General features: G+C 57.7%; 46 protein-coding genes, 1 tRNA gene and 6 pseudogenes (2 of these 53 running past the window's edge). 23 read left to right on the plus strand and 30 right to left on the minus strand.

The features are described 5' to 3' along the window. The 7 genes from ACYZUD_RS09860 to ACYZUD_RS09890 form a co-directional block, all read right to left on the minus strand. On the minus strand, positions 1-650 hold the 5' portion of the coding sequence (locus tag ACYZUD_RS09860) for an ABC transporter permease (RefSeq protein ID WP_462023829.1). The gene continues 157 nt to the left of window position 1, outside the view; 650 of the gene's 807 nt are visible here — the first part of the coding sequence; the start codon lies at positions 648-650; its stop codon lies off the left edge, out of view. A gap of 51 nt (positions 651-701) precedes the next feature. Then, the gene (locus ACYZUD_RS09865) at positions 702-2,108 is read right to left on the minus strand and encodes an ABC transporter substrate-binding protein (protein WP_462023830.1); all 1,407 of its coding nucleotides are present in this window, start codon (positions 2,106-2,108) and stop codon (positions 702-704) included. A 234-nt stretch (positions 2,109-2,342) separates the two neighbouring features. Then, entirely contained in the window at positions 2,343-2,588 is a 246-nt protein-coding gene (locus tag ACYZUD_RS09870; RefSeq protein WP_007946457.1) for a 4Fe-4S dicluster domain-containing protein, read from the minus strand. 25 nt (positions 2,589-2,613) lie between these two features. After that, positions 2,614-4,344 (minus strand): fumarate reductase/succinate dehydrogenase flavoprotein subunit, encoded by a 1,731-nt coding sequence (locus tag ACYZUD_RS09875; protein ID WP_462023831.1) that lies wholly within the window; start codon positions 4,342-4,344, stop codon positions 2,614-2,616. After that, positions 4,341-5,093, minus strand: a complete 753-nt coding sequence (locus ACYZUD_RS09880; protein ID WP_462023832.1) for a GntR family transcriptional regulator — start codon at positions 5,091-5,093, stop codon at positions 4,341-4,343. Before ACYZUD_RS09880 ends, ACYZUD_RS09875 begins: the two co-directional genes overlap by 4 nt. Positions 5,094-5,276: 183 nt before the next feature. Next, positions 5,277-6,245 (minus strand): Gfo/Idh/MocA family protein, encoded by a 969-nt coding sequence (locus tag ACYZUD_RS09885; RefSeq protein WP_462023833.1) that lies wholly within the window; start codon positions 6,243-6,245, stop codon positions 5,277-5,279. 15 nt (positions 6,246-6,260) lie between these two features. Further along, positions 6,261-7,148, minus strand: a complete 888-nt coding sequence (locus ACYZUD_RS09890) for a Dyp-type peroxidase (RefSeq protein ID WP_462023834.1) — start codon at positions 7,146-7,148, stop codon at positions 6,261-6,263. 186 nt (positions 7,149-7,334) lie between these two features. Here ACYZUD_RS09890 and ACYZUD_RS09895 point away from each other — a divergent pair, with 186 nt between their 5' ends. Continuing rightward, the gene (locus ACYZUD_RS09895; RefSeq protein ID WP_462023835.1) at positions 7,335-8,960 is read left to right on the plus strand and encodes an NADP-dependent glyceraldehyde-3-phosphate dehydrogenase; all 1,626 of its coding nucleotides are present in this window, start codon (positions 7,335-7,337) and stop codon (positions 8,958-8,960) included. 68 nt (positions 8,961-9,028) lie between these two features. After that, complete coding sequence (locus ACYZUD_RS09900) at positions 9,029-10,048, plus strand: FUSC family protein (RefSeq protein ID WP_462025016.1); 1,020 nt, start codon at positions 9,029-9,031, stop codon at positions 10,046-10,048. Positions 10,049-10,055: 7 nt separating this feature from the next. On the opposite strand, the gene ACYZUD_RS09905 is transcribed toward ACYZUD_RS09900, so the two are convergent. Next, a complete protein-coding gene (locus tag ACYZUD_RS09905) occupies positions 10,056-10,949 on the minus strand; it encodes a DMT family transporter (RefSeq protein ID WP_462023836.1) in 894 nt (297 codons plus the stop codon). 135 nt (positions 10,950-11,084) lie between these two features. On the opposite strand from ACYZUD_RS09905, the gene ACYZUD_RS09910 reads away from it, so the two are divergent. Further along, entirely contained in the window at positions 11,085-11,522 is a 438-nt protein-coding gene (locus tag ACYZUD_RS09910) for an Lrp/AsnC family transcriptional regulator (RefSeq protein WP_008155029.1), read from the plus strand. 66 nt (positions 11,523-11,588) lie between these two features. Here ACYZUD_RS09910 and ACYZUD_RS09915 read toward each other — a convergent pair whose 3' ends face one another. After that, the gene (locus ACYZUD_RS09915) at positions 11,589-12,260 is read right to left on the minus strand and encodes a Bax inhibitor-1/YccA family protein (RefSeq protein WP_045057637.1); all 672 of its coding nucleotides are present in this window, start codon (positions 12,258-12,260) and stop codon (positions 11,589-11,591) included. A 123-nt stretch (positions 12,261-12,383) separates the two neighbouring features. On the opposite strand from ACYZUD_RS09915, the gene ACYZUD_RS09920 reads away from it, so the two are divergent. After that, positions 12,384-12,471: transfer RNA gene (locus ACYZUD_RS09920), tRNA-Ser, on the plus strand. Positions 12,472-12,821: 350 nt separating this feature from the next. Here ACYZUD_RS09920 and ACYZUD_RS09925 read toward each other — a convergent pair. Genes ACYZUD_RS09925 through ACYZUD_RS09935 form a run of 3 tightly spaced genes read right to left on the minus strand, consistent with a single transcriptional unit; the run spans position 12,822 to position 18,558 of the window. Next, positions 12,822-14,216: an efflux transporter outer membrane subunit gene (locus ACYZUD_RS09925; protein ID WP_462023837.1), complete on the minus strand. Its 1,395-nt coding sequence runs from the start codon at positions 14,214-14,216 to the stop codon at positions 12,822-12,824. Continuing rightward, a complete protein-coding gene (locus ACYZUD_RS09930; protein ID WP_462023838.1) occupies positions 14,213-17,359 on the minus strand; it encodes an efflux RND transporter permease subunit in 3,147 nt (1,048 codons plus the stop codon). Before ACYZUD_RS09930 ends, ACYZUD_RS09925 begins: the two co-directional genes overlap by 4 nt. A 2-nt stretch (positions 17,360-17,361) precedes the next feature. Continuing rightward, positions 17,362-18,558 carry an efflux RND transporter periplasmic adaptor subunit gene (locus ACYZUD_RS09935; RefSeq protein WP_462023839.1) on the minus strand — a complete coding sequence of 399 codons (1,197 nt, stop codon included), beginning with the start codon at positions 18,556-18,558 and terminating at the stop codon, positions 17,362-17,364. Between the two features lie 113 nt (positions 18,559-18,671). On the opposite strand from ACYZUD_RS09935, the gene baeS reads away from it, so the two are divergent. Next, complete coding sequence (gene baeS, locus ACYZUD_RS09940) at positions 18,672-20,090, plus strand: sensor histidine kinase efflux regulator BaeS (RefSeq protein ID WP_462023840.1); 1,419 nt, start codon at positions 18,672-18,674, stop codon at positions 20,088-20,090. 2 nt (positions 20,091-20,092) lie between these two features. Next, on the plus strand, positions 20,093-20,776 hold the full coding sequence (locus ACYZUD_RS09945) for a response regulator (RefSeq protein WP_462023841.1): 684 nt from the start codon (positions 20,093-20,095) through the stop codon (positions 20,774-20,776). Between the two features lie 83 nt (positions 20,777-20,859). Here ACYZUD_RS09945 and ACYZUD_RS09950 read toward each other — a convergent pair whose 3' ends face one another. From ACYZUD_RS09950 to ACYZUD_RS09965, 4 genes are all read right to left on the minus strand, one after another. After that, a complete protein-coding gene (locus ACYZUD_RS09950) occupies positions 20,860-22,986 on the minus strand; it encodes a TonB-dependent siderophore receptor (protein WP_462023842.1) in 2,127 nt (708 codons plus the stop codon). Between the two features lie 90 nt (positions 22,987-23,076). After that, positions 23,077-23,523, minus strand: a complete 447-nt coding sequence (locus ACYZUD_RS09955) for a hypothetical protein (protein ID WP_462023843.1) — start codon at positions 23,521-23,523, stop codon at positions 23,077-23,079. A 119-nt stretch (positions 23,524-23,642) separates the two neighbouring features. Next, positions 23,643-24,908, minus strand: a complete 1,266-nt coding sequence (locus ACYZUD_RS09960) for a HAMP domain-containing sensor histidine kinase (RefSeq protein ID WP_462023844.1) — start codon at positions 24,906-24,908, stop codon at positions 23,643-23,645. Then, entirely contained in the window at positions 24,905-25,588 is a 684-nt protein-coding gene (locus tag ACYZUD_RS09965) for a response regulator (protein WP_462023845.1), read from the minus strand. Before ACYZUD_RS09965 ends, ACYZUD_RS09960 begins: the two co-directional genes overlap by 4 nt. A gap of 225 nt (positions 25,589-25,813) precedes the next feature. Between ACYZUD_RS09965 and bamA the strand changes: the two genes are divergently transcribed. Then, positions 25,814-28,180 (plus strand): outer membrane protein assembly factor BamA, encoded by a 2,367-nt coding sequence (gene bamA / locus ACYZUD_RS09970; RefSeq protein WP_462023846.1) that lies wholly within the window; start codon positions 25,814-25,816, stop codon positions 28,178-28,180. Positions 28,181-28,201: 21 nt separating this feature from the next. Beyond that, positions 28,202-28,402 (plus strand): annotated as a pseudogene (locus tag ACYZUD_RS09975) (anion permease); the annotation flags it as partial. 21 nt (positions 28,403-28,423) lie between these two features. Here ACYZUD_RS09975 and ACYZUD_RS09980 read toward each other — a convergent pair. The 5 genes and pseudogenes from ACYZUD_RS09980 to ACYZUD_RS10000 form a co-directional block, all read right to left on the minus strand. Continuing rightward, positions 28,424-28,843, minus strand: a pseudogene (locus tag ACYZUD_RS09980) (anion permease); the annotation flags it as partial. Beyond that, positions 28,824-29,661: pseudogene (locus ACYZUD_RS09985) on the minus strand (transposase); the annotation flags it as partial. The pseudogenes ACYZUD_RS09985 and ACYZUD_RS09980, both read right to left, overlap by 20 nt. A gap of 451 nt (positions 29,662-30,112) precedes the next feature. Beyond that, positions 30,113-31,660 (minus strand): sensor domain-containing diguanylate cyclase, encoded by a 1,548-nt coding sequence (locus ACYZUD_RS09990; RefSeq protein ID WP_462023847.1) that lies wholly within the window; start codon positions 31,658-31,660, stop codon positions 30,113-30,115. Between the two features lie 68 nt (positions 31,661-31,728). Then, positions 31,729-31,911 carry a UTRA domain-containing protein gene (locus tag ACYZUD_RS09995; protein WP_462023848.1) on the minus strand — a complete coding sequence of 61 codons (183 nt, stop codon included), beginning with the start codon at positions 31,909-31,911 and terminating at the stop codon, positions 31,729-31,731. After that, positions 31,904-32,392 (minus strand): GntR family transcriptional regulator, encoded by a 489-nt coding sequence (locus tag ACYZUD_RS10000; protein ID WP_462023849.1) that lies wholly within the window; start codon positions 32,390-32,392, stop codon positions 31,904-31,906. The genes ACYZUD_RS09995 and ACYZUD_RS10000 overlap by 8 nt, the downstream gene beginning before the upstream one ends. A gap of 96 nt (positions 32,393-32,488) precedes the next feature. On the opposite strand from ACYZUD_RS10000, the gene ACYZUD_RS10005 reads away from it, so the two are divergent. After that, a complete protein-coding gene (locus tag ACYZUD_RS10005; protein WP_462023850.1) occupies positions 32,489-32,830 on the plus strand; it encodes an OprD family outer membrane porin in 342 nt (113 codons plus the stop codon). Positions 32,831-32,872: 42 nt separating this feature from the next. On the opposite strand, the gene ACYZUD_RS10010 is transcribed toward ACYZUD_RS10005, so the two are convergent. Together ACYZUD_RS10010 and ACYZUD_RS10015 are read right to left on the minus strand one after the other, a co-directional pair. Then, entirely contained in the window at positions 32,873-34,030 is a 1,158-nt protein-coding gene (locus ACYZUD_RS10010; RefSeq protein WP_454866889.1) for an alpha/beta hydrolase family protein, read from the minus strand. Between the two features lie 264 nt (positions 34,031-34,294). Further along, a pseudogene (locus tag ACYZUD_RS10015) lies at positions 34,295-35,216 on the minus strand (LysR family transcriptional regulator). A gap of 271 nt (positions 35,217-35,487) precedes the next feature. Here ACYZUD_RS10015 and ACYZUD_RS10020 point away from each other — a divergent pair. The 13 genes from ACYZUD_RS10020 (at position 35,488) to ACYZUD_RS10080 (ending at position 50,601) form a co-directional block, all read left to right on the plus strand. After that, complete coding sequence (locus ACYZUD_RS10020; RefSeq protein WP_454866887.1) at positions 35,488-36,429, plus strand: VOC family protein; 942 nt, start codon at positions 35,488-35,490, stop codon at positions 36,427-36,429. Next, positions 36,430-36,819 carry a Rieske (2Fe-2S) protein gene (locus tag ACYZUD_RS10025; RefSeq protein ID WP_462023851.1) on the plus strand — a complete coding sequence of 130 codons (390 nt, stop codon included), beginning with the start codon at positions 36,430-36,432 and terminating at the stop codon, positions 36,817-36,819. It begins immediately after the preceding gene. Positions 36,820-36,928: 109 nt separating this feature from the next. Continuing rightward, entirely contained in the window at positions 36,929-38,050 is a 1,122-nt protein-coding gene (locus tag ACYZUD_RS10030) for an FAD-dependent oxidoreductase (protein WP_462025017.1), read from the plus strand. An 83-nt stretch (positions 38,051-38,133) separates the two neighbouring features. Then, entirely contained in the window at positions 38,134-39,816 is a 1,683-nt protein-coding gene (locus ACYZUD_RS10035) for a DUF1302 domain-containing protein (protein ID WP_462023852.1), read from the plus strand. A gap of 14 nt (positions 39,817-39,830) precedes the next feature. Continuing rightward, positions 39,831-41,198 (plus strand): DUF1329 domain-containing protein, encoded by a 1,368-nt coding sequence (locus ACYZUD_RS10040; protein ID WP_462023853.1) that lies wholly within the window; start codon positions 39,831-39,833, stop codon positions 41,196-41,198. Positions 41,199-41,255: 57 nt separating this feature from the next. Beyond that, the gene (locus tag ACYZUD_RS10045; protein ID WP_462023854.1) at positions 41,256-42,314 is read left to right on the plus strand and encodes a WD40/YVTN/BNR-like repeat-containing protein; all 1,059 of its coding nucleotides are present in this window, start codon (positions 41,256-41,258) and stop codon (positions 42,312-42,314) included. A 3-nt stretch (positions 42,315-42,317) separates the two neighbouring features. Continuing rightward, positions 42,318-44,789, plus strand: coding sequence for an efflux RND transporter permease subunit (locus ACYZUD_RS10050; RefSeq protein WP_462023855.1), 2,472 nt, complete (start codon positions 42,318-42,320; stop codon positions 44,787-44,789). Positions 44,790-44,902: 113 nt separating this feature from the next. Beyond that, entirely contained in the window at positions 44,903-45,676 is a 774-nt protein-coding gene (locus tag ACYZUD_RS10055; protein WP_462023856.1) for an SDR family NAD(P)-dependent oxidoreductase, read from the plus strand. Positions 45,677-45,686: 10 nt separating this feature from the next. Continuing rightward, on the plus strand, positions 45,687-46,259 hold the full coding sequence (locus ACYZUD_RS10060) for a cupin domain-containing protein (RefSeq protein ID WP_462023857.1): 573 nt from the start codon (positions 45,687-45,689) through the stop codon (positions 46,257-46,259). Next, positions 46,256-47,248, plus strand: coding sequence for a fumarylacetoacetate hydrolase family protein (locus ACYZUD_RS10065; RefSeq protein WP_462023858.1), 993 nt, complete (start codon positions 46,256-46,258; stop codon positions 47,246-47,248). The genes ACYZUD_RS10060 and ACYZUD_RS10065 overlap by 4 nt, the downstream gene beginning before the upstream one ends. Beyond that, positions 47,239-48,237: an NAD-dependent epimerase/dehydratase family protein gene (locus tag ACYZUD_RS10070; protein ID WP_462023859.1), complete on the plus strand. Its 999-nt coding sequence runs from the start codon at positions 47,239-47,241 to the stop codon at positions 48,235-48,237. The genes ACYZUD_RS10065 and ACYZUD_RS10070 overlap by 10 nt, the downstream gene beginning before the upstream one ends. Beyond that, on the plus strand, positions 48,224-49,006 hold the full coding sequence (locus ACYZUD_RS10075; protein ID WP_462023860.1) for a cyclase family protein: 783 nt from the start codon (positions 48,224-48,226) through the stop codon (positions 49,004-49,006). Before ACYZUD_RS10070 ends, ACYZUD_RS10075 begins: the two co-directional genes overlap by 14 nt. A 263-nt stretch (positions 49,007-49,269) precedes the next feature. Next, a complete protein-coding gene (locus ACYZUD_RS10080) occupies positions 49,270-50,601 on the plus strand; it encodes an IS4 family transposase (protein ID WP_462020303.1) in 1,332 nt (443 codons plus the stop codon). Positions 50,602-50,643: 42 nt separating this feature from the next. Here the strand turns inward: ACYZUD_RS10080 and ACYZUD_RS10085 are convergent, their stop codons facing one another. Both ACYZUD_RS10085 and ACYZUD_RS10090 read right to left on the minus strand, forming a co-directional pair. Further along, positions 50,644-51,009: a histone-like nucleoid-structuring protein, MvaT/MvaU family gene (locus ACYZUD_RS10085; protein ID WP_462023861.1), complete on the minus strand. Its 366-nt coding sequence runs from the start codon at positions 51,007-51,009 to the stop codon at positions 50,644-50,646. 356 nt (positions 51,010-51,365) lie between these two features. Further along, a pseudogene (locus tag ACYZUD_RS10090) lies at positions 51,366-51,593 on the minus strand (hypothetical protein); the annotation flags it as partial. A 335-nt stretch (positions 51,594-51,928) separates the two neighbouring features. On the opposite strand from ACYZUD_RS10090, the pseudogene ACYZUD_RS10095 reads away from it, so the two are divergent. Then, positions 51,929-52,159, plus strand: a pseudogene (locus tag ACYZUD_RS10095) (MFS transporter); the annotation flags it as partial. 107 nt (positions 52,160-52,266) lie between these two features. Here ACYZUD_RS10095 and ACYZUD_RS10100 read toward each other — a convergent pair. The 5 genes from ACYZUD_RS10100 to ACYZUD_RS10120 all read right to left on the minus strand — a co-directional run. Continuing rightward, on the minus strand, positions 52,267-52,641 hold the full coding sequence (locus tag ACYZUD_RS10100; RefSeq protein ID WP_462023862.1) for a hypothetical protein: 375 nt from the start codon (positions 52,639-52,641) through the stop codon (positions 52,267-52,269). Positions 52,642-52,756: 115 nt separating this feature from the next. Beyond that, a complete protein-coding gene (locus ACYZUD_RS10105) occupies positions 52,757-53,437 on the minus strand; it encodes an MFS transporter (RefSeq protein ID WP_462023863.1) in 681 nt (226 codons plus the stop codon). Between the two features lie 236 nt (positions 53,438-53,673). Then, entirely contained in the window at positions 53,674-54,855 is a 1,182-nt protein-coding gene (locus tag ACYZUD_RS10110) for an MFS transporter (protein ID WP_462023864.1), read from the minus strand. A gap of 892 nt (positions 54,856-55,747) precedes the next feature. Continuing rightward, the gene (locus tag ACYZUD_RS10115) at positions 55,748-56,692 is read right to left on the minus strand and encodes a LysR family transcriptional regulator (protein ID WP_462023865.1); all 945 of its coding nucleotides are present in this window, start codon (positions 56,690-56,692) and stop codon (positions 55,748-55,750) included. Between the two features lie 25 nt (positions 56,693-56,717). Further along, positions 56,718-57,671 carry the final stretch of an FUSC family protein gene (locus ACYZUD_RS10120; RefSeq protein ID WP_462023866.1) on the minus strand. It continues 1,065 nt past the right edge of the window, so 954 of the gene's 2,019 nt are visible here — the last part of the coding sequence; the start codon falls outside the window, past its right edge; its stop codon occupies positions 56,718-56,720.

The following is a 57,671-nucleotide window of genomic DNA, read 5'->3' on the forward strand; positions in this document are numbered from 1 at the left end:
ATGCCGTACTGGCCGGAGATCATTTCCGCGGTCACCAGGCAAAACCACGAGGTGCCCATGCCGATGGCGAGGCCGGTAATGATGCTCGGTGCGGCGCCCGGCAGGATCACCTCCAGCAGAATCGCCCGGCGCCCTGCCCCGAGGCTTTTCGCCGAGGCAATCAGGCGTGGATCGACGCCTTCGACACCGTGCACGGTGTTGAGCAGGATCGGAAACAGCGCACCGGTGAAGGTGATGAAGACCATCGACAGTTCTGACGACGGAAACATCAGGATCGCCAGCGGAATCCACGCCACTGCGGGGATCGGGCGCAGGACTTCCAGGGGTGGCAGCAGCAAGTCTTCAGCCCATTTCGAGCGACCGATCGCCAGGCCCAACGCGATGCCGATGATCAGCGCCGCAAGGTAACCGGCGAACACCCGGCTGAGGCTGCTGCTCAGGTGCTGGGCGAGTTTGCCGGAGTCGCCGAGGCCGAGGGCTGCTTCGATAACCGCCAGTGGCGTCGGGACGTTGGCGAAGGTGACAAGGCCGAGGTTCCAGTGGTGGCTGGCGGCGAGTTGCCAGAATAAAAGGCAGAGCAGCAGTGAGGCTGCTCTTGGAATCCAGCGAACATATGATCGGTACACAATTCTTCCTCTCAACCGAGTCATTGTGGGAGCGAGCCTGCTCGCTCCCACAGGGAATTTGCGGTGTTCTGGGGTTTAGCGGGCGGCGACGGCCTGGGTCGTGGCATCGGTGAAGTCGAGGACTTTGCCGCCCTGGGCCGTGGCAAACTGCTGGGCCTTGCCTTTGAGCAGGAACGCGCTGAGGCGTCCCTGGGCGTCACTGGCAAACCACGCCTGATCGGCCAGCAACTTGATCCCGCTGTCACTCGCCTGGGCATACACCGCACGGATGTTTTTACCTTCCTGCTTCAGGCTGGCCAACGCGGTGAACGCGGCCTCCGCCGAAGCGTATTGACGGACTTTCGGTTCGCCACGCACCCAGATCTCGGCCACATGACTGAAGTCGGTAATCGCCTTGCCGCTCAGCGCATCCACCGCCTTGAGTGGCGTCTGCCCGTAGTTGGCCAGTTGCGCGGTGTAGTCCAGGTTCGAGGCCTTGAAGGCGGCGCGGATGTACTGGTCGTCGATGAAGGTATTCAGGTCGAGACCGCGGTCAGCCTTCTTCAACAGCTTGAGAGTCTCGATAGCAGTGCTAACCGCCTGACGGTATTCAGGCTTCCAGCTCAGGTCACGGGTCTGCACGCCGAGCGGACCGTGGAACAGGTAATTGACCTCGGCATCGACCCCGGTGACCTTGGCGATCAATTCGCTGTATTTCTCAGGCTCGGCTGCCAGCAACTGATTGGCTTGGATGCTTGCACGCAGGTATGCGACGACAATTTCCGGGTACTTTTTCGCGTAGCTCTGATCGACCAACGCACCATGGAAGGTCGGTGCATTCGCTTGGGAACCGTCATAGATCTTGCGCGCGAAACCACGGCTCGGGAACAGTTCGGCGAACGGGACGAAGTCGGCGTGGGCATCGATCTTCCCGGCCTGCAATGCCGAGCCTGCGACTTCCGGCGGCTGGGCGATGATGTTTACGTCTTTCAACGGATCCCAGCCTTGAGCGGCTACGGCGCGCAGCAACATGCCATGGGCGGTGGACGCGAACGGCACGGAAATGGTTTTGCCCTTGAGCTCGGCCAGCGACTGCACGCTCGATGCGCTCGGCACCACGATGCCGTTGCCGCTGCCCTTGATGCTGCCCGAGAGCACGCTGATGAACAGGCTGTGCTTGCCCGCGGTTTCGAACGCCACGCCGTTGAACGAACCGGGGAAATCGGCCATGGCGCCGAAGTCGAGTTTGCCGGCGACCATCTCGTTGGTCAGGGGCGCGCCGCTGGTGAAGTTCTTCCACTCGACCTCGTATTTGGCGTCCTTGTATTGGCCGTCGTGGGGCAAGTATTTGTCCAGCAGACCCAACTCGCGAATCAACAGACCGCCAGCGGCGCAGTTGATCGTGGTGTCCTGGGTGCCGATGGCAATGCGGATGGTTTCGGCGGAAGCCGACAAGGTGAATGAAGCCAGTACCAGACCGGCAAACGCTGCACGCAATAACATGGGTGTGTCCCCTCGAATCATTTATTAGGATGTTCGTCTCCGCCACGATCAGGGCGTGGTGGGAAACGAGGGGTGTTTTGAAGCAAGCGTCCGGGGGTGGCCGGATGGCGTTTAGTTCGTCACTTCGATTCACTGTGGGAGCGAGCCTGCTCGCGAAGGCGTCCGGTCAGTGAATAAAGATGCCAGTCATGCCGACCTCTTCGCGAGCAGGCTGGCTCCCACATGGATTGCATTTCAGCGCAACAAATACGGAATCTCGACTTTCACCGCCCCGGTCGGGCAGTCCTTTTCACACGGCATGCAGTACCAGCATTCGTCGAAGGCCATGTAGGCCTTTTGTGTGGCCGGGTTGATCGCCAGCAGATCCATCGGGCACACGTCGACGCACACGGTGCAGCCTTTGTGGGCGATGCAAAGGTCCTCATCGACCGTGACGGGCGCGTTGGAGCGGAAGAAGATTTCCTGGGGTTGATAGGCCATTTCGCGGTCTCTCTTTTTATGATGCTCAAGCAGCAAAGGCACCGACCCGCAGCCGGTCGTAAGCCTGCATTTCATCGGCGTCCAGCGGGATGATGTAAGGCTCGACGGCTTTCTTGAAACTGGTCATCAGCCCGTCTTCACCCTTCTTCAGGTGGCAATGGCAAAACCAGTCGCTGTCATTGCGCTGCGGGTGATCGACCCGATAGTGGTAAAGCCCCCAGCGACTTTCGGCGCGGAACAGCGAAGCGCGGGCGGCCATTTCGGCGCAGTCGCGGATCATGCTGACTTCCATGGCGCGCATCAGTTCGTGGGCATTGTGGGCCTTGATCTGATCGAGATCGCGCTGGATATCGCTGAAGCGTTGCAGGCCGATCTGCATCTTCTTGGTCACTTTCGGCGGTTGCAGGTAATCGTTGACGAAGCGCCGCAGCTTGTACTCGACCTGGGCCGGTGGCAGACCGTGTTCGCGGTCCAGTGGCGCGTAGACCCTTTGTTTTTCCGTCTCTATCTGCTTGGCATCGACCGGTGAAAACTCGCGCCCGGCGACAAAATCCGCCGCGTTGGTGCCGGCAAACCAGCCATACGTGAACGCGCCCAGCATGTAGTTATGCGGGACCGCCGCCATGTCGCCGGCCGAGTACAAACCCTTGACCGACGTCTCGGCCTTCTCATTGACCCACACGCCGGAGGCCGAGTGACCGCTGCAAAAACCGATTTCCGAGATGTGCATCTCGACCATCTGCGTGCGGTAGTCGGTGCCGCGATTGGCGTGGAACTGGCCGCGACTCGGGCGCTCGTTGCTGTGCAGGATCTCTTCGATGTTCTGGATGGTTTCCTCGGCCAGGTGATCAAGCTTGAGGAACACCGGACCGTTGCCGCTTTCGAGTTCCTGGTGGAACTCCCACATCATCTGGCCGCTCCAGTAGTCGCACTCGATGAAGCGTTCGCCCTTGTTGTTTGCGGTGTAGCCGCCTAGCGGGCCGGTCACGTAGGCGCAGGCCGGACCGTTGTAATCCTTGATCAGCGGGTTGATCTGGAAGCATTCAAGGTTCGAAAGTTCGGCGCCGGCGTGATAGGCCATGGCGTAACCGTCGCCGGCATTGGTCGGGTTTTCGTAGGTGCCCATCAGGTAACCCGAGGACGGCAAACCCAGGCGCCCGGCCGCGCCGCAGCACAGGATCACGGCTTTGGCCTTGATCACATGGAAGTCGGCGGTGCGGCAATCGAAGCCCATCACGCCGTTGACCGCGCCCTCCTCATCCGTCAGCAAGCGCGTGCACACCAGACGATTGGTGATGCTCACCCGCGCCCGTTTCAACTGGCGGTACAGGACTTTTTTGATGTCATGCCCTTCCGGCATCGGCAGCACATAGGCGCCCATGTGGTGGACCTTTTTCACCGCGTAGTCGCCGGTCTCGTCCTTCTCGAACTTCACGCCCCAGCGGTCCAGTTGTGAGAGGGTTTCGAAGCTGTGGGTCGCATAGGCATACACCGCGGCCTGGTTGACGATGCCGTCGTTGGCGATGGTGATTTCCTTGGTGTACTGCTCCGGTGTCGAGTGACCGGGAATGATCGCGTTGTTCAGCCCGTCCATGCCCATGCTGATGGCGCCGCTGCGTTTGACGTTGGCCTTGTCGATCAGCAACACGCGCAAATCGCGGTTGCGTTCCTTGGCCTTGATCGCCGCCATCGGACCGGCAGTGCCGCCGCCGATCACGACGATGTCGTATTCCTGTTCGAGGGTACTTCTAGTCATGCCTGCGCCCCTTTTTGCCGGTCGATCCGCAAGCGGTACTGGAAAGCATCGCCGCGGTAATAAAGGTGTTCGAAGTCCAGGGGCTGGCCGCTGGCGTCGTGGGTCAGGCGCTCGATGCGCATAATCGGCGAGCCGGCCTCGACGTTCAGCGCCTGGGTCAGGTCGCTGTCGGCCAGCACCGCGTCAATGGCCAGGTCGGCGTGACCGAGCGCCAGACCGCAGTCGTTTTCGAGGATCAGGAAGATGTCGCGAGTGACCAGATCGGCCTTCTCCAGCCGTTCGCCGATGGCCTTGGGCAGATACGTGATTTCCAGCGAGATCGGCTCGCGATTGATCAGCCGCACTCGCTTGATCTGCGCCACGATTTCGCCTTCAGCCACCTGCAAACGCTCGGCGACGAGTTTGTCGGCAGGAATGAATTTGAAACTGCGCAGACGGTTGATCACCTCATAGCCGCGACCGGTCATGGACTCGGCCAGGCCTTGCAGGGTGCTGACGTTCTGGAAGGTTTTCGGTTTGGCCACGAAGGTGCCCTTGCCGTGGATCTTGAAGATCAGCCCTTCTTTCTGCAGATCGCCCAACGCCTGGCGCACGGTGATGCGACTGACTTTGAACAGTGCACCCAACTCGCTTTCGGATGGCATCTGGCTGTCTTGCGGGTATTCACCATCAAGGATGCGAGCGCGCAGCACATCCCGCAGCTGGGTGTGCAGCGGGACGCTGCTCAGGGATAGAACGTTATCGGTCATGGAAGATCACTTGTTATAACGAGTTATGACGTGATCTTAGAGAGGCTGTGCGGGAGTGAGAAATACTGTTTGAGAATAAGGTTAGATGAGGGAGAAGAGCAGGATCAAAAGATCGCAGCCTTCGGCAGCTCCTACAGGTGTACGCGAGTCCATGTAGGAGCTGCCGAAGGCTGCGATCTTTTTTCAGACACGCTTGAGAATCTGGTCCATCACCCAATCGGTTTTCAACGCCTGCTCGGCCACCGCCGGATGCTGCGCCTCACCACGAATGTGGGCGTTCATGCCCAGCACGTGGTGCCACTGGATGTGTTGATGATTGTCGATGTTCAGGCTGAGAGATTCTGCCGCTTCAAGCTGCACGGGATGCTCATCGAACACCGAGAACGTGATCCGGCCTTGGCTGCCAATCAGCTCGACCCGATCTTCGCGACGGTCTGCCACAAAGTTCCAGCAGCCCATGCCCATCGCCCCGGAAGCGAACCGCCAACTGGCGCTGACGGCGTCTTCAGCGGCATACAAACCGGCCTGTCGTGCCGTAAACCCGGCGACTTCAACGATGTCGCCGAGCAGGTACTGAAACAGGTCGAAGCCATGGCTGGCCAGGTCGGCGAAATAACCGCCGCCGGCTACCGCAGGATCGGTGCGCCAGTTATCCGTACCGCCAAGATCGGCCGGAGACGGCGCTTTGGTCAACGTCCAGGTCAGGTGCCGGACCTCGCCGATCCGCCCCTCTTCCAGCCATTGCCGCACTTGCTGGAAACGCGGCAACGAACGTCGGTAGTAGGAAACGAACAGATGCTGCCCGGCATCGGCAAAGACCTTTTGCATCTCGCGGCTTTGCCCGGCATTCAGCGACATGGGTTTTTCGACGCAGCAATGCTTGCCCGCAGCAGCCACCAACAAAGCGTAAGCGTGATGGCTGTCGGGTGGCGTGGCGATGTACACCGCGTCCACCTCGGGATCGTTGATCAATGATTCGGCGTCGGTATAGACCCGGGCGATGCCGTGACGCGCGGCATAATCGGTCACCGCCTCCAGACGCCGTCCCATCACCGCCACCAGCGCCGAACCCGGCGCCTTGTAGAAGGCTGGCCCGCTCTTGCGTTCGGTGACATCCCCGCAACCAATCATGCCCCAGCGCACCACGTTCATAGTCACTCCTTGTCGTTAGCCGACGCGCAGTGCGCGCAGGTCCAGATGACCGTCCTTGAGCGGCGGGCACCAGTAGTAGCCGCCGGTGATCGGCCGGCTGATGCGATACAAACCGTCAGTGATGCCATCTTCCAGACCGCTCATGCGGCGCAGTTGGGCTTCGAAGGCGTCGAGGGAAAAACCGAACGCCAGGAACATCAGGCCGGCGCGGTCGCCTTCGATCCACGGCATCGAACGGCGCACCACGAACGCCTCGGGGGCGAAGCTTTCCTGGGCGGTGCGTTTGACGTGAGCGGAGATCGGCGCGTCATCGAGCTCTTCGTTGTCGCTCAAGCGACGGCCCATGATGTTGTCCTTCTCATGGGACGGCATCGCGTGGAAACCCTTCAGGTCATGCTGCCACTGCTGGATCGCGGCGAAACTGCCACCGACCATGCCATCAGCACCCTCACCCACCAGCGCGGCGGCCACAGCAGCTTCGTCGTGCGGGTTTTCCGTGCCGTCTTCGTAACCGGTCAGGTCGTGGCCATTCATGTGGCGGAAGGTTTCGTTCATCTGCACCAGACGCAGCGCCGGTGCCAGGGCGGCTTCGATGGCATGGCTGCGATTGAGCAGCTCGCCACGGTCGTCGCCGTGCAACCAGCACCAAACGGCGTGCTGGGTCGACGGGTTGTCGACACCGACACCGGTCAACGCAGGAAAGACGCGCAGGCCTTCGACCTGACCGTGAAGCGCATTCACCAGAGAGACACCAAAACCGACCACTGCCGATTTCCCGTCCACCAGCCCCTTCAGGTTATCGAGCGCAGCCGGCAGCGCAGCAGCGGATTCGAGTGCGAAGAACATATGACGGGCTTGAGGTGGAACTGGGGTGGCGAGAATGCCCGGCTGGTAATAACTCATATGAACTCCTTAAGAAAGAGCACGAAGTTTACCCGCAGCATCGTCCGTTGTGTGTTCTCAGGTCAAAAGATCGCGGGTTCCTGCCAAGGGGCACTTAAAAAGTCGAGGCAATAAGGCGTATAACCTTTGAAGTGAATCTGAACGGCAAGCCGCCAGCGCATGGCTTACATCACATGGAGTAGCGACATGACCACAGCACATATCCTTGGCAACCTGTTTCCTGACTCCACCGACATCCCGGAAAAATACCGTCTCGACGGCCAGACCGAGCAGCGTGAATACCTGGTCGACGGCGAACTGAAAACCTGGACCGGCCCCCTCGCCCAGGTCCGCAGCCCGGTCTATCTGACCGGCGAGAATGGCGACGAACAAGTCATCCTCGGCAGCACGCCACTGCTCGACGCCGACACCGCATTGACGGCCCTCGACGCCGCCGTCCGCGCCTATGACCGGGGTCAGGGCCTGTGGCCGACCATGCGCGTGGCCGAGCGCATCCAGCACGTCGAAGCCTTCCTGCGGCGCATGCGCGAACAGCGTGAAGCGGTGGTGAAATTGCTGATGTGGGAAATCGGCAAGAACCTCAAGGACTCGGAAAAGGAATTCGACCGCACCTGCGATTACATCGTCGACACCATCAACGCCCTCAAGGAACTCGACCGCCGCTCCAGCCGCTTCGAACTGGAACAGGACACCCTCGGCCAGATCCGCCGCGTACCGCTCGGCGTGGCGTTGTGCATGGGGCCTTATAACTATCCGCTGAACGAAACCTTCACCACGCTGATCCCGGCGCTGATCATGGGCAACACCGTGGTGTTCAAACCGGCCAAACTGGGTGTGCTGCTGATTCGTCCGCTGCTGGAAGCGTTCCGCGACAGCTTCCCGGCCGGGGTGATCAACGTGATCTACGGCAGCGGCCGCGAAACCGTCAGTGCGCTGATGGCCAGCGGCAAGATCGATATCTTTGCGTTTATCGGCACCAACAAGGCCGCCAGCGACCTGAAAAAACTCCACCCCAGACCTCACCGCTTGCGTGCAGCATTGGGTCTGGACGCGAAAAACCCGGGCATCGTGCTGCCCGAGGTGGATCTGGATAACGCCGTCAGCGAAGCACTCACCGGCTCGCTGTCGTTCAATGGCCAGCGCTGCACGGCGCTGAAAATCCTCTTCGTCCACGAAGACGTGGTCGAGTCGTTCATTGAAAAATTCAACGCCAAACTCGCCACTCTCAAACCCGGCATGCCCTGGGACAGTGGCGTGGCCCTGACGCCGCTGCCGGAAGCGAGCAAGGTCGAGTATCTGCATGCGCTGGTGGCGGATGCCGTCGGCAAAGGCGCCACCGTGGTCAATCCCAACGGTGGCGAGGCCCGCGCGTCGTTCTTCTACCCGGCGGTGCTGTACCCGGTGAACCCGCAGATGCGCGTCTATCAGGAAGAACAATTCGGGCCCGTGGTGCCGATCGTGCCGTACCGTCATCTGGACACCGTGATCGATTACGTCCTGGAATCGGACTTCGGCCAGCAGTTGAGCATCTTCGGCACCAACCCGGTGGCGGTCGGCCGACTGGTGGACACCTTCGCCAACCAGGTCGGGCGCATCAACCTCAACGCCCAGTGCCAGCGCGGCCCGGACACCTTCCCGTTCAACGGCCGCAAGAACTCCGCCGAAGGCACTCTGTCGGTTCATGATGCGCTGCGGGTGTTTTCGATTCGCACGCTGGTGGCAACCAAATTCCAGGAGAACAACAAGGAACTGATCAGCGAGATCATCAGCGGACGCAGTTCAAGTTTCCTGACCACTGATTACATTTTCTGAGGAGAGCGAGCCTGAGCACATTCAGCACCCATCGACTGCCACCGTTGCTGCACCGACTACTGCGACCGCTGCTGGATCCGTATCGGCGCTATCGCCACGCCAGAGTAATCCACGCGGTGCGGGTGTCGCTTGGGTTGCTGGCAACGATTCTGCTGACCACCGGCATCAACCTGCCCCACGGAGAGTGGGCGTCGGTGACGATGCTGGTGGTGATCGGCGGTTTGCAGCATCACGGCAATATCGGAAAAAAAGCCGCCGAGCGCGCCATCGGCACCTTGATCGGCGCCGGCGTCGGTCTTGTGTTGGTGGCACAACAGGCCTGGCTCGGGATGCCGTGGCTGACCTATTTCGCGATGGCGGTGGTCTGCGGGTTCTTCTCGTACCACGCCATCGGCAAGGGCGGTTACACCGCGCTGCTGTCGGCGATTACCGTGTTCATCGTCGCCGGGCATGGCGACAATCCAATTACCGACGGGCTGTGGCGCGGGGTGGATATTCTGATCGGCATTGCCCTGGCCCTGGCGTTTTCCTTCGCTCTGCCGCTGTATGCGGTTTATTCCTGGCGCTACAACCTGGCCGATGCCTTGCGCGATTGCGCGACGATTTACGGGCGCATCATCAATGGCCAGTCCGTCTCCGATGACGAACACCATAAACTCATGGGCCGCCTGAACAAGGTGATGGTGCAACTGCGGTCACTGATGCCGTCGGTATCCAAGGAAGTTCGAATTTCGATGACCGAACTGGATGCCATTCAGCGCCATTTGCGGATGTGCGTCAGCACTCTGGAGATTCTCGGCAACACCCGGCCGGATGCGAATGACCCCGACGCCATGGCCCATCTGCAATCGGCGCTGCAAGCGGAACATCGGCTGATTCGGGTGCAACTGATCGGTATGGCCCGAGCGCTGAAATCCGGTGTATCCCAACGACTCGGTCGACCCGTTGAACTGCCTTCAGATTCAAGTCTGGATACACCGGTCTATAGCCCTCTGGACGGCTACCGATTATTGGTCCGACAGCTAGCGACCAACATCGGCGATATGCGCCAGCGATTGGCCAAGACTGCACCGCGCTGGAACATCTGACGCCTGCTTATTGCGTTACCGTCCGACGAAACTTGAGGCTCCAACCCTGCTGCATACCGGCAGCGGCCAGCAGGATCGCGGCCACGCCAATCCATTGCAGCGGCTCCAGGCGATGGCCGAAGGCAAACCAGTCGACGAAAATCGCCGCAATCGGGTAGATGAACGACAGCGCCCCCGTCAGTGCCGTCGGCAATTTTTGAATCGCGCCGTACAGCAGCACGTACATCACGCCGGTGTGGACGATGCCCAGGGTCACCAGGCTGGCCCATGCGCTCGGCGCTTGCGGCAGCGCCGAAAAGCTCGCGAACGGTGCGAGCAATAGCACACCCGTGCTGACCTGGATCAGCGCGATCAGATGCGGCGGTGTACCGGTCAGGCGCTTGATGATCAGCGCGGCAATCGCATAAAGAAATGCAGCCCCCAGCGCCAGAGCGATACCCATCAGGTAATCATTGCCACTCCCGCCCTGGCCGCCATGAGCGCTGACAATCGCCAACATCCCCAGAAACGAGATGCCCAGCCAGAACAGTTTCTGCAGAGTGATTTTCTCGTTGAGGAACAACGCGGCCAGCCCTACCAGCATGAACGGCTGAACGTTGTACACCGCCGTACCGATGGCAATCGAGGCACGGGAGTAAGAAGCAAACAACAGCACCCAGTTGCCGACAATCGCCATACCGCTGAGCACGGCCAACAAGAACGTGGTGCGGGTCAGAATGTCGGGGCGCAGGAAGCCGAATGCCGCGCAAATCAGCAACAACGTACCGGCACCGAACACGCAACGCCAGAACACCACATCCAGCACCGGCTGCCCGGACACCAGTACGAACCAACCGATAGTCCCGGAAATCAGCATGGCGGCGGTCATTTCGAATGACCCGCGACGTATTGTTTTGTCCATCATCAGACTCCTGTGTTTGAGCCCAAAGTATGCCAATCCGCCAGGGGGCTTCTCCAGCGCAAAAATCAGGCTAAACTCGGCTTCTGCCTTTATTATCAAGGCGATTCTGATCAATTGCCTTACAGGGGGTTCGCCATGACTGACGACATCGACCAAGTGCTGATCACGGCATTGATGGAAGACTCACGGCGCTCGCTCAAGGCCCTGGCGCAAATCAGCGGCCTGTCCTCGCCCAGCGTCGCCGAGCGTTTGCGCCGCCTCGAAGAGCGCGGCGTGCTCAAGGGCTACACCGTCGAGATTGATCCCAAGTGCTTCGGCTATCAACTCCAGGCCATCGTCCGCATCCGCCCGCTGCCGGGCCAGCTACAGGAGGTGGAGCGGCAGATCCAGGCGATCCCGGAATTCACCGAGTGCGACAAGGTCACCGGCGACGATTGCTTCATCGCACGCCTGCATGTGCGTTCTATGGAACAACTGGACACCTTGCTCGACCGCCTCAATACCCACGCCGAAACCAACACCGCAATCGTCAAGAAGACTCCGGTCAAGCGGCGGTTGCCGCCGATGGCGTGAGTGCCTGAACCAAATCACAGGCAATAAAAAACCCGCCGAAGCGGGTTTTTCATTCAAGACCGGCGATCAGTCATCGCGGCTCATGATGCCGAACAGCTGCAACAAGCTGACGAACAGGTTGTAGATCGATACATACAGGCTGATGGTCGCCATGATGTAGTTGCGCTCGCCGCCGTGAATGATGGCGCTGGTCTGGAACAGAATGCAGACCGAGGAGAACAGCACGAAACCTGCGCTGATCGCCAGTTGCAGACCGCTGATCTGGAAGAAGAAGCTGGCAACCACTGCACCCAGCAACACGAAGAAACCTGCGGTGATGAAACCACTGAGGAAACTCATGTCCTTGCGGGAGATCAGCACGTAGGCCGACAGGCCACCGAACACCAGCGCAGTCATCGCGAACGCCGAGCTCACAACTTCAGCACCGCCCTGCATGCCCAGGTAACGGTTGAGGATCGGGCCGAGCAGAAAACCCATGAAACCGGTCAGGGCAAACGCCGACACCAGGCCCCACGCGGAATCACGGAGTTTGTTGGTCAGGAAGAAAAGGCCGTAGAAACCGATCAGCACCACGAAAATATTCGGGTAGCCGACACGCATCTGCTGGGCGACATACGCCATCACGCCGCTGAATGCGAGGGTGAGTGCGAGTAAGCCGTAAGTGTTGCGCAGGACGCGGCTAACCTCTAGCTGCTCAGCCTGCACGCTGTTATTAACTGCGTAATCCTGTTCGCGCATGGCGACACTCCTGTTGGTTTGAAACGTTCAGTCGCAAAGATCATAACAGACGCTCTGTAACAAGCCATGCAGAGAGTTTGACAGTGTGTTTCATTCAGGTATTATGGCGCCCGCAACGCAAACGGAGGTGTGGCCGAGTGGTTTAAGGCAACGGTCTTGAAAACCGTCGACTGTAACAGGTCCATGAGTTCGAATCCCATCGCCTCCGCCATCTTTATACGACAAAGCCCTGATTAGTCAGGGCTTTTTCGTTTCTGGCTTTTGGAAATACCTACCAGCCCACACCCTGGATGAAGCATTGATTTTCGACCAGTGGCTAGTTTTTCGAATGCTCTCTTGCCGCTACACTCTCCTGAAGTACCCATTAAGACTCAGCTCCTGCAGGAAGCGCCGAGACAAAAGTAACTATCTTGATCTCGTCCTCAGCAAGCAAAAAAAATTACGTACAAACGAAAACGCCGCTCAAATGAGCGGCGTTTTTGCGTATGGAGCGGGAAACGACAGTGCCGCACCAAGACTCCGAGAAATGCCCGACTCTTTTACCATGGTTAACATCGACGGTTAATTCCAGCCGCCACCCAATACTTTGTACAAGCTCACCCGATTGCTCTGTTCGGCCAGACGCAGGGTGATCAGGTCCTGCTGTGCGCTGTACAGCGAACGCTGGGCGTCCAGGGCTTCGAGATAGCTTTGCGAGCCGCCGCGGTAAAGCGCGTCGGCCAGTTCGAAGCTTTTGCGGCTGGCGTCGGTCAACGCTTGTTGGGCCGCCAGACGTTGATCCAGCGTGCTGCGCACCGCCAAGGCATCGGCCACTTCCTTGAACGCCGTCTGCAGGGTTTGTTGGTAGGTCTGGACCTGAATCTCGCGCTCGACCTTGGCCGCGTCCAGCGTCGCGCGGTTACTGCCAGCATCGAAGATCGGCAGGCTGATACTCGGGGCAAACGTCCAGGCGCCGCTGCCGGATTTGAACAGACCGGACAAGGCCGAACTCGCGGAACCGGCATTGGCCGTCAGGGTGATGCTTGGAAAGAACGCTGCACGGGCCGCGCCGATGTCGATATTGGCCGACTTGAGCGTGTGTTCGGCGGCCAGGACATCCGGGCGGCGCTGCAACAGGCTGGATGGCAGTTCAGCCGGCAACTGAACCAGCGCCGCAGCCGATTGCAGGCTCGTGCCCGGCAGCAGCTCATCGGGAACGTCGCTGCCGACCAGCAGGCGCAAGGCATTGCGGTCCTGGAGAATCTGGCTTTCATAGACCGCCACGTCGCCCCGCGCCGACTCCACGGTGGTTTGCGCCTGCGCCAGGGCAAGACCGGAAGAACCACCCAACGCGTGACTGCGCTGGGTCAATTCGTACGTCGCCTGCTGACTGCGCAAGGTCTCCTGAGCCAGCTGTAACAGCTCGTTGTCTGCCGCCAGGGTCAGCCACGCCGTGGCCACTTCGGCCACCAGGCTGATTTGCGTGCTGCGCCGGGTTTCGGTCAGCGCCAGATAGGCTTCCAGCGCTTCGTCCTGAAGGTTCTGTACCCGCCCGAACACATCCAGTTCATAACTGCTCAGCCCCAGTTGCGCGCTGTAGTCATGACTGGTAGCCGCCATGCCGCTGCTGGACAACGAGCCGGGCGTACGACTGTGAGTGCCGCTGACGCCGGCATCGATGGAGGGCAAGGCCGCTGCTCGCTGAATGCGGTATTGAGCCTGAGCCTTTTCGATGTTCAGACTGGCCAGGCGCAGGTCGCGATTGTTGACCAGCGCCAGGGACTGCAAGCGCGCCAGACGGCTGTCGGTGAAAAACTGCTGCCACTCGATGTCGGCTGCCACCTGCCCCTTTGGCGTGCTGGCTGCCGGCAGCCATTGCTCGGCGACGGGCGCTTCAGGGCGCTCATACTGAGGCGCCAGATTGACACAGCCGCCGAGGGCCAGAACGGCCAGCAGTGGCCAGTAAAACTTGATCATGCGTCACCTGTCTGGACGGATTGGGCGGAGGTCGAAGCCGTGGAAGCGCGGCCAAAACGGCGGCGGATCTGCACAAAGAACAGCGGTACGAAGAAGATCCCCAGCACCGTGGCGCTGAACATACCGCCCAGCACGCCGGTGCCGATGGCCTGGCGCCCGGCGGAACCGGCGCCGGAGCTCAACGCCAGGGGTAGCACGCCGAACATGAAGGCCAGGGACGTCATGAGAATGGGCCGCAGGCGTTGGCGCACGGCGATCAACGTCGCCTCGCGCAAGTTGTTGCCCTGTTCTTGCAGGTGCTTGGCGAATTCGACGATCAGAATCGCGTTCTTGGCCGCCAGCCCCACGGTGGTCAACAACCCCACCTGGAAGTACACGTCATTGCTCAAGCCCGTGAATCGGGTCGCCAATACCGCGCCGACCACACCCAATGGCACCACCAGCATCACCGAGAATGGCACCGACCAGCTCTCGTAAAGAGCGGCCAGGCAGAGGAACACGAAGAGCACCGAGATCCCGTACAGCAGCGGGGCCTGGGTACCGGACAGGCGCAGCTGATACGACTGCCCGGTCCACTCGTAACCGATGCCTTCCGGCAATTGCTTGATGATCGCTTCCACCGCATCCATCGCCACGCCAGAACTCACGCCCGACGCCGGATCACCAACGACCTCCAAAGAAGCGCTGCCGTTATAGCGCTCCAGCAACGGCGAGCCATAACTCCACGAGCTGCTGGCGAAGGAGGAAAACGGCACCATCTCATCGTTGCTGTTGCGCACAAACCAATGATCCAGATCCGCCGCTTGCATGCGCGCTGACGCCTGGCCCTGAACATAAACCTTCTTGACCCGCCCCTGATTGAGGAAGTCATTGACGTAGCTTCCGCCCAGGGCCGTCGACAAGGTGGTGTTGATATCGCTGGTGCTCAGACTCAAGGCGCCGGCCTTGCGATCATCGATACTGACCTTGAGTTGGGGCGTATCGTCCAGACCATTGCTGCGCACACCCAATAGGCGCGGATCTTTTTGCGCCAACGCAATGAACTGCTCCCGCGCCGCCACCAGGGCGTCGTGACCCAGACCACCGAGGTCCTTGAGTTGCAGGTCGAAGCCGGAGCTCTGCCCCAGACCGCGCACGGCCGGCGGCTGCATGACAAACACATTGGCATCGCCGATGCTCGCCAGCGCCTGGGTCGCCCGCTGGGCGATGGACGCTGCATCCTGCCCCGCCCCCAACCGCTCGCTCCAGTCCTTGAGCCGGATAAAGGCGCGGGCGGTGTTCTGACTGTTACCGCCCATGCCCAGGCCGGTGATGCTGATCAGCGCCTCGACTTCCGGTTGTTCGAGCATGTAGTTTTCGAACTGCTTCATCACCGCTTGGGTACGACTGTCCGTGGCACCGACCGGCAATTGCACCTGAGCCATGAGAATGCCCTGGTCTTCGTCGGGCAGGAACGAGGTCGGCAGGCTGGCATAACCCGCCGCCATGGCCAGCACCACCAGCCCATACACCAGCAGGCTGCGGCGCCCACGCTGCAAAATACCGCCCACCAGCCCTTTATAGGCCTCGGCGCCGCGCTCGAAGGTGCGGTTGAACCAGCCGAAGAACCCGCCTTGAGCGCCATGGCCCTGGGCATCGGACGGCTTGAGCAGGGTCGCGCACAACGCCGGTGTCAGCGTCATGGCCACCAGCACCGAGAGCACCATGGCCGAGACGATGGTCACCGAAAACTGCCGATAGATGATCCCCGTGGAGCCGCCAAAAAACGCCATGGGAATAAACACCGCGCTCAGCACCAGTGCAATGCCGATCAATGCGCTGGTGATTTCATCCATCGACTGGCGCGTGGCGGCCAGGGCGGACAGCCCCTGTTCGCCCATCACCCGCTCGACGTTCTCCACCACCACAATCGCATCGTCCACCAACAAGCCGATCGCCAGCACCATGGCGAACATGGTCAGGGTGTTAATCGAGTAACCGAACAGCGCCAGCACGCCGAACGTGCCCAACAGCACCACCGGCACGGTGATCGCCGGAATCAGCGTGGCCCGCAGGTTCTGCAGGAACAGGAACATGATCAGCACCACCAGCACAATAGCCTCGCCCAAGGACTTGACCACCTCCTCGATGGACAGGCTGACAAAGGGCGTGGTGTCGTAGGCAATGACGTTTTTCAGCTGCATTTCCGTCGGGTAAAACGGCTCCAGCTCCTTGAGTTTGGCCTTCACCGCTTCGCCAACTTTCAGGGCATTGGCGCCCGCGGCGAGCTGTACGCCCATGGCGGCAGCGGGTTTACCGTTGAGGGCCGAGTTCACGTCATAGCTTTCACTGCCCAGCTCAATCGTCGCGACATCACCGAGCAAGACCACGGCACCGTCACTGGAGGACTTGACCACGACATTGCGAAATTCTTCCGCGGTTTGCAGCTTGCTGCGAGCACTGATCGTGGCGTTCAACTGCTGGCCCTTCACCGCCGGCAAGGCACCGAGCTGGCCGGCGGAAACTTCGGTGTTCTGCGCCTCCAGGGCGCTGCTGATATCCGAGGGCATCAGCGCGTATTTTTCCAGCAGGGCCGGGTCCAGCCAAATGCGCATGGCATAGCCCGAACCGAGGGTCTGCACATCGCCGACACCGTCGATACGGCTGATGGAATCGAGCAAGGTGCTGGAAATGTAGTCGCCAATCTGGGTGCCGGTGACGCTCGGGTTGTCGGAGGCCAGCGCGGCAATCATCAGAAAGTCTGAGCCGCCCTTGGTCACGGTCAGGCCTTCGCTTTGCACCGACTGCGGCAGTCTCGACTCGACTTGTTGCAGCTTGTTCTGCACCTGCATCTGCGCCACGTCGGGATCGGTCCCGGCGTCGAACGTCAGGTTGATACTGGCGCTGCCCGCCGAACTGCTGGAAGCGGACATATAGGTCAGGTTGTCCAGACCAGTCATCTGCTGCTCGATCACCTGAGTCACCGAATCTTCCACGGTCTTGGCCGAGGCACCGGTGTAGGTGGCGGAGATCCGCACCGTCGGCGGCGCGATGTCCGGGTACTGTTCCAGTGGCAGTTGGCTGATCGATAACGCGCCGGCGAGCATGATGACGATGGCGATGACCCAGGCAAAAATCGGTCGATCAATGAAGAAGCGCGCCATGCTCAACCCTCCTGCGCAATGGCAGTCGGGGCGGCGTGCAGCGTCCGCCCCCGAGTGTTGGTGTTTTGCGCCAACACCGTGGCGCCGACGCGAACTTTCTGTCCGCCTTCCACGATCACCTGATCACCCGCCTTCAGACCTGCGGTGACCCACCACTGGTTGCCCACGGCGCGGTCGATGGTCAGCACGCGCTGCTCGACCTTGCCGTTGACCACCAGCAACACCGAGGTCACGCCGCTGGCGCTGCGGCTCACGGCCTGCTGTGGAATCAGAATCGCCTGATCATTCCAGGCCTGCTCCAGCACCGCCCGCACATACATGCCCGGCAGCAGCAGATGCTCCGGGTTGTCGAACTCGGCGCGCAGGGTCACCGTGCCGGTGCCTTCATTGACGCTGACCCCGCTGAACTTCAAACGACCTTCGTGGTTATAGGTACTGCCGTCGTCGAGTTTGAGGCTGATCCGCGCTTCGCCCTCTCCGTTGCCTTGCAATGCGCCGCTGGCCAGATCGCGCTTGAGGCGCAGCAGTTCGGTGGTCGATTGAGTGACATCAACGTAGATCGGATTCAGTTGCTGCACCGTGGTCAGTGCACTGTCCTGATTGGCCACCACCAGCGCACCGGGGGTCACGGTCGACGTCTCGATGCGCCCGCTGACAGGCGAGCTGATGCGGGTATACGCCAGGTTGATGCGAGCAGTTTCCACACCGGCCTGCGCCACTTGCAGTTCCGCTTCGGCGGTCAGCAGGCTGGCCTGAGCGTCCTCGTTATCTTGCTGGCTGATCGCATCAATCTTCGCCAACTGCGCGTTGCGTTTGGCGGTGGCCTGGGCCGATTTCAGGGTGGCGCGGGCCTTGGCCGCAGTCGCCTGCGCTTCAGCCAACGCAGCCTTATAAGACGCCGCATCCAGCTGATACAGCGCCTGTCCAGCCTTGACCTCGGCACCTTCGACAAACAAGCGTTGCTGAACGATACCGCCGACCTGCGGACGGATCTCGGCGACCATGAACGCCTGAGTGCGCCCGGCCAGTTCAGTGGTGAGTGCCTGAGTCTGAGGTTGCACGGTGATCACCGACACCTTGGGCGCGACAGCGACAGGCGCGGACTCGCCGGCCGAGCAACCGCTCAACACGAACAGAATGAACAGGGAAAGAATAACCGCGGCGGTTACCAGGGATTTGGCGAAGAGTTTGGTCGACATATCTGCCTCTGCAAGACGGGGTGGCTTGAGCCATGCGCCATACTGCGAGGCAAATGTGCAGGAAAATTGAAGATTACCCGCCGAGCTTGAATCTTCGTCGCGTCAGGGCCTAAATGACCGGGCCATTCACCGACCTGCCCGAGCCCATGAAACTGAGTATCTCCACCAAATTGTTTGTTGCGGTCCTGGCCAGCGTCCTGTTTGTCATCCTGAGCATGGGCCTGGCCACCAGCTGGAGTTTTGGCCGGGGGTTTCTCGGCTACCTCAATGAACAGGCCTTGGAGCGCATGGCCCCCGTTCTGCCGCGCCTGGCCAGCGCCTACGAGCGTGAGGGCAGCTGGGAATTTCTGCGTCACCAGCCGGATCGCTGGTTCGAGATCATGCGGCCGGAGCCCAAGGATGACGATGTGTTCCACGAGCTGAGGATTCCATCACCCTCTGATCTGACGGGCGCGTTGTTCCGCATCGCCCTGCTGGATCAACAAAAAAAACGAGTGACCGGTTACCCCGCGATTGGTGATGACGCCTTGCTGCGCCCGATCGAAGTGGCCGGCAAAACCGTCGGCTGGCTGGCAGTCACCCCGTTTCAGAGCGTGACGGAAGCAGGGGGCGAACGGTTTCAGCATTATCAATGGCGTGCCAGTCTGGCGATGGGCGTGGTTTCGTTGTTGCTGGCAATGCTGATCGCCTGGTGGATCGCCCGCACCCTGCTCGACCCGGTCAAACGGGTCGCCGCTGCGACTCACCGGCTGGCCGCCGGGGAATACAGCAATCGAGTGACCGTGTCGTCCAACGACGAAGTGGGCCAACTGGCTCGCGACTTCAACCAGCTTGCGTACACGCTGGAACGCAACGAGCAAATGCGTCGGGAATTCATGGCTGATGTCTCCCACGAACTGCGCACCCCGTTGTCGGTATTGCGCGGTGAACTGGAGGCCATCGAAGACGGCGTGCGCACCCTCGATCAGACCTCTATGAAGTCGCTACAGGGCGAAGTCGGCATGCTGAGCAAACTGGTGGACGACCTGTACGAGCTATCCCTGGCGGACGTCGGCGCACTGAACTATCGCAAGAGCGAATGCGTGCTCAACGAGCTGCTGGAAAGCAGTGCGGCCATGTTTCAAGAACGCTGCAACGCTGCGCAGCTGCGTCTGGAGCTGGACCTGCCGGCGCAACCGCTGCGGTTGGAAGCCGATCCCAAGCGCCTGCAACAACTGTTCGGCAACCTGCTGGAAAACGCTGTGCGTTATACCGATCCGGGCGGTGTACTACGCATCAGCGCTGCCATCGATGGCGACGACGTGCGCATCGAATTCCTCGATTCCGGCCCCGGGGTTGAAGCGCAACAATTGCCCCGGTTGTTCGAGCGCTTCTACCGTGGCGAAGCCTCACGCAATCGCGCCAGTGGCGGTGCCGGCCTGGGATTGGCGATCTGTCACAGCATCGCCCTGGCCCACGGCGGCAGCCTGACGGCCGACCACTCTCCCCTGGGCGGCCTCTGGCTGACCCTGCGCCTGCCACGGAATGCCTGAACATGGTCAACGATACTCCGATTCTCATCGTCGAAGATGAACCCAAACTGGCCGCGTTGATGCGCGACTACCTGACCGTTGCCGGCTACCCGACCCAATGTCTGGACAACGGGTTGGAGGTGGTGCCGGCGGTACGTGCCTGCGAGCCGCGACTTATTCTTCTTGATCTGATGCTGCCTGGACGTGATGGGCTGGAAGTGTGCAGAGAACTGCGCAGCTTCAGCGCGGTGCCCATCATCATGATGACCGCCCGAGTCGAGGAAGTAGATCGCCTGCTCGGACTGGACCTGGGCGCCGACGACTACATCTGCAAACCTTTCAGCCCCCGTGAAGTGGTCGCCAGGGTCAAAGCCATTCTGCGGCGCAGCCCGCAACTTTTGACGTCTGCGGCACGGCGTCTGCAGATTGACGAAGAGCGGTATCAGGCCTCCCTCGACGGTATCGCACTGGACCTGACGCCCCTGGAACTGCGACTGCTCAACACCCTCGCCCGCTCTCCAGGACGAGTATTTTCTCGGGATCAGTTGCTCGACAAGATCTACTCCGATCACCGAGTGGTTACCGACCGCACGGTCGACAGCCATATTCGTAATCTGCGGCGCAAGCTCGAACAGGCCTGCCCGGGGGAGAGTCCCATCGAGTCGTTGTATGGTGTGGGTTATCGGTTTCAGCTCGCCGACGACTGATGCGTCCTCACGGTTGAAGATGATCGCCGCCCCGTTCCGCCGGCTACACGGGCAGAACGGGGCAGTTCGTCAAAGCGGTGTGATCAGAATGTCACACTGGCGCTCAGGCGTGCCGTGCGCGGCTCGCCGACATTGACCGCCAGTTGGCTGCCGGTGGAGGACGGGTAGTACTGTTTGTCAAACAGGTTATCGACGTTGAACTGCAGCGTGGTCTTGTACCCGAACATCGGCGACTCCCAACGTACGAAGGCATCGGCCACGGTGTAGCTGCTCAGCCAGAAATCGTTGGCGTTGTTGGCGGCGCGCTCGCCGACGTAACGTGCACCGGCGCCTGCATGCCAGGCCCCGAATTCCGTCGGGATGTTCAGGTGATGCGTCAGGTACAGGCTCGCGGTGTGCTTCGGCGCATCGGCGAGGCGGTGACCTTCGTCATCCGGATCGTCGAGGATTTCCGTATGGGTATAGGCGTAGGTGCCGATCAGATCCCAGCGCTCGGCCAAACGCCCGGTGACGTCCAGCTCCAGGCCCTGGGAACCGACCTTGCCCGCCGCCTCCGAGAGGCTGACACCATCGACCGTCGAGGTGGTGACGACGTTCTTCTTGACGATGTCGAACAGCGCAATGTTGATGTTCAACCCTGGCAGCGGATCGTACTTCGCGCCGACCTCGTAGCTGCGGCCCTCCTCCGGATCGAACGTGTGGCCGGCATCGTCGACATCGGTATTGGGCTTGAACGAACGGCTGTAGTTACCGTACAGCGACAGGGCGTCAGTGGCTTTGTAGACGAGGCCGAGGAACGGCACGAAGGCATCACCGTTATCGTCGCGGTTGACGGTGTAGCTGCTGCCGCGGCCCTGATCGCTGTACTGATCGTAATGTTGTTGGCGACCACCTAGAACCAGGATCCAGCGGTCGTCGAGGTGCCAGTTGTCCTTGAAGTACACGGAGCTGGAGGTCAGCTGGTTGCTCAGGTCGCTTTGGGTGGCGCTGACGAGACTGGGCTCGGCCAGACGACCATAAACCGGCGACGTGATGTCGAAGCCCGATTGCGCGGTATTACGGTAGGTTTTGCCGCGGAATTGGTCGGACGCTTCGGTGTCCGCGCCGACCAGCAGGTCATGGCGCTGGCCGAACAGGTCCTGCTGGCCGATGAAGTCCCAGCTGGCGTAGCGGGTCTCATCGTCGTAATGGGCGCCATTGGCCGCACGTCGCAGATTGTTGCCGGTCAACGAGCTCGGCTGGGCAATCGAGAGGCTGTAGCGGTCGTTGTTCCAGCCATAGGTAACGCGGGTTTTCCACTCGTCACTCAGCTGATACTCGAAACGCGCGGTAGCCACTTCACGGGTACCGACACTTTTCGCCCAGCGTTCGTCGAGACGTTTGTCGTAGTCGATGTCAGCCGGATGGCCGTTGGTGAATACGGTGCCACGGTCAAAGGGACTGGAGTACTCGTTGTATTCGTAGCTCAGGGTCAGGCTGGCGCGGTCGCCGGTCCAGCTCAGCGACGGCGCGACCAGCGTGCTCTCGTTCACACCGTAGTTGCGCCAGTAATCCTCATGGCCACGTTCAGCGATCAGGCGATAAGCCAGGCCCGTGTCCCCCAACGGACCGGTGGTGTCCAAGGCCATCGTCCCGCCGCCTTCGCTGTAGGCCGAGCCGCTCAGGGTTGTGCTCTGGGTGTATTCGGGCTTCTTGCTGATCACGTTGATCAATCCACCGGGTTCCAGCGCGCCGTACAGCAGCGATGCAGGCCCTTTGAGGACTTCGATACGATCCGTCGTGGCGTTGAAGTTATGCCCCAGATTGGAACGCACGCCATCGCGCAGGATCGAGCCGTCGTCGTTGGTGCCGAAACCGCGCTTGACCAGCGAATCCCGCGAGTTGCCCAAGGTATTGCCCTGGCTGACACCGCTGACGAATTTCATGGCGTCGTCCAGCGAGCGCACCTGATAGTCGTCCAGGGTTTGTTGGGTCACCACATTGATCGATTGCGCCTCTTCCTTGATCGGCACATCACTTTTACTCGCTGTGCTGGCTTGGGACGAGGTGTAGCTCGCGTCCTGGCTGATGCGGCTTGCCTGAATATCAGTGGCCGGCAGCACGACAGGTTCCTGTGCCCATAGAGGAGTGGTCAATAGGACGCAGGACAGGGTGGGCAACGCGTGTTTCAGAAAGACCTTGCGGCGGGCAAAGGACGGGGGATGGCTCAAGACTTCGCACTCGATGAGTTAATAACAATGATTATCATTGTATTGTGCGATGAATTATCAGTAAACACCCTCGCGGCCATTAGCGCGGTATTAATCCGCCGCATAGATGATGGTTTGTGCACTGTTGGACGCAGCCGGTTGGCGGGTGAAGTAGGTGTCGCCTTCATCCGTCTGGATCTCGTAGTCGACCTTGCTGGCGACACGGCCCGATGCACAGGCATGCTTGATGATTTTCAGCACCCGCTGAAACTTCACGCTCTGGGTACCGTTCTGGGCAGGACCGGTGAGCACATTGACCGTTTGAAACCAGCCTTCATTCTTTTTGTTTGACACCAGGGTCCCTGTCAACGCCTCGAAACGCTCCAGACGAGTAAAGCCCCAGAGCGTCTGTTCCTCGACCGCTTTGCCCTGGGTCGCAGAGCCGGTAAACACAAACAGGTTGATGGCCGGATTGTCTTCGCAAAAGAAGTCATAAGGCACCAGCCCGTCGACCATTTTCTTGCCGGAAACGAATCCCTTTTTATGAACCAGAAACATGATCACCTCGACTCAATGACTTCAGCAAAACATCAGCAAACGCTGAGTAAGTTTGAGCGGGGAAGTCTACTGAGGCGAGGCGTACAGGGCCGTCAAGCCAATGTAATATCGTGTAAAGATCACGCCTGATGGGGCAAGCTGATTTCCACGGTCAGCCCACCGGACGGCTCGTTGCGTGCCACAATCGTGCCGCCGTGCATTTCCACGGCCCTTGAGGCAATCGCCAGGCCCAGGCCGAAACCGGCACTAGCCTCGTTCAGGCCGCGCTCGAACGGGTGGAAAATGCTCTGCAGCCGCTCGTTTTCAACACCCGGCCCCTGATCGGTGATCCACACCCTCAGGCAGCTTGCGTCGGGATTGACCTCAGCCGACACAACAACAGTCGTCATCGGCTTGGTATGGCGCACCGCGTTGCGAATGACGTTCTCGAAACACCGATACAGCAACTCGCCACTAACACGACTGGCAAAGGCCGGACACGCCCGCAGGCTGACCCGGCAACCTTTCATTCCCGCCTCGAATTGAGCGTCCTCGACAATCACCGTCAGCAACTCAATGATATCGAGCGGATCGCGTTCGATACTCTCGGGCCGGCCCTGCATGCGCGCCAGGGTCAACAACGCCTCGATCAGCGTGTCCATGCGCACCGATTCGCGCTCGATGCGCTCCACCATTTCCTGGCGAGCCGGTTCTTGCTGTAACAGCCCGATGGCCGCTTGCATGCGCGTCAACGGCGAACGCAGTTCGTGAGAGATGTCGTGCAACAGGTGTTGCTGGGCCTCCACCAGCAGTTTCAGCTGGTTGGCCATTCGGTCGCAGTCCTCGGCCAGATCGACGATTTCATCACGGCGCCTACCCATCATCGGCTTGACCCGGGTTTCGAAACGCCCCTTGGCCACGTCGCTCATCGCTCGCCTGAGATAGGCCAACGGCCACGCCAGGTAATACGCCATATAGCCGCTGAACAGTGCACTCATCACCGTGCCGATAATCAGCGGAATCGAACGTCCGGGCCCTCCTCTTTCACCTTCTTTGCCAGGGGACTGTGACGATTTGAGCGACAGCACGACACCGTCCTTGCTGATGACCGAACGCTCATAGGCCGGATGCGGAACTGGCGATCCCGCCAGCAACTGACCGGCACTGTCATACACGCCAATGGCCTGGTCGTCAGGGTGCTCCCACACTGCCAGCAACTGCCGGCCCGATTCGACACCGAACTGTCGCAGCAGCTGCTCTTCGCTGGCCAGGACCGCCTCCAGATGAGGATCTCCCGGCCCAAAACTGCCCAGCACCAGAATGCCCAACCCGACCAAAAACGTCAGGCTGGTGGCGAGCCAAAATGCCAGGAACAGCTTCCAGAATAGTCGACTGGGTTTCATCATTCGGCGATCAACAGGTAACCGAGGCCACGCACGCTCTGAATCCAGGCCTTGGCGTCGGGGCGCGGCCCCAGCTTCTGACGAATGCTACTGATGTGCACATCGATACGCCGGTCGTAGCGGGTCAAGGGACAGCCCAAGGCATTGAGGGACAGATCTTGTTTGCTCACCACCTGCCCGGCACAGCGGGCCAGCTCTTCGAGCAAGCTGAACTCGGTACTGGTCACCCCCAACTCACGCCCCTGCCAGAGGGCCTGTCGCTTGCCGGGCCACAACACCAGCGGGCCCGTCCTGATCACTTCCGTAGTGGGCTGACCCACCGGCTGCACCCTGCGCATGATCGCCCGTAAACGCGCCACCAGTTCACCCGGCGAACTGGGCTTGGGCACATAGTCATCGGCGCCCAGTTCCAGGCCGGTGATCTTGTCGATGTTATCGCCACGGGCCGTGAGCAACACCACCGGCACCTGGCTGACGGCGCGAATGCGCCTGAGCACTTCAATACCCGACAGCCGCGGCAGCATCACGTCAAGCACCACAATGCTGTAGCGACCGGAAAGCGCATGAACTTCACCCTCCTCCCCCGTATGCACCGCAGTCGCCTCGAAGCCTTCACGCTCCAGGTATTGGCTGAGCATTCCAGTCAGTTCCTGGTCATCGTCGACTAGCAATACGGAGATCATGGGGAGCTCTTGAGTGGGGATCGGCCAATTATCGCCCGTGCATCGCACAGCGTCATTGCCTTACGCCAACCTTTACCTAACTTGACACTTGGTTAACCGCACCAAACGCACCGAGCTTTTATGCTTCACCTCCACCAGCCTGCCCGCTCAGCGGTACCTCGTCCTGTTTTGAGATATCCGCGCCCGCCTACGCTGCTTGTCGATGTGTTCTGGAAAAAGATCTTGATGAATTTTTCGCGTCTGCTCTGCTCGGTTGCCCTCCTGTTAAATGCCACACTTGCGCACGCCCAAGGCTTCAAAATCTCCGATATTCGCATCAACGGTCTGCAACGGGTTTCCGCTGGCAGCGTGTTCGGCGCATTGCCATTGAACGTCGGTGATGAGGCGGATGATCAACGCCTGGTGGAGTCCACCCGCGCGCTGTTCAAAACCGGTTTCTTTCAGGATATCCAGCTGGGCCGCGACGGTGATGTCCTGATCATCACCGTCGTCGAGCGTCCATCGGTTGCCAGTATCGAGATCGAGGGCAACAAGGCGATCTCCACGGAAGACCTGATGAAGGGCCTTAAGCAGTCAGGTCTGGCCGAAGGCGAGATCTTCCAGCGCGCCACCCTAGAAGGTGTGCGCAACGAACTGCAGCGCCAATACGTTGCGCAGGGACGCTACTCGGCATCGGTCGACGCCGAGGTGATTTCACAACCGCGCAACCGCGTGGGCCTGAAAATCAACATAGATGAAGGCACGGTCGCGGCGATCCAGCACATCAACGTGGTAGGTAATACCGTCTTCGCCGAAGAACAATTGATCGATCAATTCACCCTCAAGACCAGCAACTGGCTGTCGTTCTTCAAGAACGACGACAAGTACGCCCGTGAAAAACTGTCCGGAGACCTGGAACGTCTGCGCTCCTATTACCTGGATCGCGGTTACATCAACATGGACATCACGTCGACCCAGGTGTCGATCTCACCGGACAAGAAACACGTGTTCATCTCCGTCAACATCAGCGAAGGCCATAAGTACACGGTTCGTGACATCAAGCTCAGCGGCGACCTGAAAGTCCCTGAAGACCAGATCAAGTCCCTGCTGCTGGTCCAGAAAGGCCAGGTGTTCTCTCGCAAGCTGATGACCACCACGTCCGACCTGATCACCCGTCGCCTGGGCAACGGGGGTTACACCTTCGCCAACGTCAACGGGGTGCCTCAGGCTCACGATGAAGACCACACAGTCGATATCACTTTCGCGGTCGATCCGGGCAAGCGCGCCTACGTGAACCGCATCAACTTTCGCGGTAACACCAAGACCGACGACAAGGTGCTGCGACGCGAGATGCGTCAGATGGAAGGTGGCTGGGCGTCGACTTACCTGATCGACCAGTCCAAGACTCGTCTTGAACGCCTGGGTTTCTTCAAGGAAGTCAACGTCGAAACACCGGCGGTGGCGAGTCTCGATGACCAGGTTGACGTGAACTACAGCGTTGAAGAACAGGCGTCCGGCTCCATCACCGCCAGCGTCGGCTTCTCACAAAGCGCCGGTTTGATCCTCGGGGGTTCGATCACCCAGAACAACTTCCTGGGGACCGGCAACTACGCCAGCGTGGGTCTTACCCGCTCGGAATACCAAAGCAAGTACAACTTTGGGTTCACCAACCCCTACTTCACACCGGACGGAGTGAGCCTGGGCTACAACGTGTTCTACAGCACGACCGATTACACCGACTACTACGATGACGGCGTTTCGTACTACGCCATCAACAGCTATGGCGCCGGCTCCACGTTCGGCTACCCGATCAATGAAACTTCACGGTTGAGTTTTGGCCTGACCGCGCAACATGACAGTATCGAACCAGGCACCTACAGCGCCGATGAGATCTACGACTTTATTGAACGAGAGGGCAAGGAGTTCACCAACTTCAAGGCCAACCTCGGCTGGTCGGAATCGACCCTGAACCGCGGCGTGCTGGCCACCCGCGGGCATTCACAAAACCTGAACCTGATGGTGACGGTGCCCGGCAGTGACCTGAGCTTCTACAAGATCGATTACACCGGGCAGACCTTCCTGCCGGTCAGCGAATCCACCTCGCTGAGGTTCCATACCAAACTCGGCTATGGCAACAGTTACGGCTCAACCGACGGCCTGCCGTTCTATGAAAACTACACCGCCGGTGGCGAGGGTTCGGTGCGCGGCTTTGAAAGCGGCACCCTCGGCCCGCGCAACACCCCGGCCACCGGCACGTATGCCAGTGCCGGGCAGACGTATTATTCCGATCGGGACACCGACGCCCTGGGCGGCAACATCCTCATCACCGGTGGCATGGAATATTTGTTCCCGACGCCGTTCATCAAGGACAACAAATCCCTGCGTACCTCGGTGTTCTGGGACGTCGGCAGCGTCTACTCAAACAAGTGTTACCTGAGCACCACCCAGGCTTGCGACGGTATTGACCTCAACCAGATGGCCAGTTCTGTGGGTGTTGGCGTCACCTGGTATAGCCCGCTAGGCCCCTTGAGCGCCAACCTGGCCTTTCCGGTTCGAACGCCCGATGACGCCAACACGCAAGTGTTCCAATTTTCCATGGGGCAGACGTTTTGACCCAGCGAACGCAACCATGAGCAGATGACCATGCTCCTTGGATTCGTCGTCAGCTTCGGCTTCATACTGCCCATCAATGCGCCGCAGAATATGGTGTGCCTGGGCACGGATACCTTCAATCCAAAACAATTCGCCCGGGTTGGCGTGGTGATTACGCTGATCGGTTATGGATTGCTGTTGGTGTTTGCCAGTACGTACTGGGCGTGGCTGGGGTGGATGTGAAACGCTTCAATCGCTCCTCTTGAGGCTCATGCCCAACCGACTGAAATCCCCAGGCAGGGTTCGCAGGACGGCCGTCAGGATCGGAAGCAACGCAGAGGTCAGCGCGGTGGCGCTGGCAAAGCCTAAATGGATCAGAATCAGGAAGGCACTGAGGACAGCAAACATCCCCAATGTGCCAATCTTGTCTAGCCTTGGATGCCCAGCCACTGCCCGGCCTGGGTGGTCAACAGCGCAGTACCCGGCATGCAACTTGCCTTCAGTCGCCCAACCCAAAAGAAGCAGGCCAGAAACGGCTGCCAAGCGTTTCTGCGAGCCCGTCATTGGCCCCAGCTCAGCCAAGCTAGCCACGATGGCGGCCTTGCCACCGGGCACTTTGTCGGTTTCGGGGGGGGGCAACATATTCAGCACAATGACGATCAAGACAATCGACATGATGATTGCCCTTGTTCATCTGTTTAAGTGTTAGCAATTTACCGCCAGGGCATTGATAAGCGTCGCGTTGTTCCTCGTATTTGAAATCCGTGCGATCAAAAAACTCAGTACCGTCACCTTGATTGTTGACCGAGCGATTAGGCGGTACGAACGCCGTGATGCCGGCATCTTCACAGGCTTGAAACTGTTCGCCATTGGAGTAGCCGGCATCGGCCGTGACGCTTAATTGCGATTGATTCAGTTCAGCTTTAGCAGCTTTTGCCATCGGCTCAAGCTGCTGCCGATCGGCGCCATCCTGAGTTACCTCATGGTGCAGAATCAGACAATGCTCAGCATCCACAGCGCTTTGGATGTTGTACGCCACGAACGTGCCAGAAGGCGTCCGCATTTTTTGCGCATCGGACTCGCCCACAATGTGTTGAACCAGACCTTGAGCTTCCATCAGCCCTTGGCAGGTCTGGTTATTGGCCTTTTTTATCTGCAACTCCCGAAGAGCCGTTTGCACGGCCGAGCGATTGATCGACCCTCCTCCCTCATTACGATCCGCTTCATCGAGCTGCGCCAGATAGCGCGCAATTCGCTGATCGAGCACCGCTTCCTGGTGCTTGAGTTTTTTCGGGGTCATCTGTTTGCGGCTTGAGAGCAGGATCGTACGAAGGGCGTCCGGTAGCCTTGGGTCTGGCTTTGTCGAAACCCAGTGGCTCAAAGTCCAGAAGCGAAACATAGGCTTCGATGACGCGAACCAGATGGTCATCAGGAATAAGTTCGTCCAGCGACACTGGAAACAGTGCTGGCTGGGAGCGGTTTTCACCTTGGATATAGCGCATAAGAAAAATGCCCGTATCTTGCGATACGGGCATTTTCTTTAACCGGCCAGCAGATTGCCAGGTTTTCACACAGTCTGCATAGAGTGGCGTTTTTGTGAAGTCCAGATTATTCGAACGCAGACAGAGAGACCCCAGCGCTTATCGTTGACCGCCCCCGCCTTGACCACCACCGCCGCCAGGCCCGCCATGCTGACCACCACCACCACCACCACCACCACCACCACCACCTGGAGGCATGAATAACCAACAGCCCGACAATGACGACAACAGAGCGACCACTACCGCTACTTTTGCTACACGATTCAGCTTCATTACAGCACTCTCTTTTTCAGCAACAAACAATACTTGCCGCTTATGACAGTGCAATCATTGATCTGATCAATTTTTCGTGTAGCTGAATGGTACAAATTGTGTTGAAAACGACATATTAATCCCTTCACTACTGTAGTGCTCAACTACTCCTGTGCACGGCATCAAGTTCTTTCTCCCCCTTTGTAGGTGCAGCGCTCACTCGATTTCGACCCTGAGACTTTGCCAGGTAGAGGGCAAGGTCAGCCCGACTGATCAAGGCCTTCTCATCATGGTCACTATCGTGAAGGGTATACGTTGCCTGCCCCAGGCTGACAGTCACGAAACCGAAAGGGCTGGAAAGGTGCTGAAGTCGCTCGTCGGCGATACCACGCAAAATCGATTCGGCAACCGACCGCGCTCCTGACTCGTCCGTGTCAGGCATCACTACAGCGATTTCTTCACCGCCATAGCGCGCCGTCATGTCACCTGGACGACGCACACAGAGTGAAATGGACTGACTAATAATGCGCAGGCATTCGTCTCCGGCGAGATGCCCATAGTGATCGTTGTAACGTTTAAAAAAATCTACGTCAATCAAGATCAGCGACAAAGGACTTCCAAGTCGCTTGGCACGCTTGAATTCGACATCCAGAAACTGATCGAAATGCCGACGATTGGCCAGACCGGTGAGCTTGTCCTCGCTGGCGAGAATCTCCAGCGACTGGTTAAGTTCGATCAACGCAGCCTGTGCAGTGCGCATTTGTTTCTCGACCCGAATACGACGACTTATATGAGAAATCAACCTGCGGCCCAGTGCGACCAACAGCCCCAACAGCAACACCACCACCGCGGCGAACTGTTTTGTTTGGGTCCACCACGCTTGCATTGCCTCGGTCTGGCCCAAGGCTACAGTCGTCACCAAGGGATATTGATCGCTTCTCTTGAACGCATAGATACGGTGCACACCATCGACTTTTGAAGCAAAGGTCACGGTCCCTGACGATGTATTACGCAAATGCTCGGAGAATATGGGTGCCCGCGAAAGGTCACGATCGATGTCCTGCACATTAAAAGGAAACCGAACCAAAAGACGCCCTTCGGACGAGGTCAGGCTGATCGCACCGAACTGACCCACGTGAATGGTTCGATACAGTTTAAGAAAGTGTTCGAGGCTGATGGTGACGGCGATCACACCGGCAAAACCTCCATCCGGATGATCGATGCGTCGACTGACCGAAATCACCCAGGCGCCGGTGGCGCGACTGAGAATCGCCGGACCAATGAAGACACCGCGATCCCGATTGTCACGGTGATGCTTGAAGAACTCACGATCGGCGTTGTTGCTCTGAGCTAAGGCCGGCGTATTGCTCGAGAACGTCCAGTTACCCAGGGCGTCATACAGCACCACGCTGTTCAATTGCGTGAGCGCATCCATCTCCTGCGCTACGAGCAATCTCAGGCGTTCGAGCTGCTGCGGGCCGACCCCGTCTTTTTCGATCCTTTCGGTCAGGCCAAGCAGTACCAGCTCACTTTGCTTGAAGGTGCCCTCGGTATACGTGTTGAGGGCGTTGGTCAGGTTCAAGGTATCGGTTTCGATATCACTCAAGGTGCTCTGCCGAGCCGTCCATATCTGCCACGCAGTCAGTAGCACCACGGATGCACACACTAGAGCAGTCAGCAAAGTGGCCAGTCGAAGATCGCGTTTCAAAAGAGTTCCGTGGTTGTTGGATACACATTCGTCAAAAGCCTGCGCAGTATAAAAGCCTTCGAACCGCACTAATGACTGGAATGAAAGCTATTGACCCGACTGTCTGCCAATTTGAACACCACGCGCTGCGGGTGGTTGACCGAAACCAGATACTCCACCGGCTGGCCTTGGGTGTCGAATATCACCCCCCGATACACCAGCGCCGCCGTCCCGGGTTCGACTTCCAGCAGCCGCGCCTCTTGGTCATTCATAGTGGCAATGCTTAACGTCCCCTCGTCGCTTTATTTCAATCTGATACCGCGCTAACAACAACGCATACAACGAGGCCCCCTCGATCAGATCCCCCGCCACCAGCTCCGGCACGCGGGCGGCAGGAATGTAGCTGGTCTCGATGCAGAACGGCTTTTGGTCCACGGTGCGCAAACGCCTGATGGTCAGCAACGCATCCCCCTCCTGAATCTTCAGCAGTTTGGCGACGCGGGCGCTGGCCTGGGTTTGTTCGAAGTAGAGCAATTTGCTGCCGGGCCGGGCTCCCGCCTGTTCAACCACTTCGGCAATGCCTTTACGCGCCACTGGACCGAAATACTGATTTTGATACCTGTCTTGACGGCGACTTTGTTGCCTAACAGGTATGAATCCAGCGCTGTAGGAGCCATGAAGTTTGCCTCGACTTTGCCTGAATTGGAAAGAGACACCGGCATCAGGATTTACGGCGTCGTGGATGAGAGCCAAACGATGAGCCGGTCGATCAGTATTCAACTGGAAAAGAAAGACATGGGGCGTTCCAGTGGGCGGTGATATCCCTCTGTAGTTTTGAGCGACGGCACGATGAGTGCAGACCTCGTAAACCCCAAAGAGCGTACGTGGGATGCTTGGTATGACTATGACTATGACTATGACTTTGCCACGGCAGGATTTCCGGGCCTAACAGGCATGATTCGCTATCCGCATGGCGACAACATCAATCTGCCTGCATTGGGGGGGGGCAGCAGCCTTACGGAGTCTTCGAAAGACTTGGAGTTGGCGTACGTTATTCAGTCCGGCCCAGCGAAGGATTTGGCGTTTCGCGTAAGAGAGGCCTTCTACCGAAATGAGCAGGGGGCTGCCTCAACCTTCCGAAGTGACAATGAAACGCGAACAAACGTCGATTACACCATTAAAATATGGTGAACCGTCGGCTCTGCCTGCGCTTGACGCAGGCAGAGCCTGTTTTCACACGGTACGCCCACCCAGGGTTTCGGCTACCCAGTCCGCAATGTACTGGCCAGCGTTGATGCTGTTGTCGAAGCTTGAGTGCTGCACACCACCCTCTCGCTCGGTGAAGACCTTCAGCGCGCGTTTGGGGCTATTTACCAATTGCTCAAACGTGCGGTGAGCCCACTTGAGCGGGATCTGGGAATCCTTTTCTCCGTGAGTTACAAGGAAAGGTACCTTGATGCGATCGAGAATGCCGTCCAAATGCACGTTCTCCGAAATTTGCATGAAGTCATCGATGTCCTTCGCCCCCCAAACCCAGCAGACATGTGTCCAGTAATGAGGTACCGGCAAGCTCCCTTCCTTCTCGAGCCGGCGTTTCTGCACATCACGCCAGTCGTGGTTGGCACCCCATACAACGCCACAGGCGAAACGTGGTTCAAAAGCAACAGCGCGCGGGCAGTAGTAACCACCCAAGGACACGCCTTCCAGACCGATACGCTTCGGGTCAACTTCGGATCGAGTTTCCAACCAGTCGACGACTCGACTGGCCCAGTGCTCGCTATCATAGCGAGCGGTGAGACCATGCAGACGCAGCGCCTCGCCAGTACCTGGCTGGTCGATGATAAGCGAGGATACACCGCGCTTGGCCAACCAAGCCGGCAAGCCGACGCGGTATTTCATTTCTTTAGTCGAGTCCAGGCCGTTGACCTGAACCAGCAGCGGAGTCGGGCCCTCGACCCCTTCCGCACGCACATAGAGGCCGGAGATGATCTTTCCCTCATAGGGGATTTCGACGCGTTCGCAGTTCTCTTTGGATAGGGCAATGCCACGGGCGAAAGTTTCCAGAAAACGCTGGTACAGCTCTTTACGACCAGGCGCACCATGGGCTTGCAGGCGCTCGCAGGTGAGGAAATAGGTGGCAGCACGGTTGTACTTTTCGCCCGCAGATAGCAGCCGGCCAGCAACCTCGTCTTCCTCAGCAAGACCGCAGAGTTTGTCAGCCATCTTTGACCACGTCTCGCGGAAGGCTGCGGTGCCGGTCGCGTCGGGTTGTTTCGCGGCCTCTTGTAGAGACGCGCACATCTCTTCGATCTCGCCTATGCGAGCACCCATTTCGATGGCGAGATCCACCGACAGGTTCCAAACATAATTAGTGGGGAAGTAGCGGAACATTTTCTTATTGTCCTTTTGCAGTCGGAAGACGAGCCCGGAAACTTCAGGCACACCGGGCACGATCAGAACAGGACGTTATTCAGCGCGATTACTTTTGGCCAATCGCGAGTAAGGATGCGAGGTATCACGAAACGCGATACAACGTACAAGAGCTACCAATGCGCTCATGTTGTCGAAACTGGACACCGCACAATCCTTTCGGATCATCGGCGCAAATAAACCGTAACAGTTGGTGATTCAGTTGAGCACAACGGTTTCTCCGATTTACCTGTCGGCCTGGTCTAGCGTTTGAATAAAATCGTGGACTGTTTCTCTCAGCCAACGGTGCATGGGATCACCATCCATGCTGCGGTGCCATTGCATGAACTCTCTCATAACTGGGATCTTCACCGGGGGTGGAAGGATACGAAGCGGTAGGTATCGAGAGTACAACTCGGCCAGCCTACGGTGCATGGTAGCGACTCGATGAGTGCCGACGAGCAGCTGTGGAAGCGTGTTGAAATCATTGGTAATGACTTCAAGTCGGCGTTTGAAGGCGTATTGACTCATAAACCAGTCTTCAATACTTAGTTGTCGAGACCGACCAAATCCGACGGAGATATGTCCCATTTCCATGTACTGCTCCAGCGTCAGTACCTCGCCGACTGCATTGTTACCACTCCAAACAACGCAAACGTGCTCTTCCTCGAATAGCAATTGGGATGGGTGCCCCTCAATGAGATAGCGCTCCGGCACGATCATCAGGTCGATTTCCCCCCCGAAGGGTCATTTCCACGGCCTGCTCCCCAGGAGGATACATCTCAAAGGTGATCCCCGGAGCTTCCTGGTGTATGCGCTGAATCACTTGCGCAAAGAGAACGCTGATTAGGTAGTCCGACGTGACGAAGCGGAAATGCCGCTTGCTGGATGCTGGATCAAAAACGGGTTTCGCTGTGATAGAAGAACGAATCGTCAGCAGCACGTCTCGTACAGGTTTTGCTAATTCAAGCGCATAGGGCGTGGGTTGCATTGACCGACCTACCTGCACCAGCAGATCGTCTTCAAAGTACTTTCGGAGCCTTCCGAGTACACCGCTCGCAGCGGATTGGGTCATGTGAAGACGCTCAGCAGCATGAGTGATGTTCTGCTCTTCCAGGAGCACGTCTAGAGCTACCAAAAGATTCAGATCTAAGTGATGAAATCGCATTGCGATGCATCTCCGCTATTGTAGTTATTTTTGAGATACCTTCGTCCGATATTCTCGATACGTCAAGCTAGCCTCCACCCGTCGTCTAATAGTCCTCTCCTAGTTGGTTCTCCAGCCATGTATCGAGTTTTCGGATAGCTGGCATCTCAAGTTGCGATTAGTCAGCAACTGCCTCTGACAGCACCCTCCACTCCAGTCGTGCGGCACGCCTACCGCAGTGACACCACCACCGGCACCGCTGCCGGATCATAATTTCAATGGAGTGGTAACCATGAACATTCTTGGCCTTGATGCCTTGGTATTTGGCGTCGATGACCTGCAAGCCTGCGCTGATTGCCTTCGTGATTACGGACTGACCGCAGTACACCTGGATGCCGAAAGAGGTCACTTTGAGTCCCTAGACGGATCGGCCATTATCATCCGTCGTCCAGAAGATCCAGAGCTACCTCCGGCAATGGGCCCCGCGCCCTCACTGCGCGAGACTATCTATGGGGTTACAAGCTCTACCGATCTCGCCGCAATCGAGGATGAGTTGAGCCGGGATCGCGAGGTACGTCGCGATGCGAATGGCACCCTGCATACAGTAGATGACCTTGGTTTTGCTATTGCCTTCCAGGTCTCTTGGCGTCGCCGCTTCAATGCTCCAGCAGACCTAACCAACGCCCCGGGCAGCACGCCACAACGCCCTATCAACCAATTGGGCATCACCCCCGAGATGGATGCTTTACCTCGCACGCTTTCGCACGTCGTGTATTTCGTCCCCGACGTAGCAAAAGGTGAAGCCTTCTATCGCGATCGACTGGGCTTCGTCACCACCGACAGCTTCATTGGTGTCGGCCCCTTCATGCGACCAAAAGGCATGGATGACCATCACTGCCTGTTCATGATTCAGACCCCTGCTCACATGCAGGGCTGCGAGCACTTCACCTTTCATATGGGCAGCGGCACAGAGGTCCTTCTCGCGGGTACCCGTTTTCAGCAGAAGGGTTGGACGAGCTTCTGGGGCCCCGGTCGCCACCTCTTCGGCTCCAATTGGTTCTGGTATTTCAACAGCCCTCTGGGCTGCCACATCGAATACGACGCCGACATGGACAAGCACGATGACGCCTGGGCTGCTCGCGAAGCTCCTATGTCCGCAGACAACTCGCAGTTGTTCCTATTTACCTCTCGCGAGAAGTGGGCTCCGGGTGGCCCGCCGCCAAAGCAGGGCTAAATGGTGGATCGTAGCGTAGCGCTCTGCCCTCTCGATCAACTCAAAGAAGGCCACGCGCTCGGCTTTGATCCCTTCAGGTCAGGCGGCGACACCGTGTTTGCCCTACTACATCGAGGAGAGGTGCGGGTCTATCGCAATAGCTGTCCTCACCTCGATGTGCGCCTGGAATACAGAAAGGATCGATTCCTGTCAGCCGACGGGCAGCGCGTCATCTGCTATGCGCATGGCGCGCAGTTTATGCCGGACAGCGGTGAGTGCGTATTTGGCCCATGTCTAGGGCAATCGTTAACGGCTTTTAAGTTCCGGTGCGAGGAAGGTTTGCTTCTTCTCTGCATAGACCAATTCGACCAACCCATTGAGGTATCGCGCGGCGCGATAGGTCACATCTGAGGACTCGATTAGTCAAATCCTACTGCGCTCGAGAAACTCAACCTCTCGCACGAACAACGACCGCATCTATCAAGTATGCGGAGAACAAGAACAACACGTGAGTAACTTCATGAATATTGCAAAAGTGCTGATCGTCGGTGGTGGTATTGGTGGTTTGTGTGCCGCCATCGCATTGTGCCGTAAAGGGATTGAGGTCGACCTGGTCGAGATTAAGACCGAATGGACTGTCTACGGCGTTGGCATCATCCAGCAAAGCAACGTAGTCCGCGAAATGGCGAAGCTGGGCCTGCTCGATGCCTATCTTGATGCAGCTTACGCATTCGAAGACGTTGGTATCTACAACACCGACGGCCTACCTCTAGTTCGGATTCCTGGCCAGCGTCTTGCCGGCCCAGAGTATCCAGCCAACGTTGGCATCTCCCGCAGAGCCCTGCATAAGGTACTTAGCGAAACAGCTATCCAACTCGGCACCGACGTTCGCCTAGGTACCTCAATCGAGAGTTTTGAGCAGAACGAAGATGGTATCGATGTGCTGCTCAACGATGGAAGCCGAGCTCGCTACTCTCTGGTTGTAGGCGCTGACGGCCTGTTCTCCAAGGTTCGTAACCTGATGTTCGGCGACAAGTACCAACCTCGCTTCACCGGCCAATCCGTATGGCGTTACAACTTTCCACGCGCACCTGAAATCGATCATCTCGCCAACTACCAAGGCCCTTCCGGTAATGCGGGCCTCGTCCCTCTGGCTGATGACTTGATGTATCTCTTCACCACTTCTCACGAGCCGGGCAATCCCTGGATGGATGAAGGAACCCTGGCGGAGGAGCTTCGCAAGCGCCTCTCCAGCTTTGGTGGCCTGATCGGCAAATTGCGTGAGCAGATCACTGATAACTCACAGGTTGTCTACAAGCCGCTTGAGGCAGTGTTCGTCGATGAGTGTTGGTACCACGGACGCGTCCTGCTTATCGGAGATGCCGCTCACGCCACTACTCCACACCTCGGCCAAGGTGCTGGCATGGCGATTGAGGACGCCGTTGTTCTGAGCGAAGAGCTTATCTCTGGTGGCACCTTGGCTGAACAACTGCAGCGCTTCATGGATCGTCGATTCGAGCGATGCAAGTTCATTAGTGAGAAGTCTCTGTTCGCTGGCGAAAAAGAAATGCAACAAGACCGCGACTTCGACCGCATAGCACTAGTCAAGCAAATGCTGGAGGTCACAGCACACCCTGTCTGATATCGCGGCGGTGCACCAAGCCTGTGGCGCACCCGTTCGCAAACCAACACTGACCTAAAAAAAACAAGAATGAGGTGACTTAAATGCTGTCTCGCAAGCGCGCATTCACCCGGCCGTTGCCGCCACTCAAACCTCTCGCATTCGCTATTTCTATGCTAGCGATCACCGCAGGACTACCTGATGCCCACGCATTCGAATTCGATACGGGAAACCCCGACCTTCGAGCACGGTGGGATAACACCCTGAAATACAGCGCGGCATGGCGTACAAAAGATCAGAGCGACAAACTAATCGAAGGCCAAACAGCGCTCAACCAAGATGACGGTGACCGTAACTTCGACAAGGGTCTTATCTCCAATCGTCTGGATCTGCTCTCTGAAATGGACATCACGTACAAAAACGTGGGAGCTCGTTTGAGCGGAGCCGCATGGTACGACGACGTCTACAACCGCGGCACCGACAATAACGATCCGACCCGCGCCAATAGCTACTCAGTAGCCTATGACGAGTTCACCCATAACACCCGCACCCTGCATGGCCGTAAGGGTGAGCTCCTGGATGCCTTCCTTTTTGGCAAGACCGATGTCGGCGACATGCAAGCCTCGGGTCGGGTGGGTCAGTACGCAATGCAGTGGGGGGAAAGTCTTTTCTACGGCATGAATGGTATCGCCGGCGGCATGGCGCCAATCGATGTAGTCAAAGCCTTGTCGGTACCCAATACCCAGTTCAAGGAGCTGATCCGTCCAGTCCAGCAGATCTCAGGCCAGCTCCAATTGACTCCGGATGTATCCATCGGCGCCTATTACCAGTTCGAATGGGAGGCTAACCGCCTACCAGCCGAAGGCAGCTACTTTTCCACCAGCGATACCTTCGGTGAAGGTAACGAGCGCATGTTCATAGGCGCTCCGCTGTTTCCGGGTGCCCAACCGCTGGCTTTCTATCACGGCAAGGACAAAGATGCGAAGGACTCGGGGCAAGGCGGCGTCCAACTTCGTTGGCGTACCGAGACGGTGGACTGGGGCGTATACGCCATCCGTTTCCATGATAAGAACCCACAGCTAAACGTGCGTCCGGACTTCGCTAATCTGAACCCTCAGTCGGGCAAAGCCGGCGAGTACTACTGGGTCTATCCGGAAGGTATTGAGGCCCTGGGCGCGAGCTTCTCCACCACACTCAGCAACTACAACATTGCTGGCGAGCTCTCCACTCGCTGGAACCAGCCTCTGGCATCCACCAACCAGCACGCTCTTGCACCGGGCGAGTCGATCAACAACGACGAAGCCCCCCTGTATGCGACGGGGAAGACTCTGCACGCGAACATCTCCTGGCTGTCCAGCCTCGAGCCGAACTTTATCGTCCCGGAAGCCAACTTCCTCGGTGAGATTGCGTGGAACAGAGTCATGAGCGTCAGCAAAAACAAAGACGCCATTGACCCGAATGCAGACCGCGACGCGACCAGTCTGCGACTTGTTTATGAACCTATGTATCGCCAGTTCCTACCGGGTCTGGATTTGTCTGTGCCTATCGGAGCCAGCTACACAAACGGCGCCTCCGAGGCACTGGGTACCGGCTTCGGCGCTGATCACGGCGGTGACCTCAATATCGGGCTCAAAGGCAACTATCTGAACACCTGGAATCTGGGCCTGACGTACACGCACTACTACGGCCCGGAAAATACCCTCCTGGATGCCGCCAACCACTTCACGTTCGAACAGTCGCTCAAAGACCGCGACTTCCTTGCCTTCACTGTCGGCCGCACCTTCTGACCGAGGATTATTCGATGAAAAACAATAAGAAATTTGTATCCCTGCTCACTACCTTGAGTGCCTCGCTGTTTTTTGCTCACGGGGCAATGGCTACAGTCTCCGCCGATGAAGCGGCCAAATTGAAGTCGACGTTGACTCCGTTTGGCGCACAACGCGCAGGAAACGCCGACGGTAGTATTCCGGAGTGGAAAGGTGGCCTCACCCAGGCCGATCCCTCATACAAGGAAGGCGGCAAGCGCAACGATCCGTTCGCGACCGACCAGGCTCTGCTCACCATTACTGCCCAGAACATGGCTCAGTACGCCGATAAGTTGTCGGCCGGCACCCAAGCCATGCTGAAAAAGTACCCGGGCAGCTACAAAGTCGAGGTGTACCCAACTCATCGCAGTGCCGCTGCCCCGCAGTCCATCTACGATACAACCTTCGCTAATGCCACCGGTAGCAAACTGGTGGACGGCCCGGCCGGCCCCATGCCTGAAAGTGCTGCCGGCGGTATTCCGTTCCCTATCCCCCAGAATGGTGCGGAAGCAATCTGGAACCACCTCCTGCGTTGGCGCGGAGCTTCGTGGCACGCCAACTTCACTCAGTACCTCACCACTGCAGATGGGAAACATGTACTGACTAACGACTCCCGGGCAGATCTGCAAATGCCTTGGTACCTTCCCGGTTTCAGCAGTGGCAAGGGCGTGTTCTGGGCAATCCGGATGACAAACGACGGCCCCCCACTGCGCGCCGGAGAGGCAATCACAGGTCTAGAGAATATCAACGCCGATAATACCGCTGCCTGGACTTACTTGCCTGGTCAGCGCCGAGTGCGCCGTCTTCCTAACGCCTGCTGCGACACCCCTACTCCTGCGACCGCTGGGGTGATGAGTTTCGACGAGGTGAATGTGTTTAACGGCCGAATTGACCGCTTCGACTGGAAGCTGGTCGGCAAGAAAGAGATGTACATCCCGTACAACTCGAACCGGGTATTCACCGCCTCCAGTCCCGAAGCACTCTTCGATGAGCATCACATGAAATCCGACGCCGTGCGTTGGGAACTGCACCGTGTTTGGGTAGTTGAAGCCACCCTGAAGAACGGAGCACGGCACGTTATGCCAAAGAGTACCTATTACCTTGACGAGGACACCTGGACTGCCGTTCTGGGTGATCGCTACGACGCCAGGGGGCAGCTCGCAAAAGTGTTGTGGACTTCGCCAGTTGCTCTGCCCGACCTCCCAGGCACTGCATCAGTCACTACCGGGTTTTACGACCTGCTCTCCGGTGCATGGTTCGTCGGTGACGTTTTTGCTGGGAAGAACGAGCAGTACCGCATCGTGCCACCCTTTAAGGAGTCGGTATTTACCGCCGACGCGATGGCTGGCGAAGGCGTTCGATGATCTTGGCGGGGCGTAAGCCCCGCCTGCTTCAAATAAGAACAAAAAAGGTTGTGTGCAATGAAAAAGATAATCTCAGGCTTGCTAATGGCAGCAAGCTGCACCTTGCTGCCAGTCTGGGCAGCAGATACGGTAGATGTCCTTTCCCAGAAGGCCGTGCTCGGGTCTCAAGCACTGCATGCGGTACTTCTGGACGTCAATCAAGCCGGTTCGCGGCTGGTTGCAGTCGGAGAGCGCGGTGTTGTGCTGCTGTCAGATGATGACGGCCAGCATTGGCGACAATCTGCCAGTCCCGTCAGCACCACGTTGACCAGCGTGCAATTCGTCGACGCCAAGAATGGCTGGGCAGTAGGGCACTCCGGTGTCGTGCTGTATAGCAGCGATGGCGGTGAAAGTTGGCAACTGCAGCTAGACGGAAAGCAAGTGGCTGCCATTGAGCTGCAAGCAGCCGAAAACTCTGGGGATTCAAAGCGGATCGCTGCAGCGCAAAGATTGTCAGCCGACGGTGCCGACAAACCTCTGCTGGTGGTGAACTTCGTTGATGCAACGCATGGCGTTGTCCTTGGGGCATATGGCCTTGCTCTGATCACCAGGGATGGAGGCAAAACCTGGCAGTCCTGGATGAGCAATCTTCCAAATCCACGAGGCTTGCATCTCTATGCGATGGCTCGCAACGGCGATGAGATCATCATTGCCGGGGAGCAAGGTTTACTGCTGCGCTCTATCGATAGCGGCCTCAATTTCGAAGCCCTTAAAGGGCCCTACGAAGGCAGCTATTTTGCCGCTGTAATACTTCCAAACACGCGGATCCTGGTCGGCGGTCTGCGAGGCAAGCTGTTCTCCTCCACTGATGGCGGCATCAGCTTCCAGCCCGTCGACAACCCCATTCCTGCCTCCCTCAATGCAATTCGCATCGTGGGTCAAAACCTGCTGCTGGTCAACCAGGCCGGCATGCTCCTGAGAAGCGGACTTACAGACCTGCGCTTCCAGCCAATCGCCGTATCCGAAGGACTTCCTTTGACCGCCGTTACTAACACAACCGATGGTGCCCTAGTCGCCGTTGGTGTGGTCGGCGCGCGGCGCCTAGCGCCATCCTCCCTCACCAAGATCGCGGACTGAGCCATGCACGTACAGACCTCCCCCACTCCGTCTACAGGCAGTCTCGACGATTTCGACAGCGCCTCTGGCTCCGTACTGGAGCGCGCGCTGTTTAACCATCGTGCCTTGGTTATGCTGCTATGCTTGGCCGCGACCCTTCTGCTGGCATGGCAGGCGACACATGTGACGCTCAATGCCAGCTTCGAGAAGATGATCCCGCGTGAGCATCCTTACATCGTCAATTACCTAGAGCATCGCCAAGAACTAGCCGGTCTTGGGAATGCTGTGCGCATTGCCGTAGTGAATCCAGAGGGAAGCATCTACGACAAAAAATATTTGCACACACTCCAGCAACTCAGCGATGAGGTATATCTGCTTCCGGGGGTTGACCGTGCAACGATGAAGTCGCTGTGGACTCCTTCTACTCGCTGGACGGGTGTTACCGAAGAGGGGCTGGAAGGCGGCCCGGTGATACCAGATGGGTACGACGGCGGCAGTGCAAGCCTGGAATCCCTTAAGCGTAACGTTGAGCGCTCCAACGAAATTGGACAACTGGTAGCCTTCGACCAACGCTCTAGCATTGTGTACGTGCCGCTGCTGGAGCGAACTCCCGATGGTCAGCCGCTGGACTACACAGTCTTCGCTCATGAGATTGAAAAGCTGCGTAGCAAGTACCAAGCGCAAGGTGTTGAGATCCACATCACCGGTTTTGCGAAAGTCGTCGGTGACCTGATTGATGGCCTCAAGCAGATTCTGATTTTCTTCGCTGCAGCAATCCTGATCACCGCGGCAGTACTCTATTGGTACACCCGTTGCGTACGAAGCACCTTCCTGGTGGTGACCTGCTCTTTGGTCGCAGTGATCTGGCAGTTGGGTTTGCTGCCGTTGCTCGGGTACGAGCTCGATCCGTACTCGGTTCTAGTGCCGTTCCTGGTGTTTGCAATTGGCATGAGCCATGGCGCGCAGAAAATGAACGGCATCATGCAAGACATGGGGCGCGGGATGCACCGCCTGGTGGCTGCACGGTTTACATTCCGCCGACTGTTCCTGGCCGGGCTGACCGCCTTGCTGTGCGACGCGGTGGGGTTCGCGGTTCTGATGATCATCAAGATCCAGGTCATCCAGGATCTGGCAGTAATCGCCAGTCTTGGAGTAGCCGTCCTCATCTTCACAAACTTAATTCTGCTCCCGGTACTGCTCTCCTACATCGGCGTTAGCCCGAAAGCGGCTCGACGCAGCCTTCGCGGCGAGGAAGCCGAGGCGAGTGGCGCGGAGAAGCATGTTGCATGGCGCTTTCTTGACCTTTTCACCAGCAAGCGTTGGGCAACAGTATGCGTGATCGTAGCGGCGCTCATGGCCTGCGGCGGCTACGCGGTAAGCCTGAAGCTGAAGGTTGGCGATCTTGATGCAGGCGCTCCAGAGCTTCGCCCCGACTCTCGCTACAACCGTGACAATGGGTTCATAACACAGCACTACGGTGCAAGCAGCGACGTATTCGCTGTGATGGTGAAGACTGCTGCTGGTGAGTGCTCGTCATACAGCACACTAAAGCGAGTTGACGACCTGGACTGGCAGCTTCGCGGACTAGAGGGTGTCGATTCGACAAACTCTTTGGCCTTGTTGAATCGCCGTGTGCTGGTTGGTCTCTCCGAGGGTAGCCCCAAGTGGTACGAGCTAGTGAACAATCAGGCGACCTTGAACATGGTCACCGCGGGTGCTCCACGCGGTCTGTACAACGATGACTGCAGCCTGTTGACACTCTATGCCTACCTCAAAGACCACAAGGCTGACACGCTCACCAACGTAGTCGAGAATGTTGAAAGCTTTGCCAAGAGCAATACCTCCCAAGACGCCACGTTCCTTCTGGCCGCTGGCAGCGCAGGCATTGAAGCGGCCACCAATATCGTCGTGAAACAAGCGAATCACGACATGCTGTGGTGGGTGTACGGAGCAGTCATTCTACTTTGCCTAGTGACTTTCCGATCCTGGAGAGCAGTGCTCTGTGCGGTACTGCCCCTAATGCTCACCTCTATTCTTTGTGAGGCGTTGATGGTCGCGTTGGGCATGGGCGTCAAGGTCGCCACCCTGCCAGTCATCGCCCTCGGTGTAGGTATCGGCGTCGACTATGCGTTGTACGTCATGAGCATCGTGCTGGCCCAGCTTCGCCAAGGCGAAAGCCTGTCCAGGGCCTATTACCAAGCGCTTCTGTTCACCGGCAAGGTAGTCATGCTGACCGGCGTGACACTCGCTATCGGCGTGGGCACCTGGATCTTCTCTCCGATCAAGTTCCAGGCAGACATGGGCGTACTACTTGCCTTTATGTTCGTTTGGAACATGGTCGGCGCTCTGGTGCTACTGCCAGCACTGGCTTACTTCCTACTTCCACAGCGTGCGGGCGAAGCACAAGAAGTAGCGGACTCTGAGCCATCCAAACTGGAAGAAGTAAATCACGACTGCACCAGTTACAAGTCGCACGCCTCTGTCCCTTGGGCGTAAACACAACATAACTACAGGAACGAGGACGTATAGATGGCCAATTTTATGTGCATCTTGCCTGAATTGAACGCTGAACTGAAACCAGTTTTTGGCCGTTTTGTAATAGGTGCTGCATGAGCGAACTGTTCTCTCTCGCCGGAAAAACAGCACTCATCACTGGCGCAACGCGAGGAATCGGGCTGGCGATCGCTTGGGAGCTAGGACGTGCAGGCGCCAAGTTGGTTGTCAGCAGCGAAGACATTCACGAGTCCACGGACATAGCGGCCACATTGTTTGACGCAGGTATCGAAGCTTATGCCGTGGCAGCTGATTTGCTGCACCAGCCAGATGTAATTGAACTGGCAAAGCGGACTCTGGAGCTGTTGGGGCGCATCGACGTTTTGGTCTGCAATGCAGGCGTAGCTCCCCACTTGGGCTCGATCGCGACTGCCAGCGATGCTGATTGGGATCTGACTCTGACCGTCAATCTGCGAAGTACCGTCTGGCTTACCAACCACTTGCTTCCCGCTATGGCCGAGCATGGAGGTGGCAGCGTCATTCTAATGTCGAGCATTGCCGGGGTGCGCGGCAACAAGGCACTGGGGCTTTACGGGATATCGAAGGCAGGCCTGGCACAACTAGCCCGTAATCTCGCTGTGGAGTGGGGCCCCAAGAACATCCGCATCAATGCTATCAGCCCCGGCGTGATTCAAACCGAATTCGCGCGCCCACTAACGGATAACCCTGAAGTGATGCAGCGCCGCATAGCGCTCACCCCATTGCGTCGTGTTGGGCGCCCGGAGGAAGTGGCCGCTTTGGCACTTTTACTTGCCGCGCCAGGCGGCGCGTTCATCAGCGGTCAGAACATTATCGTAGATGGTGGTACCACCATCGGCGATGGAAATTAAAGGAGACATTATGCAAAAACTTCCTGGATTCAAACGCATTGTTACCGGCCACGACGCTGAGGGTCAGGCTATAGTCGCGAGCTGCGGCGCCACCCAGAACAACTTCCCGCTCAAAGCGGTTCCCGGCACCGTCTTCTACGAAGTTTGGAACAGCGTAACTACCCCCGCGCCACTGGACAACGCTGACGACCCCACTGCCCCACCACTTCGACTCAGCCCTGGGCCGATGGGTAGCGTGATTCGAGTGGTGGATATCCCGCCAGACAGCGTACAAAACCAGGTCAGCGCAGAGGATGCAGCTGCTGCGTTCGCAGAGATTGGCGAAAGCCACGCAGGTACTGGAAAGGCCAACTCCAAACACAAACTTATGCATCGAACCGAGACACTTGATTACGGGGTCGTCACGGAAGGTGAGATTTGGTTGGTGCTCGACGGAGAGGAGGTTCACCTCAAGAAAGGCGACATCGTGGTACAGCGAGGCACCAACCACGCTTGGAGTAACCGTACCGAGCAAATGGCGAGGATGATCTTCATCCTCCTCGATGGTCGTTACGCTCCGGATCTGCAGGAGCTCTTGTCATGAAGCTTGCCACCCTCAATGATGGTACTCCGGACGGACGCTTGCTCGTAGTCTCGCGCGATCTACAGCGCGCTGTAAATGCCAGCGGGATCGCCGCCACATTGCAGGCTGCGTTGGATAGCTGGGAGAACGTGCAACCGGATCTAGAAAATCTTTATCGTAGGTTGAACTGCGGTGAGGTCGCCGGAAGCTTTGAGCTGTCCATTGAACAGTTGATGGCCCCACTACCGCGCGCATGGCAGTGGTTGGACGGATCCTGCTTCCTCAGCCATGGCGAATTGATGCAGAAAGCTTTCAACCTGGAGCCCATCGAGAACGTCGAGCGTATCCCCCTGATCTACCAAGGCGCCGGCGACGATTTTCTTGGTCCGCGCGCAGACATACCGTTGCCCAGCGAGGCTCACGGCATCGATTTCGAAGGCGAATTCGCTGTATTGCTAGACGACGTCCCTATGGGCTGTCCTGCTGAGCAGGCACTAAAACATATTCGCCTGGTGCTGCAGTTAAACGACGTCAGCCTTCGCGCCTTGGCACCGCGAGAGATGAAAACTGGCTTTGGTTTCCTCCAGGCTAAGCCATCTAGCAGTTTCGCCCCTGTAGCAGTGACCCCAGACGAACTGGGCGAAGCCTGGGCTAACGGCCGTGTACATCTCCCGTTAAAGGTAGAGTGGAATGGCGAGTGGTTTGGTCATCCGCACGGAGGAGCCATGCACTTTGGCTTCCACCAGTTAATTGCCCACGCTGCGCTGACGCGGAAACTGAGTGCAGGTACGTTGATCGGCTCAGGTACAGTTTCAAATGCCGACCGTTCCGTTGGGTCGGCCTGCATTGCGGAGCTCCGAGCCATCGAGACCATCGCTGAAGGTGCTCCTCGCACCGGATTCATGCGCTTCGGTGACAGGGTACGAATGGAGGTCAGAGGGCACAATGATGATGTGCTATTTGGCGCAATCGATCAGCGTGTGGTGCAGGGAGGCTGGACATGCGAGTGATGGTCAGTGGTGCCAATGGATTCGTGGGTCGTGAACTGGTCGCCCACCTGCTGAAGCAGGGTGAGATTCGCGGGCGAAAAATCGAAGCGCTTCTGCTACTCGACCAGAATCTGGATGACCTACCAGAAGACAGTCGCCTGCGCCGCCATTTCGGCAGCATTAGCGATCCGGCACTGCTGCGTCGGGTGTTGGCTGACGGCATCGATGTGGTTTTCCACCTCGTTAGCATCCCTGGCGGCGCTGCAGAGATGAATTACGAGCTGGGCTACCAAGTCAATTTGCAAGCCAGCCTGGAGCTCTTGCATCAATTGCGCAACCACGACCGCCCCCCAGTATTGGTCTATGCAAGCAGTGTTGCCGTATACGGAGGTGAACTCCCTGCAAGAATGTATGAAACGCAGGCTTCGCACCCTCAGCTTTCCTACGCAGCACACAAGCGCATGATCGAGATTGCCATTGAGGACTTGGCTCGTCGGGGGGAAGTCGACGGACGTGTGCTACGACTTCCCGGGATTGTCGCTCGCCCACGCGAACCAAACGGTTTGAAGTCCGCTTTCATGAGCGACCTCTTGCATGCGTACGCTGCAGGTGATTCGTATGACTGCCCAGTTTCACCGCATGCAACTGCATGGTGGATGTCGGCCCGTTGTTGCGTGGAGAACCTACTACATGCCGCAGAACTCACAAACCTGGCGGAGGATCGACTCTGGCAGTTGCCGGTATTGCAGCTATCCATAGCCCAAGTTCTCGATGCTCTTGCAGGTCGCTTCGGCAAGGCTAATGGCGAAAAAATCGAATTCAAACCCGACCCTCAACTGGAGGGTTTGTTCGGGCGCCTGCCACCACTTCGAACCCCGCGAGCTCGCGCAATGGGTTTTCGTCATGATGGCTCCGCTACTGCACTACTGCGCAATGCGTTGAGAAACTCTCCAAGTCTCAACCTATCGACAACATCCAAAGCAGGAGCCGTTGTCCATGAACCTCAATAAATGTCGCATGCTCGACTTGTCGGTCTGTCTGGACAACAACCCCTATACAGATCCGCCGCCTCTGCTACCCAAGATCGAATACATGGATCACCAGGAAGGCTGGCCCGAAATGGCAGCCATGTTCCCGGGCCTGCGCAAAGAAGACCTGCCTGGCAATGAGTCATGGGCCGCCGAGCGGCTCAGTATCACTACGCATAGTGGTACTCACATGGATGCACCTTGGCACTATGCATCCACAACGGATGGTGGGAAGCCGGCATTCGGTATCGATGCGTTGCCGCTAGAATGGTGTCTACAGCCTGGCGTAAAGCTCGACTTTCGGCACCTGCCGGATGGACACGTGGTTACCGTATCGGACTTGGAAGCTGAGTTGCGGCGAATCAATCACGATCTGAAGCCCTTCGAAATCGTCGTAATAAACACTCGCGCCGGAAGTCTGTTTGGGCAGCCGGGCTACCTCGATGCAGGCGTCGGAATGGGGCGTGACGCGACGTTGTACCTACTAGAGCGAGGGGTGCGCGTGGTGGGAACTGACGCCTGGAGTTGGGATGCCCCTTTCAAGTACACCAGAGAGAAATTCGCCAAGTCAGGTGACGCCTCGATCATTTGGGAAGGGCATAAGGCCGGGCGTGACATCGGCTACGGTCAAATGGAAAAGCTGGCCAACCTGGAATTACTCCCTGCATCAGGGTTTTGGATTTCGTGCTTCCCCTACAAAATCCGACACGCCTCTGCAGGTTTTGTCCGCGCCGTAGCTTTATTTGAGTGACTTTGCTAGCACAAATCTAAACCGGCTTGGTATGGATACCGAGCTCGATGATGAAGGAAATGATGGGTAGGCGAAAAGGAAGACTACGTTAGGCGCGCAATGCGCAACATCACCCCCCTACTTGCCCCAGGAACAAATCGCTCTTCAAACGCCATCAAAAAAACGGGCCCTCGAAGGGTAATGCCGATCAGTTAAGCCCTCCCGCTTGACCTTTGGCCGCAAGAAATCAAAATCCGATGCCTGTACTGGCATCGGATTTTTTTATGCGTCTCGCTCGGGCACTGGAACTGACCCACAACATCGCGTCCACCCCCAACTCCATTGAGGGATTGGATTCCTTACTCGACCCTTCTTTGGTTGAGCAAGCCCTTGAACAGGCAGGCGTCGCGACCCTGCGCAAGCGGCGCCTGCCGTTGGAAATGATGCTCTGGTGCGTGATTTCCATGGCGTTTTTTCGGCGCATGTCAGCCTGGGATGTGGTCAGCCGCATGAACATCATGCTGCCGGGCCAACGTCCGTTGGTGGCACCCAGCGCCGTAGTCCAAGCCCGTCAGCGATTGGGCAGCGAAGCTGTACGACAGGTCTTCGATCTGACTCAGAAAAGTTGGCATGAGGCGGCCGGTCATCCGACTTGGGCCGGTTTGCGCTTGCTGGGCGTCGACGGCGTCGTCTGGCGAACGCCCGATACACCGGAAAACCGGGCGCGCTACGACTCCGCCAGCAACCAGCATGGCGACACTGGTTTTCCTCAGGTGCGCATGGTCTGCCAAATGGAGTTGACCAGCCATTTGCTGATCGGCTGTGCGTTTGACGGCTATCGCAGCAACGAAATGAAACTGGCGGAACAACTGATCGAAACCACGCCCGATCACTCGTTGACGCTGTTCGACCGCGGCTTTTATTCCCTGGGTTTGCTGCACCAGTGGCAGCAAGCAGGCACCGAGCGCCATTGGCTGATGCCACTGCGTAAAGGTGCGCAGTACGAAGTTATTCAGCGTTTGGGGCGTCAGGATGCGGTGGTCTCGTTAAGCACTTCGCCGCAGGCCCGCAAGCAATGGCCGGGGCTACCGGAGCGCCTGAGCGCGCGACTGCTGAGTAAAACCGTCAAGGGCAAGGTGTGTCAGATCCTGACGTCGATGGCCGACCCGCTGCGCTTCCCGTCCGACGAAATCGTCGATCTGTACAGCCAGCGCTGGGAGATCGAATTAGGGTTTCGGGAGATGAAACAGACGCTGCTCAACAGCAGTTATACGCTGCGCAGCAAAACGCCCGAGATGATCGAACAAGAGTTGTGGGGCGTGTTGTTGGGCTACAACTTGTTGCGCTATCAGATGGTGGAAATGAGCCGCCATTGTCCCGGTATTTACCCATGCGAAATGAGCTTTACCGCGTGCACCTGGGCGATCCTCGGTTTTATCAACAGCGTCTCGGCTGATCGCTCCGGGAACATCCCCAAATACCTGGCCGAGCTGCATGCTTCAGCCACGCATTACGTCCTGCCTCATCGACGGGAGGAGCGCGTTTATCCCCGGGCCATCAGGCTTAAATCCCCGAAGTATCCGATCAAAAATAAAAATGCCAGTCAGCTTAACTGACTGGCATTACCCTCGAAGGGCCCTTTTGTACTCAAACCAAAATCACTTGGTCAGCCAGGACTCGACCGTGTCGGAGCCGTGTTCTGCCTTCCATTCTTTAAGGCCTTTGTGGTTGCCGCCCTTGGTTTCGATGAGCTCGCCGGTGTGCGGATTTTTGTAGACCTTCACTTGGCGAGGCTTGCGAGTACCGACCTTGGACTCGGCGGCAGGAGCGCGACGACCGGCTTGGGGGTCGAGCAAATTGATCACATTCGGCAGGCTATAACCGTAATCGGCGAGCAAAGCGCGCAGCTTCGTTTCAAATTCGATTTCTTTCTTGAGACCGGCGTCGCCTTTCAGGGCTTCGAGGGCTTGGAGCTGCTCGGCTAAGTGCTTTTCGAGCTGGCGGAATTCGGCGAGCTTAGACATGGTAGGTCTCTATGTAGTTAGTCTCCTAACGATACACCAAAAACTGCAATTTGAATTTAGGGTCTGCGTCCTACCTCACCTTTCGACCAATAAACTGAATCGCAGATGGTGCCTCACTCGGCACCGCGATACCTGCCAGGTCGAGGAAGGTTGGCGCCAGGTCACCCTGAAATTTTCAACTTTATCGGTGTTTCAACACCACCCGTTTTGCGTCCCAGAAAGCATCTTGTTGGCGCCGACGTAGAATTGACCTACGTGCCAACGCAAGACTGACCCAACTCCAATCGGCAGAAATCCAGCACAGGAAATGGTTCGCGAGGAGTCCGACTGGGTCAGTGGCATCTCGGTAACTGGGTCAATTCAGCGTCGGCGCCAACAACCACCTGGTCAGCCAGTTCCAGGTTGTATTCGCGCACCGGGTGAAATTCGATCGACTTGAAGTAGCCATCGATCTGCGCATCCTTCAACGGGTAGTTGTAGATGATCTTGCCTTCAAGAGGCTGGTTGTCCTCCCTGAAAGGCGTAGCAGTGAACTGCAGGCAGGGCTTCTCTTTGAACGCGGTCTTCACCCAGCTCCACGTCATGGCGGCCACATGCTATTAGTGAGCATCATCTCAGGTGTACCCTGAAAAGCAGCGCCAAAACCCGCCAACCATCTCTGTCTTCATCAACCGACGTTCGAAGCCAAATAGCCCATATGAGATGGAGGTGCACTGAAAGCCAACAAGTCAAAATGTTTTTCGGGGACCCTGACAGTCTTTGAGGACACAAGCAAATTCACTAACGCGGTCTTCCTCTGCTGCAGGTTTCCAGCGAGAATAAATTGCTGGCCTATACGCATTCGACCGTGAACAACGACGCGCTGAGCGCGCGGCAGATAATCGAGCACCACAATAGGGTGTTCGGGCACATGACCCGTTACGGTCCGTTCTTCGCGCTGATCCCTGAGCTGCTACCGGCCAACGTATTCGGCGGTGCCATCGGATTGATCAATGCCTGTGGCGCACTGGGGGCATTTCTGGGCTCGTGGATCGTCGGCTACCTGATTGGCCTGACTGGCAATCCGGGGGTGGCGTACATCTTCATGACCGCTGGAATGTTGGCGGCCGCCATCATCATGGGGTTGGTGTTAGTGCGGCGCGAGGTATAGCCCTGACGAGGGCTACTTCGGCGCAGTAGCATGCGCGTATTGCACATCGATTCCAGTATTTCAGGCGAACAGTCTGCCAGCCGCCAGCGCGCAACTTGCTTTAACCCTCACAGGCGTCTTCGGGCGCCTTGTTCATTTTCGTAGCCTGGAGAGTCATTATGAACTGCCCTCTCTTGAGATCTGGGCTGATCGCAACCGAGATCTGAAGCGTTTGGCGTGCCCTCAATGGAGTAATGTGCGCTCGCTAGAAAAGTTGAAATTGCCTGCGCCAATGCATCATAAAAAGCCTCCACTTGCTCGGCACCTTGCGCACGCAGACTACCGTGCAGCTTCCCCTTCCCCAGGTAAAGGCTGACTGGAACATCGTCAGCCTCAAGTGCATCCCTGTAGGCGTAACCTTCGTCACGCATCGTGGCAATGCTTAACGTCCCCTCGTCGCTTTCTATTTCGATCTGAAACCGCGCTAACAACAACGCATACAACGAGGCCCCCTCAATCAGATCCCCCGGCACACGGGCAGCAGAAATGTAGCTGGTCTCGATGCAGAACGGCTGTTACCGATCAATCTTCATCAAGAGGCGTGCCTTACGCGGGCTTTTACCCGCGCTTTCGTATCAGCCCTGTCATGCCTTCGTCACACCCACCAAGCACAATACGGTCAGCCGGAGCCATCGAAGCGCTGACCCCACGAGCGTTTTGTGTATGGGGCCACCAACAAGCGACAGCGACCAGTGCGAGGGCAGACCAAATGCCCAGCGACACTTTCCATGCGTAATCCGTGAGCTCGGACAGCGGCGCGGCCAGTCCGCTTGCCAGTGCTGCCATCAGCGCCATTGTTGCTGCATACAAACCAACGCATAAGGCGGTGTGGCTGGGAAAGTCATGTTTGACTATCAGCACCACGAGGACGTTAGCCACCGCCATACCATTGCCGATCATCAGCGTGCCGAGCCACAGCCCACTGAACAATCCTGTCGACCTGACAAGGCATCCGATCGCAATCAGGCCCAAGGCACCAAACAGCGAATGCTCTAGGCCCAGGCGCCGCGTTAACCAAGGAGCCAAAGGGGAGGCACACGCAAAAATCAGTAAAGGAAGCGCATTCAGCAGCCCTGCGGCCGCTGGACTTAATCCGAAGTAGTCCTGCACCTGAGACAACACTGGGCCAAGCGACGTAATGGGAGCACGCAAATTAGCCGCGATGAGCAGGATGCCCATGAGCAAGGACGACGTGAATAGAGACTTTTCGACATAGATAGTCGAGGAGGTAATAGGCATTTTTAACCACGCACAGCATAGGGATGGAGATATCCCAAGTGTGCGTTGGTTGACGTTAACGCAGAGCGCCAAAACGCAATGTCTGCGGGCAGGGGTAACAAACCCGTGAGCAACATTTCAACCTATGGCTCCCTCCATGCATCCACGGCGCCGGGGCTGACTCAGTGGAAGCGCCGGCATAGCCGATGCTCTTGAGCACCACTGCTAGCAGAATCGGAAGCAGAAAAAGCACTGAGTCATTCGGCCGCGAGATCCTCAATGGCAACTGGCTCCGTGCTCAAGCACATCCTGGTGACCCATGCACAAATGACGAAGCCGGCGGCTAAGAATCCGACGTACTGAAGGCCGATGTGATCGATCAACAGCCCTCCAGCCGAAGTACCAAGCATGATCCCAAGGTTGATCGCGCTGACGTTTACGGAGCCGATGAACTGAGCATTAGCCCCTGCCCTTCGCAGCACGTCAACGCCTGTCAACAGGCTGGCACCTGCATGACAGCAGCCGATGGCGGCCACTACCAAAGGTACCAACCATACTGATTCGCCCATGAGCGAGATCGCAGCTAGGCTGACAGCCAGCACTAACAACAGCGTCTTGAACATGCCATCCAGTTGATCAGGAACCCGCTTGGACAGGAGCAAGTTGCCAACAATGTCCGAAACGCCGTACAGGGCTAACATGAGCGTGACCGGCGTACCTGCCAGCCCCGTATACCTCGCGAGGAATGTTGCGAGGTAACTGAAGACCGCCATGATCCCTGCAAACATAAATAGGTAGCTCAGCAGAGCCAAGGCAATATCTCTCGTCCAGACGCTTCGGAGCCGCTGAGCGAGGCTGCGATGATTCACAGGTGTGTCAGTTTGAGGCGGGTGTATCCATCGAATAACGGCAAGCAACGCCAACGCACTTAACGCGGCCATCATCCCCATAGCAATTTCCCAGTCCCACGTGTCGCTAACTAGTTTGCCGAGTGGCACGCCCACTACTGAAGCAATTGAAATGCCGATAAGCACACGAGATACGGCAAGGCTCTTATGCGCCGTTGAGGACATCGCTGAGGCGGCCAGGGCAGCATTAGTCCAGAAAATCGCCACGCCTATGCCACCCAGCGCTCGGCCCATCATCAGCAACGAGAAATTATCAGTGAGTGCGCAGATGGTGTTCCCACAAAAGAGCGCCACGCACCCGCTCATCAGCAGGGTGCGCAGCCTAACCTCGTGCGTAAAAGCCGCGATGACCGGAGCACCAATTCCCATCCCCAAGGCAAATGCAGTAACGAGCCAGCCTGCTTGACCCACGGAGATTTGCAGACCCGAAGCGATCTCAGGCAGCAGGCCCGCCGCTATGAACTCGGAGGACAGCATCACGAATGCTGTGAATGTCAGGATGTATATTTTCGGGTTGAGCGAGTCAGCCATAAAACCTTATTTCCGTTGATATATGTCCCGCCGACTATTTCAAGCCTTTGTCTATCTGCGGCTGAGCGATCGGCGAAACGATGTTGACCTACCAGCACGACCCGCAGTTGATGTGCTGCCGTTAATCCCGAACCGTCCCGATGTGTTGAGGCCGACGTAGAATTGACCCACATGCCGTCACTGACCCAGTCTGACTTCTTGCGAACCGTCGCATGTGCTGGACTTACGCCGATTGGAGGTGGGTTAGTCTTGCCTCGGCATGTGGGTCAATTCGGCGTCAGCATCTACATGTACTCATCACTCACTGCTGTAAATGACGTCGTCTGAACGACATTTGAACATCTCCTTCTAGCGAGGTTGATGCATGTGAAGGAGGACAAGCTCACGTGACGCACACTTTGGACTAAAAAATGATGCCCATTTAACGGCGAGGCCCCCGTCGACCACAAACGAACTTCAGCCGCCCTCAAATCGGGAGGTACCTTCGCTTTTTTTCGACCATCATCTCGAGCCGTATGGCGATCAGCACTATGATGCCATAGGTGTGGGTCAATCAATTGGACGAGATCATCAGTTCAACCGCGTCGATCTCACGCATCGGTTTCGCGCTTTTCAACGCTTGGAATACACCCAGGCTGATCATCTGGCCTGCGCTCTAGCCATATAAATCGATGATCCTTCGATCGGTTTTATTGATTAGTTCACTGCGGTAATCGGTGTATCGGCCGCGAGTTCTGACAGCGCTGGTAAAAAATGCCAATGTCTAGGTCGTCTGTACCACTTTCTAGCGTCAGGTGGCGCACGTACATTGCGGCCCCTTAAAAACTTCGACGTATGCTGCTGTTTCGGTCATCGCTCGTGGTTAGCTACCAAGTAAAATGCAAACGGCGTTCTAGCCAGTCCGCCTAACCCGATCGCCTTGTAGACGCTCTTCTTCATGCGCACGCTTGGCAAACAGTTCCCCAACCCAGTCTGTGAAAGCCCGAACAATCATCGATGAGCGATTACCTTTAGGGTAGACCGCCGAGACGGGAACACTGGGTTCATTGAACTGCTCCAGCACCGAAACCAGACGTCCGGCGCGCAAATGCTCCTGCACTAAGTAACTGGCGACTCGAATCAATCCGAGGCTTTTAAGGCCGCAGGTCACGTACGCCGAAGTCTCGTTGACAGAAATCGTGTTATTCATGCGGATGTTGACTGACTCGCCACTGGAGATAAAAACCCAGTCGATATTCTTGCCTGACTGCGGATGGAAATAACCGACGGCTTGATGGGCCGCGAGGTCAGTCAATTGTCGGGGCGTACCGTATTTTTGCAGATACTCGGGGGTGGCGCAGGTTATCCACTCAAATGAAGCAACGCGTCGCGCGATCAAAGTCTGGGAGTCCTGCGGGACGCCGGTACGGATGGCACAATCGATATTGTCCTGAATGAGATCGACCACCCGATCATCCAAGCCGATCGTCAGTTGGATCTGCGGATAAAGCTCGATGAACTCGTTAATCGCCGGCAAGATCAACTGGCTGGCCAGCGCATGGGAAATATCGACCCGCAGTTTTCCCCGCGGCGCCTGGGTAGTGCCTGGCAGGGTTTTCTCCGCCAGTTCCACATCGACTAAAATCCGCTTGCAGTGGTCATAGTAGTGGAGACCGTCGGGAGTCAGACTCAGCCTGCGGGTAGTGCGATTGAGCAAGGCTACCCCTAGATGAGTTTCCAATTGCTGGACCTGGCGCGATATTGTCGGCGTCGCCACACCCATCACCAGCGACGCTTTGCCGAAGCCGGCTTGTTCAACTACATGGGCGAACGCTTGCATAGCCTGAAACCGATCCATATCCACTACCTCACTGATTGCAGCGTTAAACGTGCGGAGTAAACACACGGCGGGTGAGTCGATCCATGGACAGCAAGTAACCCGAGAGTTGCGCGCGATCCGGATCATCAATCAGATCTGACGATGCGCGAGCAGTACTGTCGATCTCGGTTACCAGCGAATGCTCATTCTGGCTGGTGTCGTTTCGGTAATTGGCCAGCAGTTCGGCGCGCCATTGCGGTAGCGCTCTGGTGCCAGATGGGAAGAGGTTGGTCGCCTCGACAAATGCACTGACATGCCGGACCTGACTCATCAGAAAGATCACCCGCCCAGCCTGCTCGATCAACTGGTGCTTCTTCTCAGGGGCTTCATAAATCGAGATATAGACCATCTTGTCGATAACCAGCCCGACCCGATCGGCCAGGGCTATCGACGAAGTTCGTTCTACCGAATTGTCGGAGAGGAAGCGATCAAGGTCACGTTCAAACACTTCACTGACCCGAGCCGGGTTTTTCAGGACCCATTTTCTGGGCAGGAAAATGTAGAGCAGTGCCAAAAGGATGGTACCCAGGCCCATGCTCAGCGAGCGCTCGATTGCAAAACCAATGTCAACCGATGGCACGTTTTCTGGCAGCAGGAACACCATGAAAGAGATATTGAAGCCCAGGCTGTACGTAAAACTGGTCAGGCTGGATAAGCCCATGAAGCCAAAGAACAGCACCACCCCACTGGTCAGCAGAAGCAGTTCGACGGCGCTCGGCGCTTGAGCCAACACACTCATGACCACCATCCCCACGGGAATGGCGACAAAGAAACCGATGGCGATGTTCTTGAGGATTAACTCCGGGTGTGGAGCCTTGCCCAGCACGATGCTGAACACGATCGGAACGACACACATCAAAAAACCGTAGGTCCAACCGGTTGCATACCAGAACGCGAATCCCAGCAGGAACAGCACTGCCGAGCGAGCTCCGGTAATCAAGCAGTTCGACAACTGTCG

The organism is Pseudomonas sp. XS1P51 (genome assembly GCF_054897845.1).

What these genes read in the sequence shown, in the direction of transcription:
- ACYZUD_RS09865 (WP_462023830.1), bottom strand. Translation starts at nt 2,108, where the DNA reads ATGTTATTGCGTGCAGCGTTTGCCGGTCTGGTACTGGCTTCATTCACC.
- ACYZUD_RS09870 (WP_007946457.1), bottom strand. Translation starts at nt 2,588, where the DNA reads ATGGCCTATCAACCCCAGGAAATCTTCTTCCGCTCCAACGCGCCCGTC.
- ACYZUD_RS09875 (WP_462023831.1), bottom strand. Translation starts at nt 4,344, where the DNA reads ATGACTAGAAGTACCCTCGAACAGGAATACGACATCGTCGTGATCGGC.
- ACYZUD_RS09880 (WP_462023832.1), bottom strand. Translation starts at nt 5,093, where the DNA reads ATGACCGATAACGTTCTATCCCTGAGCAGCGTCCCGCTGCACACCCAG.
- ACYZUD_RS09885 (WP_462023833.1), bottom strand. Translation starts at nt 6,245, where the DNA reads ATGAACGTGGTGCGCTGGGGCATGATTGGTTGCGGGGATGTCACCGAA.
- ACYZUD_RS09890 (WP_462023834.1), bottom strand. Translation starts at nt 7,148, where the DNA reads ATGAGTTATTACCAGCCGGGCATTCTCGCCACCCCAGTTCCACCTCAA.
- ACYZUD_RS09895 (WP_462023835.1), top strand. Translation starts at nt 7,335, where the DNA reads ATGACCACAGCACATATCCTTGGCAACCTGTTTCCTGACTCCACCGAC.
- ACYZUD_RS09905 (WP_462023836.1), bottom strand. Translation starts at nt 10,949, where the DNA reads ATGGACAAAACAATACGTCGCGGGTCATTCGAAATGACCGCCGCCATG.
- ACYZUD_RS09910 (WP_008155029.1), top strand. Translation starts at nt 11,085, where the DNA reads ATGACTGACGACATCGACCAAGTGCTGATCACGGCATTGATGGAAGAC.
- ACYZUD_RS09915 (WP_045057637.1), bottom strand. Translation starts at nt 12,260, where the DNA reads ATGCGCGAACAGGATTACGCAGTTAATAACAGCGTGCAGGCTGAGCAG.
- ACYZUD_RS09925 (WP_462023837.1), bottom strand. Translation starts at nt 14,216, where the DNA reads ATGATCAAGTTTTACTGGCCACTGCTGGCCGTTCTGGCCCTCGGCGGC.
- ACYZUD_RS09930 (WP_462023838.1), bottom strand. Translation starts at nt 17,359, where the DNA reads ATGGCGCGCTTCTTCATTGATCGACCGATTTTTGCCTGGGTCATCGCC.
- ACYZUD_RS09935 (WP_462023839.1), bottom strand. Translation starts at nt 18,558, where the DNA reads ATGTCGACCAAACTCTTCGCCAAATCCCTGGTAACCGCCGCGGTTATT.
- baeS (WP_462023840.1), top strand. Translation starts at nt 18,672, where the DNA reads ATGACCGGGCCATTCACCGACCTGCCCGAGCCCATGAAACTGAGTATC.
- ACYZUD_RS09945 (WP_462023841.1), top strand. Translation starts at nt 20,093, where the DNA reads ATGGTCAACGATACTCCGATTCTCATCGTCGAAGATGAACCCAAACTG.
- ACYZUD_RS09955 (WP_462023843.1), bottom strand. Translation starts at nt 23,523, where the DNA reads ATGTTTCTGGTTCATAAAAAGGGATTCGTTTCCGGCAAGAAAATGGTC.
- ACYZUD_RS09960 (WP_462023844.1), bottom strand. Translation starts at nt 24,908, where the DNA reads ATGATGAAACCCAGTCGACTATTCTGGAAGCTGTTCCTGGCATTTTGG.
- ACYZUD_RS09965 (WP_462023845.1), bottom strand. Translation starts at nt 25,588, where the DNA reads ATGATCTCCGTATTGCTAGTCGACGATGACCAGGAACTGACTGGAATG.
- bamA (WP_462023846.1), top strand. Translation starts at nt 25,814, where the DNA reads ATGAATTTTTCGCGTCTGCTCTGCTCGGTTGCCCTCCTGTTAAATGCC.
- ACYZUD_RS09995 (WP_462023848.1), bottom strand. Translation starts at nt 31,911, where the DNA reads ATGAATGACCAAGAGGCGCGGCTGCTGGAAGTCGAACCCGGGACGGCG.
- ACYZUD_RS10005 (WP_462023850.1), top strand. Translation starts at nt 32,489, where the DNA reads ATGAGTGCAGACCTCGTAAACCCCAAAGAGCGTACGTGGGATGCTTGG.
- ACYZUD_RS10010 (WP_454866889.1), bottom strand. Translation starts at nt 34,030, where the DNA reads ATGTTCCGCTACTTCCCCACTAATTATGTTTGGAACCTGTCGGTGGAT.
- ACYZUD_RS10020 (WP_454866887.1), top strand. Translation starts at nt 35,488, where the DNA reads ATGAACATTCTTGGCCTTGATGCCTTGGTATTTGGCGTCGATGACCTG.
- ACYZUD_RS10025 (WP_462023851.1), top strand. Translation starts at nt 36,430, where the DNA reads ATGGTGGATCGTAGCGTAGCGCTCTGCCCTCTCGATCAACTCAAAGAA.
- ACYZUD_RS10030 (WP_462025017.1), top strand. Translation starts at nt 36,929, where the DNA reads ATGAATATTGCAAAAGTGCTGATCGTCGGTGGTGGTATTGGTGGTTTG.
- ACYZUD_RS10035 (WP_462023852.1), top strand. Translation starts at nt 38,134, where the DNA reads ATGCTGTCTCGCAAGCGCGCATTCACCCGGCCGTTGCCGCCACTCAAA.
- ACYZUD_RS10040 (WP_462023853.1), top strand. Translation starts at nt 39,831, where the DNA reads ATGAAAAACAATAAGAAATTTGTATCCCTGCTCACTACCTTGAGTGCC.
- ACYZUD_RS10045 (WP_462023854.1), top strand. Translation starts at nt 41,256, where the DNA reads ATGAAAAAGATAATCTCAGGCTTGCTAATGGCAGCAAGCTGCACCTTG.
- ACYZUD_RS10050 (WP_462023855.1), top strand. Translation starts at nt 42,318, where the DNA reads ATGCACGTACAGACCTCCCCCACTCCGTCTACAGGCAGTCTCGACGAT.
- ACYZUD_RS10055 (WP_462023856.1), top strand. Translation starts at nt 44,903, where the DNA reads ATGAGCGAACTGTTCTCTCTCGCCGGAAAAACAGCACTCATCACTGGC.
- ACYZUD_RS10060 (WP_462023857.1), top strand. Translation starts at nt 45,687, where the DNA reads ATGCAAAAACTTCCTGGATTCAAACGCATTGTTACCGGCCACGACGCT.
- ACYZUD_RS10065 (WP_462023858.1), top strand. Translation starts at nt 46,256, where the DNA reads ATGAAGCTTGCCACCCTCAATGATGGTACTCCGGACGGACGCTTGCTC.
- ACYZUD_RS10070 (WP_462023859.1), top strand. Translation starts at nt 47,239, where the DNA reads ATGCGAGTGATGGTCAGTGGTGCCAATGGATTCGTGGGTCGTGAACTG.
- ACYZUD_RS10075 (WP_462023860.1), top strand. Translation starts at nt 48,224, where the DNA reads ATGAACCTCAATAAATGTCGCATGCTCGACTTGTCGGTCTGTCTGGAC.
- ACYZUD_RS10080 (WP_462020303.1), top strand. Translation starts at nt 49,270, where the DNA reads ATGCGTCTCGCTCGGGCACTGGAACTGACCCACAACATCGCGTCCACC.
- ACYZUD_RS10085 (WP_462023861.1), bottom strand. Translation starts at nt 51,009, where the DNA reads ATGTCTAAGCTCGCCGAATTCCGCCAGCTCGAAAAGCACTTAGCCGAG.
- ACYZUD_RS10105 (WP_462023863.1), bottom strand. Translation starts at nt 53,437, where the DNA reads ATGCCTATTACCTCCTCGACTATCTATGTCGAAAAGTCTCTATTCACG.
- ACYZUD_RS10110 (WP_462023864.1), bottom strand. Translation starts at nt 54,855, where the DNA reads ATGGCTGACTCGCTCAACCCGAAAATATACATCCTGACATTCACAGCA.
- ACYZUD_RS10115 (WP_462023865.1), bottom strand. Translation starts at nt 56,692, where the DNA reads ATGGATCGGTTTCAGGCTATGCAAGCGTTCGCCCATGTAGTTGAACAA.